The sequence below is a fragment of the Stenotrophomonas sp. PS02301 genome (genome assembly GCF_029959485.1).
Classification (GTDB): Bacteria; Pseudomonadota; Gammaproteobacteria; order Xanthomonadales; family Xanthomonadaceae; genus Stenotrophomonas; species Stenotrophomonas maltophilia_Z.
In genome coordinates, this window is record NZ_JASCOO010000005.1 from 57,672 (window position 1) to 102,720 (window position 45,049).

Annotated in this window: 43 protein-coding genes, 1 other RNA gene and 1 riboswitch (1 of these 45 running past the window's edge); of the genes, 35 read left to right on the forward strand and 9 right to left on the reverse strand. The window is 67.7% G+C overall.

The window, feature by feature from the left end; genetic code table 11:
* A protein-coding gene (locus QMX81_RS02445) for a ShlB/FhaC/HecB family hemolysin secretion/activation protein (protein WP_282258134.1) crosses the window boundary here: on the reverse strand, positions 1-1,121 show its 5' portion. It extends 565 nt beyond the left edge of the window; 1,121 of the gene's 1,686 nt are visible here — the first part of the coding sequence; it begins with the start codon at positions 1,119-1,121; the stop codon falls past the left edge of the window.
* A 234-nt stretch (positions 1,122-1,355) separates the two neighbouring features.
* Here QMX81_RS02445 and glyA point away from each other — a divergent pair, with 234 nt between their 5' ends.
* The 10 genes from glyA to thiL all read left to right on the forward strand — a co-directional run bounded on the left by glyA (position 1,356) and on the right by thiL (position 9,450).
* On the forward strand, positions 1,356-2,609 hold the full coding sequence (gene glyA, locus QMX81_RS02450) for a serine hydroxymethyltransferase (protein ID WP_121042670.1): 1,254 nt from the start codon (positions 1,356-1,358) through the stop codon (positions 2,607-2,609).
* A gap of 1 nt (position 2,610) precedes the next feature.
* The gene (locus tag QMX81_RS02455; RefSeq protein ID WP_282258138.1) at positions 2,611-3,036 is read left to right on the forward strand and encodes a hypothetical protein; all 426 of its coding nucleotides are present in this window, start codon (positions 2,611-2,613) and stop codon (positions 3,034-3,036) included.
* A gap of 4 nt (positions 3,037-3,040) precedes the next feature.
* Positions 3,041-3,484 carry a hypothetical protein gene (locus QMX81_RS02460; protein WP_152152394.1) on the forward strand — a complete coding sequence of 148 codons (444 nt, stop codon included), beginning with the start codon at positions 3,041-3,043 and terminating at the stop codon, positions 3,482-3,484.
* Positions 3,485-3,591: 107 nt separating this feature from the next.
* On the forward strand, positions 3,592-4,113 hold the full coding sequence (gene nrdR / locus QMX81_RS02465; protein WP_019182518.1) for a transcriptional regulator NrdR: 522 nt from the start codon (positions 3,592-3,594) through the stop codon (positions 4,111-4,113).
* Between the two features lie 70 nt (positions 4,114-4,183).
* Positions 4,184-5,266: a bifunctional diaminohydroxyphosphoribosylaminopyrimidine deaminase/5-amino-6-(5-phosphoribosylamino)uracil reductase RibD gene (gene ribD, locus QMX81_RS02470; RefSeq protein WP_282258146.1), complete on the forward strand. Its 1,083-nt coding sequence runs from the start codon at positions 4,184-4,186 to the stop codon at positions 5,264-5,266.
* A 189-nt stretch (positions 5,267-5,455) separates the two neighbouring features.
* Positions 5,456-5,600: riboswitch (FMN riboswitch) on the forward strand.
* A 75-nt stretch (positions 5,601-5,675) separates the two neighbouring features.
* Entirely contained in the window at positions 5,676-6,278 is a 603-nt protein-coding gene (locus QMX81_RS02475; RefSeq protein ID WP_282258148.1) for a riboflavin synthase, read from the forward strand.
* On the forward strand, positions 6,275-7,390 hold the full coding sequence (ribB, locus tag QMX81_RS02480; protein ID WP_282258150.1) for a 3,4-dihydroxy-2-butanone-4-phosphate synthase: 1,116 nt from the start codon (positions 6,275-6,277) through the stop codon (positions 7,388-7,390). Before QMX81_RS02475 ends, ribB begins: the two co-directional genes overlap by 4 nt.
* Positions 7,391-7,523: 133 nt before the next feature.
* Positions 7,524-7,991 (forward strand): 6,7-dimethyl-8-ribityllumazine synthase, encoded by a 468-nt coding sequence (gene ribH, locus QMX81_RS02485; RefSeq protein WP_121042680.1) that lies wholly within the window; start codon positions 7,524-7,526, stop codon positions 7,989-7,991.
* On the forward strand, positions 7,988-8,467 hold the full coding sequence (nusB, locus tag QMX81_RS02490; protein ID WP_123728334.1) for a transcription antitermination factor NusB: 480 nt from the start codon (positions 7,988-7,990) through the stop codon (positions 8,465-8,467). The genes ribH and nusB overlap by 4 nt, the downstream gene beginning before the upstream one ends.
* Before the next feature lie 8 nt (positions 8,468-8,475).
* Positions 8,476-9,450, forward strand: a complete 975-nt coding sequence (gene thiL / locus QMX81_RS02495) for a thiamine-phosphate kinase (RefSeq protein WP_282258158.1) — start codon at positions 8,476-8,478, stop codon at positions 9,448-9,450.
* Positions 9,451-9,456: 6 nt separating this feature from the next.
* On the opposite strand, the gene QMX81_RS02500 is transcribed toward thiL, so the two are convergent.
* From QMX81_RS02500 to QMX81_RS02515, 4 genes are read right to left on the reverse strand one after another with little or no spacing between them, the layout of a single operon-like run.
* A complete protein-coding gene (locus QMX81_RS02500; protein WP_282258160.1) occupies positions 9,457-10,842 on the reverse strand; it encodes an FAD-linked oxidase C-terminal domain-containing protein in 1,386 nt (461 codons plus the stop codon).
* Between the two features lie 2 nt (positions 10,843-10,844).
* Positions 10,845-11,381, reverse strand: coding sequence for a metal-dependent hydrolase (locus QMX81_RS02505; RefSeq protein WP_282258162.1), 537 nt, complete (start codon positions 11,379-11,381; stop codon positions 10,845-10,847).
* Entirely contained in the window at positions 11,381-11,806 is a 426-nt protein-coding gene (locus QMX81_RS02510; protein WP_282258164.1) for a YraN family protein, read from the reverse strand. Before QMX81_RS02510 ends, QMX81_RS02505 begins: the two co-directional genes overlap by 1 nt.
* Positions 11,755-13,476, reverse strand: coding sequence for a penicillin-binding protein activator (locus QMX81_RS02515; protein ID WP_282258166.1), 1,722 nt, complete (start codon positions 13,474-13,476; stop codon positions 11,755-11,757). Before QMX81_RS02515 ends, QMX81_RS02510 begins: the two co-directional genes overlap by 52 nt.
* Positions 13,477-13,555: 79 nt before the next feature.
* Between QMX81_RS02515 and rsmI the strand changes: the two genes are divergently transcribed.
* Positions 13,556-14,377 (forward strand): 16S rRNA (cytidine(1402)-2'-O)-methyltransferase, encoded by an 822-nt coding sequence (gene rsmI / locus QMX81_RS02520; RefSeq protein WP_282258168.1) that lies wholly within the window; start codon positions 13,556-13,558, stop codon positions 14,375-14,377.
* Positions 14,378-14,415: 38 nt separating this feature from the next.
* Positions 14,416-14,766, forward strand: an RNA gene (gene rnpB / locus QMX81_RS02525) — RNase P RNA component class A.
* A 181-nt stretch (positions 14,767-14,947) separates the two neighbouring features.
* Here the strand turns inward: rnpB and QMX81_RS02530 are convergent.
* A complete protein-coding gene (locus tag QMX81_RS02530; RefSeq protein WP_282258170.1) occupies positions 14,948-15,709 on the reverse strand; it encodes an NRDE family protein in 762 nt (253 codons plus the stop codon).
* Between the two features lie 324 nt (positions 15,710-16,033).
* Here QMX81_RS02530 and mraZ point away from each other — a divergent pair, with 324 nt between their 5' ends.
* The 15 genes from mraZ (at position 16,034) to lpxC (ending at position 33,013) form a co-directional block, all read left to right on the forward strand.
* Positions 16,034-16,480: a division/cell wall cluster transcriptional repressor MraZ gene (gene mraZ, locus QMX81_RS02535; protein WP_019182494.1), complete on the forward strand. Its 447-nt coding sequence runs from the start codon at positions 16,034-16,036 to the stop codon at positions 16,478-16,480.
* A gap of 14 nt (positions 16,481-16,494) precedes the next feature.
* Positions 16,495-17,463, forward strand: coding sequence for a 16S rRNA (cytosine(1402)-N(4))-methyltransferase RsmH (rsmH, locus tag QMX81_RS02540; protein ID WP_121042694.1), 969 nt, complete (start codon positions 16,495-16,497; stop codon positions 17,461-17,463).
* Positions 17,460-17,723 (forward strand): cell division protein FtsL, encoded by a 264-nt coding sequence (ftsL, locus tag QMX81_RS02545; protein WP_019182492.1) that lies wholly within the window; start codon positions 17,460-17,462, stop codon positions 17,721-17,723. Before rsmH ends, ftsL begins: the two co-directional genes overlap by 4 nt.
* The gene (locus QMX81_RS02550; RefSeq protein WP_121042695.1) at positions 17,720-19,564 is read left to right on the forward strand and encodes a penicillin-binding transpeptidase domain-containing protein; all 1,845 of its coding nucleotides are present in this window, start codon (positions 17,720-17,722) and stop codon (positions 19,562-19,564) included. Before ftsL ends, QMX81_RS02550 begins: the two co-directional genes overlap by 4 nt.
* Positions 19,561-21,063 carry a UDP-N-acetylmuramoyl-L-alanyl-D-glutamate--2,6-diaminopimelate ligase gene (locus QMX81_RS02555; protein ID WP_282258180.1) on the forward strand — a complete coding sequence of 501 codons (1,503 nt, stop codon included), beginning with the start codon at positions 19,561-19,563 and terminating at the stop codon, positions 21,061-21,063. Before QMX81_RS02550 ends, QMX81_RS02555 begins: the two co-directional genes overlap by 4 nt.
* Entirely contained in the window at positions 21,060-22,454 is a 1,395-nt protein-coding gene (gene murF / locus QMX81_RS02560; protein WP_282258183.1) for a UDP-N-acetylmuramoyl-tripeptide--D-alanyl-D-alanine ligase, read from the forward strand. Before QMX81_RS02555 ends, murF begins: the two co-directional genes overlap by 4 nt.
* Positions 22,444-23,529: a phospho-N-acetylmuramoyl-pentapeptide-transferase gene (gene mraY, locus QMX81_RS02565; RefSeq protein WP_088433957.1), complete on the forward strand. Its 1,086-nt coding sequence runs from the start codon at positions 22,444-22,446 to the stop codon at positions 23,527-23,529. Before murF ends, mraY begins: the two co-directional genes overlap by 11 nt.
* Positions 23,529-24,857, forward strand: coding sequence for a putative lipid II flippase FtsW (gene ftsW, locus QMX81_RS02570; RefSeq protein ID WP_121042702.1), 1,329 nt, complete (start codon positions 23,529-23,531; stop codon positions 24,855-24,857). Before mraY ends, ftsW begins: the two co-directional genes overlap by 1 nt.
* The gene (gene murG, locus QMX81_RS02575) at positions 24,854-25,948 is read left to right on the forward strand and encodes an undecaprenyldiphospho-muramoylpentapeptide beta-N-acetylglucosaminyltransferase (protein WP_282258188.1); all 1,095 of its coding nucleotides are present in this window, start codon (positions 24,854-24,856) and stop codon (positions 25,946-25,948) included. Before ftsW ends, murG begins: the two co-directional genes overlap by 4 nt.
* A 37-nt stretch (positions 25,949-25,985) precedes the next feature.
* Entirely contained in the window at positions 25,986-27,422 is a 1,437-nt protein-coding gene (gene murC, locus QMX81_RS02580) for a UDP-N-acetylmuramate--L-alanine ligase (RefSeq protein WP_121042706.1), read from the forward strand.
* On the forward strand, positions 27,419-28,402 hold the full coding sequence (locus QMX81_RS02585; protein WP_282258192.1) for a D-alanine--D-alanine ligase: 984 nt from the start codon (positions 27,419-27,421) through the stop codon (positions 28,400-28,402). The genes murC and QMX81_RS02585 overlap by 4 nt, the downstream gene beginning before the upstream one ends.
* Positions 28,399-29,151: a cell division protein FtsQ/DivIB gene (locus tag QMX81_RS02590; protein WP_121042710.1), complete on the forward strand. Its 753-nt coding sequence runs from the start codon at positions 28,399-28,401 to the stop codon at positions 29,149-29,151. The genes QMX81_RS02585 and QMX81_RS02590 overlap by 4 nt, the downstream gene beginning before the upstream one ends.
* Positions 29,148-30,383 carry a cell division protein FtsA gene (ftsA, locus tag QMX81_RS02595; RefSeq protein ID WP_017355446.1) on the forward strand — a complete coding sequence of 412 codons (1,236 nt, stop codon included), beginning with the start codon at positions 29,148-29,150 and terminating at the stop codon, positions 30,381-30,383. The genes QMX81_RS02590 and ftsA overlap by 4 nt, the downstream gene beginning before the upstream one ends.
* Positions 30,384-30,652: 269 nt before the next feature.
* Complete coding sequence (gene ftsZ / locus QMX81_RS02600; protein WP_019182482.1) at positions 30,653-31,885, forward strand: cell division protein FtsZ; 1,233 nt, start codon at positions 30,653-30,655, stop codon at positions 31,883-31,885.
* A gap of 216 nt (positions 31,886-32,101) precedes the next feature.
* Entirely contained in the window at positions 32,102-33,013 is a 912-nt protein-coding gene (gene lpxC, locus QMX81_RS02605; RefSeq protein WP_088433963.1) for a UDP-3-O-acyl-N-acetylglucosamine deacetylase, read from the forward strand.
* A 296-nt stretch (positions 33,014-33,309) separates the two neighbouring features.
* On the opposite strand, the gene QMX81_RS02610 is transcribed toward lpxC, so the two are convergent.
* Entirely contained in the window at positions 33,310-33,750 is a 441-nt protein-coding gene (locus QMX81_RS02610) for a DUF721 domain-containing protein (protein ID WP_282258203.1), read from the reverse strand.
* A gap of 12 nt (positions 33,751-33,762) precedes the next feature.
* On the opposite strand from QMX81_RS02610, the gene QMX81_RS02615 reads away from it, so the two are divergent.
* The 3 genes from QMX81_RS02615 (at position 33,763) to QMX81_RS02625 (ending at position 38,976) form a co-directional block, all read left to right on the forward strand.
* On the forward strand, positions 33,763-34,713 hold the full coding sequence (locus tag QMX81_RS02615) for a M23 family metallopeptidase (protein WP_019182479.1): 951 nt from the start codon (positions 33,763-33,765) through the stop codon (positions 34,711-34,713).
* A gap of 168 nt (positions 34,714-34,881) precedes the next feature.
* Positions 34,882-37,614 (forward strand): preprotein translocase subunit SecA, encoded by a 2,733-nt coding sequence (gene secA / locus QMX81_RS02620; RefSeq protein ID WP_282258205.1) that lies wholly within the window; start codon positions 34,882-34,884, stop codon positions 37,612-37,614.
* 402 nt (positions 37,615-38,016) lie between these two features.
* Positions 38,017-38,976: a Nudix family hydrolase gene (locus tag QMX81_RS02625; RefSeq protein ID WP_152152370.1), complete on the forward strand. Its 960-nt coding sequence runs from the start codon at positions 38,017-38,019 to the stop codon at positions 38,974-38,976.
* On the opposite strand, the gene QMX81_RS02630 is transcribed toward QMX81_RS02625, so the two are convergent.
* Complete coding sequence (locus tag QMX81_RS02630) at positions 38,966-39,532, reverse strand: hypothetical protein (RefSeq protein WP_282258209.1); 567 nt, start codon at positions 39,530-39,532, stop codon at positions 38,966-38,968. The two genes, QMX81_RS02625 and QMX81_RS02630, sit on opposite strands and share 11 nt — an antisense overlap.
* Before the next feature lie 50 nt (positions 39,533-39,582).
* Entirely contained in the window at positions 39,583-40,410 is an 828-nt protein-coding gene (gene metF, locus QMX81_RS02635; RefSeq protein ID WP_121042718.1) for a methylenetetrahydrofolate reductase [NAD(P)H], read from the reverse strand.
* A 124-nt stretch (positions 40,411-40,534) separates the two neighbouring features.
* On the opposite strand from metF, the gene QMX81_RS02640 reads away from it, so the two are divergent.
* The 5 genes from QMX81_RS02640 to QMX81_RS02660 all read left to right on the forward strand — a co-directional run bounded on the left by QMX81_RS02640 (position 40,535) and on the right by QMX81_RS02660 (position 44,907).
* The gene (locus QMX81_RS02640) at positions 40,535-41,425 is read left to right on the forward strand and encodes a TIGR01777 family oxidoreductase (RefSeq protein WP_282258212.1); all 891 of its coding nucleotides are present in this window, start codon (positions 40,535-40,537) and stop codon (positions 41,423-41,425) included.
* A 121-nt stretch (positions 41,426-41,546) separates the two neighbouring features.
* Positions 41,547-42,467: an alpha/beta hydrolase gene (locus QMX81_RS02645; protein ID WP_282258214.1), complete on the forward strand. Its 921-nt coding sequence runs from the start codon at positions 41,547-41,549 to the stop codon at positions 42,465-42,467.
* Positions 42,468-42,487: 20 nt separating this feature from the next.
* Positions 42,488-43,558, forward strand: a complete 1,071-nt coding sequence (locus tag QMX81_RS02650; RefSeq protein WP_282258225.1) for a histidine kinase — start codon at positions 42,488-42,490, stop codon at positions 43,556-43,558.
* Complete coding sequence (locus QMX81_RS02655) at positions 43,555-44,295, forward strand: LytTR family DNA-binding domain-containing protein (RefSeq protein WP_282258216.1); 741 nt, start codon at positions 43,555-43,557, stop codon at positions 44,293-44,295. Before QMX81_RS02650 ends, QMX81_RS02655 begins: the two co-directional genes overlap by 4 nt.
* Before the next feature lie 54 nt (positions 44,296-44,349).
* Positions 44,350-44,907: a DUF3228 family protein gene (locus QMX81_RS02660; RefSeq protein WP_152152360.1), complete on the forward strand. Its 558-nt coding sequence runs from the start codon at positions 44,350-44,352 to the stop codon at positions 44,905-44,907.
* Positions 44,908-45,049 lie beyond the last annotated feature (142 nt).

Below are 45,049 nucleotides of genomic sequence, written 5' to 3' on the forward strand. Positions count from 1 at the left end.
TGCACCAGGTTGATGCCGCGCAACCGGCGGTCGGTATGCCGCATCGACAGGCCGGCTTCAAGCACGTCGAACGTATGACGTGAGAGCTGCATGCCGAGGCCATCAAGACGGGATTCCTGGTGGATCCAGCGGCTGGAGACCTGCAGCAGCAGATCGGTACGGTTGACGAATTTCCAGTCCAGCCCGGCTTGCCCGACCGTGGTGGGGCCATGGATTTCCAGCGCCGCGAACGGGCCGTTGTTGAGCTCGATCTCGCTGCGGCTCACGCCGGCCGTCAGGCTCAGACCGTCGATGGCGGAGGAGGGAATGCTCAGCGATAACGCCCCCTGCCAGCTGTCGGCCGGATCCAGCCCGTAGGCGACACTGGCGCCCAGTACATCGGCCGCGCCAAGCGCGTTGAAGGCACTGATACCGAGTTCGGCGCGGTACTTGCCCGTGCTGTCGGTGCCATGGTTGTTCAGCCCGGCGGTGATTTCATACGGATGCGCGCTGTCCTGGGCGACCAGCACGATGTCCGTTTCACCGGCTTGCTGACCGGGCTGCAGCACCGAGGTAACCGACACCCCTGGCAGGTCACGCGCATACAGCAGGGCGCGGTCCAGTTCGGCGCGGCGCAGGGGACGGCCGATCAGCCCCAGGCTGCTGGCGCTGAGCTGGTCGTCGCGGTAGCGCTGGCTGCCCTGCACCAGCACCCGGCCCACCCGGCCTTCCAGGACATTCAGGGTGAGCATCTGGCGCTCGCCGATGTCCTGCGGCGGCACATAGGCCACCGAGACCAGAAACCCTGCCTCGCGATACGTCTGGGTGATCCGCGCGCTGATCTGCTGGATCTGCTCGAAATCCAGCGCGGCGGGCAGCGTTGGGCTGATCTCACGCAGTGCCTGGTTGGCGACGGCCTCCACGGCGGCGGGGCTGATGCCGCTGGCGGGGTGATCACCCACGCCCTCCACCGTGACCCGCGCGATCAGTACGGTCGCGCTTGCGGTGGCGGCCGGTGGCGCAGTGTCGGCGGCCAAGGCGACCTGGCCGAGGGGCGCGGCCAGGGCCAGGACGAGCAGGCCTGCCCGCCGTGGTAGGCAGCACTGACGGAGGGCGGGGGGCGAGAAGCCGGAGCAGCGCATTGGAGCGTTTCCTTACGGTGATAGGCCCCAGGACGGGAAAAACCAGGGCTGATCCTGTTAACCGTCAAAAGTGCGTGACCGCCATCACCGAATCCAGCGTATGTCTCAAAAAATGGGGGCAGGGCGCCTTTGACCGGGCCGGCTGCGCGCAGCCAGGGCGCCGAAGCAGGGCAGCCCCAGCCTGGGAACGGGCTACAATCGACGCCTTTCCTCCCTGTCCTGGAGTACCACCCGATGTTCCCGCGCGACGTCCGCATCGAAAGCTACGATCCCGAACTGGCCAAGGCCATTGCCGCCGAAACCCAGCGCCAGGAAGACCATGTCGAGCTGATTGCCAGCGAGAACTACACCAGCCCGGCGGTGATGGAAGCCCAGGGCAGCCAGCTGACCAACAAGTACGCCGAGGGCTACCCGGGCAAGCGTTACTACGGTGGCTGCGAATACGTGGACATCGCCGAGCAGCTGGCCATCGATCGCCTCAAGCAGCTGTTCGATGCCGACTATGCCAACGTGCAGCCGCACAGCGGTTCGCAGGCCAACCAGGCGGTGTACTTCGCGCTGCTGCAGCCGGGCGACACCATCCTGGGCATGAGCCTGGCCCATGGCGGCCACCTGACCCACGGTGCCAAGGTCAATGCCTCGGGCAAGCTGTTCAACGCCGTCCAGTACGGTGTCGACGAAGCCGGCCTGATCGACTATGACGAGGTCGAGCGCCTGGCCCTGGAGCACAAGCCGAAGATGGTCGTCGCCGGTTTCTCGGCTTACTCGCAGGTGGTGGACTGGGCGCGCTTCCGCGCCATCGCCGACAAGGTCGGTGCCTACCTGTTCGTGGATATGGCGCACGTGGCCGGTCTGGTCGCCGCCGGGGTCTACCCGAGCCCGCTGCCGCACGCCCACGTGGTCACCTCGACCACCCACAAGACCCTGCGCGGCCCGCGTGGCGGCATCATCATCGCCAAGGGGGCAAGCGAAGAACTGCAGAAGAAGCTGCAGTCCATCGTGTTCCCGGGCATCCAGGGCGGTCCGCTGATGCACGTCATCGCCGGCAAGGCCGTGGCCTTCAAGGAGGCGCTGGAGCCGGGCTTCAAGGCCTACCAGCAGCAGGTGGTCAAGAACGCCCAGGCGATGGCGGATACGCTGATCGCGCGCGGCTACAAGATCGTCTCTGGCGGTACCCAGAACCACCTGATGCTGGTCGACATGATCGGCAAGGATGTCTCGGGCAAGGATGCTGAAGCCGCGCTCGGCCTGGCCCACATCACCGTCAACAAGAATTCCGTGCCGAACGACCCGCGTTCGCCGTTCGTGACCTCGGGCCTGCGCCTGGGTACGCCGGCGGTCACCACGCGCGGTTACGTGGAGCAGGACTGCGTGGAGCTGGCCAACTGGATCGCCGACGTGCTCGACGCCCCGGCAGATGAGGCCGTGATCGCCCGCGTCCGCGACGCGGTCAGCGCGCAGTGCCGCAAGTACCCGGTCTACGGCTGATATGGACGAGGGCCGGCAACGGCGTATCTACGCCGTGCTGGCCCTGATCTGCGGCATCGTGGGGATGGCCGGCGGCGGCACCTTCGCCGCCATCGGGGTCTGGGTCGCGTTCGTCGAGCCGGCCTATCTGGACCGGGCCTCGCGCCTGTTGATCGGTGGCTGGGGCAGTGCGGGCCTGAGCGGGGTGGCGGGCTGGCTGTGGTTGAGCAGCCGCTATCTCCGACAGGGACGCACCGGCCTGCGCGATGCCGGGCCTTGGCCGTGGGTTGCATTGGGCCTTGGCGTCCTTGCCGCCCTGGCGGTGGTCGGCATGGCATTCTGGCAGGCCGCCGCGAGTCCGATGGCACTGGTTCTGCTGCTGGCAGGGCCGCCGCTGATGTTGCCGGCTGTCATGCTGGTGCGGCTGCGGCGCACGCAAGGCGCCTGACGGGATGAAACCCCTGGGCAGGCAGCGGTGGGGTCTGCTGCTGCATATGGCGTTGTTTGGACTCCCGCATGCCGTGGCGGCGTTTGTCGTGGTTGGGCTGTGCGTGCGCGACGTGCTCCATCAATACGGTGGGCCAGGCGATGCGCCGGGGTGGGCGGCCGCGTGGTTCGTCGCCGCCAGTCTGGTGCTGATCATCTGGTGGGGCCTTGCCCGGCGCTGGTGGCAGGGCGGCTCGGGCGAACTTCTTGCGGCCTCATCGGTGTGGTGGGCTGGCCTGCTGGCCGCCCTCGTGGCAACCGGCATTGCCTGGGCGGGTCTGGTGCGGTCGATCTTCCACCACCATCTGTTCGAAGGGTCCGCGCCAGCGGCCGCCCTGCTGCTGATGGCGGGCCTCCCCCTGCTCTCCTGCGCGGCGCACCTGCTATCGCTGCGTTGGCGCGCCAGGTAGGCGGGCGGGCCTTTCCGGGCCGCTATTTGCTGTAGCTGGTCCCTCTCAGGTACCGTTGCGACGCTGCCGTGACCACGGCATGACGTTTTCCCGATGTAAGGCGTTCCATGTACTGTCCGTTCTGCCAGCATGCCGATACCCGTGTGATCGACTCGCGCGTCTCTGAAGACGGCGCGACGATCCGGCGTCGCCGCGAGTGCGAGGCCTGCAACGAGCGCTTCAGCACCCTGGAAACCATCGAACTGAAACTGCCGGCGATCGTGAAAAGCGACGGCAGCCGGGAGGCGTTCGATGCCCGCAAGGTCCGCAGTGGTTTCGACCGCGCGCTGCAGAAGCGCCCGGTTCCCGAGGACAAGATCGAGCTGGCGGTGCGCGCGGTGATGCAGCAGGCACGTATCTGCGGCGAACGCGAAATCCCCTCGATCAAGGTCGGTGAGTTCGTGATGAACGAGCTGCGCAAGCTCGATCATGTCGGCTACGTGCGGTTTGCCTCGGTGTACCGCAGCTTCGAAGACGTGGCCGATTTCCGCGAGGAAATCGAGAAGCTTGAACGGGAGTTGCCCTCCAGCACCGAACAGCTGCAGCTGCTCGGCGATGTGATCGCGCTGACCAAGAAAAAGAAAGGCTGAGCCTGCGCCGCATCGCGGCCACCACGGCTGAGCTACCATCGCGGCTGCCTGCCGCCGGACGCTCACCGCCATGACTGACTTCACCGCTCTCGACCACCAGCACATGGCGCATGCGCTGCGCTTGGCCGAGCGCGCCGCGTATACCGCGCGGCCCAACCCGATGGTCGGCTGCGTGGTCGCACGCGATGAGGTCGTGGTGGGTGAGGGCTGGCACCAGCGCACCGGCGGCCCGCACGCGGAAGTGTTCGCGCTGCGCCAGGCGGGTGAACAGGCGCGCGGCGCCACCGCCTACGTCACCCTGGAGCCGTGCGCGCACTACGGACGCACGCCCCCGTGTGCACTGGCCTTGATCGAGGCTGGGGTGACACGCGTGGTGGCGGCGATGCGCGATCCTTTCCCGAAGGTTGATGGGGGGGGCTTCGTGCTGCTGCGCGAGGCCGGTATCGCGGTGGCCGAAGGGCTGATGGCCGCCCAGGCGCGCGAGCTCAACCACGGTTTCCTCTCACGCATCGAACGCGGGCGCCCTTGGGTGCGGGTGAAGCTTGCGGCCAGTCTGGACGGCCGTACCGCGATGGCCGATGGCAGCTCCAAATGGATCACCGGTGCGGCCGCCCGGGAAGATGTGCAGCACTGGCGTGCGCGTGCGGGTGCGATTCTCACCGGCGCGGCGACCGTGTTGGCCGATGACCCGATGTTGACCGTGCGGCTGGCCGACACCGACGTGCTGCCGCCGTTGCGGGTGGTACTCGATGCGCGGCTGCGCTCGCTGGAATGTGCGCGGGTGCGCGAGGGTGGGGCACCGACCCTCTATGTGCACGACGCCGCGGTCAGCCCGCCGGATGCCGCCGATGCGGAATTCGCCAGCGTGCCCAGCCATGATGGTCGTCTGGATCTGGGCGCGGTATTGGCGTTGCTCGGTGAGCGCGGCATCAACGAAGTGCATAGCGAAGCCGGCGCCACGTTGGCCGGTGCGTTGCTGGCCGGTGGCTGGGTGGACGAACTGCTGCTGTACCAGGCGCCCACGCTGCTCGGCGAGCATGGCCTGCCGCTGCTGTCCGGCCTGGGGATCCACGCGATGGACCAGCAGCGCCGGATGCGCGTGGTGGACAGGCGCCAGGTGGGTGAAGACCTCCGCCTGGTGCTGCGCCCATAAAAAACGGGCCCCTTGCGGGACCCGTTCGATCATGGCGCGGCGCGGACGCCGCAGCCCGATCAGTAACCGACGTGTGCGTCCTCATATCCACGGGCCGCAGCACTCAGCGGGCTAGCTTAACACTTATTTAACTTAAAGCCTCCAGTCAGGGTGCCCTGTTACACTAGCTGCGCCGGTTCGCCGGTACACAAACGTCTTCAGGGCGGGGTGCGATTCCCCACCGGCGGTAGGTGCGCAAGCACGAGCCCGCGAGCGCTTCCCGGTCCCCGGGAAGGTCAGCAGATCCGGTCCGATGCCGGAGCCGACGGTATAGTCCGGATGAAAGAAGACGGTGCGGCCGGGCCTTGTGCTCGGCGTGCACCTATATGCCTTGCGGCGTTTTTCGCTCACTTTCCGCGGAGAACGTTCCTTGTTTACTGGAATCATCGAAGGCGTCGGCCGTCTGGCCGCACGCGACACCCTTGGCGGCGATGTCCGCTTCACCTTTGACGTGGGCACCCTGCCGTTCGAGAACGTGCAGATGGGCGAGAGCATCGCCATCAACGGGGTCTGCCTCACCGTCATCGCGTATGACGCCACCCGCTTCCAGGCCGACGCCTCCACCGAGACGCTGGGCCTGACCACGCTGGGGCAGCTGGCCGACGGCGCCGTCATCAATCTCGAACGCGCGATGCGCCCGACCGATCGCCTGGGTGGCCATCTGGTCAGCGGCCATGTCGATGGCCTGGGCCAGGTGCTGTCGGTGCATGACGATGCACGTGCCCAGCGCTGGCGCTTCGCCGCGCCGGCCGCGCTGCTGCGCTACATCGCCAAGAAAGGCTCGATCTGCGTGGACGGGGTCAGTCTGACCGTCAACGAAGTGGACGCGCAGGGCTTCGAGGTCGCCCTCATCCCGCACACCGTCGCCAACACCGCCTTCGCCGCTACTGCCGTGGGCAGCGCGGTCAATCTTGAAATCGATCTGGTCGCCCGTTACGTCGAACGTTTGTTGGGTGCAGGAGCACGCGCATGAATTTCGCCCCCATTCCCGAGATCCTCGAGGACATCCGCCTCGGCCGCATGGTCGTCATCGTCGATGACGAAGACCGTGAGAACGAAGGCGACCTGATCATGGCCGCCGAGCTGGTCAAGCCCTCGGACATCAACTTCATGGTCACCCATGGCCGTGGCCTGGTGTGCCTGCCGCTGACCCGCGAGCGTGCGTCCGACCTGGGCCTGGCCCCGATGGTGCAGGCCAATACCGCGCAGTTCCAGACCAACTTCACGGTCAGCATCGAGGCCGCCGAAGGCGTGACCACCGGCATCTCGGCCTACGACCGTGCGCACACCATCCGCACCGCAGTGAAGCCCGATGCCAAGCCGGCCGACCTGCACCAGCCGGGCCACATCTTCCCGCTGATCGCCCAGCCGGGCGGCGTGCTGACCCGCGCCGGGCATACCGAGGCCGGCGTCGATCTGGCCATGCTGGCGGGCCTGGAGCCGGCGGGCGTGCTGGTGGAGATCCTCAACCCGGATGGCAGCATGGCGCGCCGCCCGGAGTTGGAGGTGTTCGCCCGCGAGCACGGCCTGAAGATGGGCTCCATCGCCGACCTGATCGCGTACCGTCTGGCCACCGAGAAGACGGTCGAGCGCGTCGACGAGCGCGAGATCGAGACCGAGTTCGGCCCCTTCACGCTGGTCACCTACCGCGATCGGATCGCCCACGACCTGCACTTCGCGCTGGTCCGCGGCACCCCGGATGCCGAGCCGACCCTGGTCCGCGTGCAGGTGGAAAACCCGCTGGCTGATCTGCTGCACTGGCGCCGCGATGATTTCGGCGTGGCCTCCACCGATGCCCTGCGCGCCATCGCCGCCGCCGAGCGCGGCGTGATGGTGGTGCTGTCGGCGCCGCGCGACACCAACAGCCTGCTGGCCCGCCTGCGCCAGCAGCCGGTGCCGGTCGTGCCGGGCAAGGACAAGGACGTGAGCCAGTGGCGCCGCAACGGCGCCGGGGCGCAGATTCTGTCCGACCTGGGCCTGGGCAAGCTGCGCGTGCTGGGCACCCCCCGCCGCCAGATCGGCCTGGCCGGGTATGGCCTGGAAGTGGTCGAGACGGTGGAGAACACGTCATCGCAGGCGCGCTGACGTCGCGCCGCTTCGCGGCAGCCCCCTGACTCAGGGGGCTTTTGCACCCGACCCGTCCCGTAACGCGCGGCGACCCGGCTACACGCAGCCATGCGCTAGAATATTCACCTATTAAATGGACCCCACGCCGAACATGAGCCATTACGAAGGCGACCTCCGTACTCCGGAAAAGGCCCGTTTCGCCATCCTCGCCAGCCGCTGGAACGCCCGCATCACCGACGTGCTGGTGGCCGGTGCGCGGCAGAGCCTGGCCGGCAACGGGATCGACGAGTCCGCCATCGACGTGATCCGCGTGCCCGGCGCATGGGAACTGCCGCTGGTCGCCGCGCGTCTGGCGGCCGCCCATCAGCATGCCGCGATCATCACCCTGGGCTGCGTGATCCGGGGCGATACCCGCCATTACGAACACGTGGCCGACCGCTGCGCCGAAGGCCTGATGCGCGTGCAGCTGGATTTCGGCGTGCCGGTGCTCAATGGCGTACTGGCGGTGGAACGGGTCGAGGATGCCGACGCCCGCGCGGGTGGCAGCCACGGCAACAAGGGTGAGGAAGCCGCACTGACGGCGTTGGAAATGGTCAATCTTCTGGAGCAGCTGCCATGAACAAGTCAAACCAGGGCAAGCCCTCCGGTAAGCCCGTCCGCCGTGATGGCGTCGACCCCGTGCTGCGTTCGCGCGCGCGTCGTCGTGCCCTGCAGGCGATCTATGCGTGGCAGATCTCCGGTGGCAACGCGCAGAGCGTGATCGCCCAGTTTGCCCATGAACAGGCCCGCGAAATCGCGGATCTGGCCTACTTCGAAGCGCTGGTGCATGGCGTGCTCGACAACCGCAAGGATCTGGATGCGGCGCTGGACCCGTACCTGGATCGTGGGATCGAGGAAGTGGATGCGATCGAACGCGCCGCGCTGCGCGTGGCCGCCTATGAGATGCGCTTCCGCCTGGACGTGCCGTACCGCGTCGTGATCAACGAAGCGATCGAGTCGGCCAAGCGTTTCGGTTCCGAGCATGGCCACACCTACGTCAATGGCGTGCTCGACCGGGCCGCGGTGGAGTGGCGCAAGGTCGAATCGGGTCACTGATCCGCCCCGTGTCCCTTGCCGAATTTGCTCTGATCGACCGCATCCGTGCGCGCACCACCGCGCGCGCCGATGTCGTGCTCGGCATCGGCGATGACGCCGCGCTGCTGCAGCCGCGTGCGGGCGAACAGTTGGTGATCACCACCGATACGCTCAACAGCGGCGTGCATTTCCCGGTCGAAACCCCGGCCTACGAGATCGGCTGGAAAACCCTCGCGGTGAACCTCTCCGATCTCGCCGCCATGGGCGCCCGTCCGGCGTGGTGCACCTTGGCGCTGTCCTTGCCGGACGCCGACGCGGACTGGATCGAAGCCTTCGCCGATGGTTTCTTCGCATTGGCCGACGAGCACGACATCGTGCTGGTTGGCGGCGACACCACGCGCGGGCCGCTGTCGCTCTCGGTGACCGCGATCGGGCAGGTCGCGCCCGGCCAGGCGCTGCGTCGCGATCGTGCCCAGTTGGGGGATGACATCTGGGTCAGTGGCACGCTGGGCGATGCCGCCGGTGCCCTGCGCCTGTGGCAGCAGAACCGGTTGAAGGTGGCGGTCGCCACGCTGCTCAGCGATGACGAAACGCTGCGCGAGCGCCTGCTGCGTCCGATCCCGCGCGTAACGCTTGGCCTGCGCCTGCGTGCCTACGCACATGCGGCCGTGGATATCTCCGATGGTCTGCTCGCTGATCTGGGCCATATCGCGGCCTGCAGCGGCGTGCGCGCGGAAGTGGAGGCCGATGCATTGCCGATCTCGTCGGCCCTGCGCGAGCAGCTCGGGCGCGAGGGTGCCCGCGACTGCGCGCTGCGTGGCGGCGACGACTACGAGCTGTGCTTCACCGTCGCGCCGTCGCAGCGTGACGCGATCCATGCCTTGTCGGCGTCCCTGGGCTTGCCGCTGACCCGGATCGGCCGGATCGTGGAAGGACAGGGCGTGCACTGCGCTGATGCCGACGCCACCGACGGTGGCTACCAGCACTTCTCCGAACGTCGCTGACGCCCATCACACCGGCGGCAGCACCTTCCCCGGATTGAGAATCCCATCCGGATCCAGCGCACCCTTGATCGCGCGCATCGCCGCCAGCGTGGCCGGGGTGAACGCCTGTGCCATGAAATCGCGCTTGGCCAGGCCGATGCCGTGTTCGCCGGAGAGCGTGCCGCCCAGTGCCAGGGTCAGCGCGAACACGCGCGGCAGCGCCGCATGGGCGCGTGCGTTCTCGCCGGCATCGTCCGGGTGGTAGAGGATGTTGACGTGCAGGTTGCCGTTGCCGGCATGGCCGAAGGTGACGATCGGCAGAGCGAACTCCGCCGATAGTGCCTGCACCCCGGCGACCAGCGCGGGAATGCGCGAGACCGGTACCACCACGTCTTCGTTGATCTTGCCCGGTGCGATGCTGCGCAGCGCCGGTGACAGCGCCTTGCGCGCGGCCCACAGGGTTTCGCGCGCGCTGCCTTCCATCGCCACATCCAGCGCGATCAGACCGTCGCCTTCGGCGGCCGCCGCGAGGGCCTGCAGCAGGTAGGGCAGGGTGTCGTGGTCGCCGTCCGCCTCCACCAGCAGCATCGCGCCGGCCTCGGGCACGTCAGCCCCATTGCGACGCAGCAGCTCAAGGCTGCGCGCATCCATGAACTCCAGGCGCGTGGGCACCACCGGCTGCGCCATCAGGCGCGACACCGCCTGCGCGGCGGCGTCCGCATCGCGGTAGAGCACGCGCAGCCCGGCCTGCGTCACTGGCAGCGGGGTCAGCTTCAGGGTCGCTTCCACGATCAGGGCCAGCGTGCCTTCGCTGCCGACCAGCAGATGGGTCAAGTCGTAGCCGGTGGCGTCCTTCGTGTACGGCCCGCCGCAGGTGATCAGTTCACCGGCACCGGTGACGGCAACCAGACCGAGCACGTTGTCGCGGCTGGTGCCGTACTTCACCGCGCGCGGGCCACCGGCATTGCAGGCGAGGTTGCCGCCGATGCTGCAGATCTCCGCACTGGAAGGGTCCGGCGGCCAGAACAGGCCGTGCGGCATCAGCGCCTGCTGCAGGTCGCCGTTGAGCACGCCGGGTTCGACCACCGCGCAGCGGTCGCCGGGCTGGATGGCGAGGATACGGTTCATCCGCGCGAACGAGAGCACGATGCTGCCTTCCATCGGCACGGCAGCGCCGGTGGTGCCGGTGCCTGCGCCGCGCGCGACCAGGGCGATGCGATGTTCGCGGCAGGCGCGGACCAGGGCGACGACCTGCTCGCGATCGCGCGGGAAGGCGACACCGGCCGGCAGCGTGTGCCGCCACGAGTTGTCCTGGGCATGTGCGTTGCGTGCGCTGTCATCCGTTCGCCAGCCGTCGTCGCCGAGCAGCGCATGCAGGGTGGCAACGAACGCCGTGGGCAGGGCAGGGGTCATCATCAGGTCCGGGAATCAACAGGGGCACGTTGGATCGCGCGCCAGCCGATCACGGCCAGCGCCAGTGGCAGCCACACCCAACGCAGTTCGGAAAGGACGGTCGCCATCCCGCGCGCGCTGAAGAACTGCGGCGCGAAGGGCGAGACGCGGATCGGGCGCCAAGGGGCGAAGACGCGTTCGCCGCTCCATGGCCACCACAGCGCGACGCCAAGCCCGCCGGAGGTGAATGCATCCAGCAATGGATGCGACAGTGCGCACAGGCCGACGAACGCAGCCGCCTGCACCGCCGTGGCGCGCAGGCGCCGGTGCAGCAGCGCGGCGAGCACGGCCATCAGCGCGGCGAATAGGATCGAATGGCTGGCGCCCCGATGGCCGAAGCTGTCGGCGTAGGGAATGTGCAACGCGAAGGCGAGCACGTCCGCATCCGGCAGCATGGCCGCGACCACGCCGGCGGTGAGCAACGGCGTGGAGATGCGGCCGCGATCCGCGGCGCACCACAGCGCCAGCGGAATGGCGGCGTGGGTAAAGATCGAGGGCATCAGCAGTCTTCCAGCCGGAACGCGTCCCGCAGCCAGTTCAGCTGCGGGGGCTCGCCACTGGCTTCAACCACGTCGAAGCGGCAGGGCTGCTCGGCCAGCCAGGGATGGGATTGCAGGAACAGCTGCGCGGCGATCACCAGCTTGCGTCGCTTGCGCAGATCCACCGAAGCCGCGCCACCGCCGAAGCGGGCACTGGCGCGGTAGCGGACTTCCACGAACACGACGACCTCGCCGTCGCGCATGACCAGGTCGATCTCACCGCGGCGATACCGCGCGTTGGTGGTGACCGGGCGCAGCCCGGCCTCACGGAGATGGTGCTGCGCGGCAGCTTCCACCGCCGCACCGCGTACCGCGCGCCCGGTGGGCACGTGGCTCAGTTGCTGCTGGCGATCGGCATCGGCCGGCCACCGCTGAAGGTCGACCATGCCGGCACCCGCAGTACGTTGCCGTTGCTGTCCAGGAACAGGGTGCCGGTGGCGCCGGCCAGGCCGCCTTCGGTGGCGACCTTGTCCAGGTAGGCGCTGATCTTCCACGCATCGAAACCGAACGCGAACAGGCGACCGGACGCGCCACGCGCCGAGGGCAGGATCTGCCCGGCGGTGGAGGCGGCCGGCAGGCCGGGCACGCCGCGCACGTTCCAGGCTTCGTTGGGGTAGACGATGCCGTCCAGCGCCATGTCTTCTTCCGGCTTGCCGGCACCGACGGTCAGCTGCGAGGTGCCGACGCGGCTCGCGCCACCGGCACCGGCCAGCGCCAGCTGCGGGGTCAGTGCACGCGCCTGCGGCGCCTTCACCGCCAGCAGCACGCCGTCGATGGCGCCTGCCGCGCGCACCTGCGCACCGATGTCGCCGACGGTGTCGCTCACGCCGATGGTGGCCACCACCTGCCCGCCACGCTGCGCGAAGCGCTCGCGGAAGGCGGCCGCGGCACGGCGGCCGTTGTCGTCGTTGCTGTGGATCACCAGCACCTTGCTGCGCTCGCGGCCGCGCAGGTATTCGGCGGCGATGATGCCGTCGTCTTCCGGGGCCAGCGAGAAACCGGCGCTGCCGGCCGGCGGGGTGTCCTTGCCGCGGTTCAGGGCGAGCACCGGCACGGGCAGCTCGCGGCGGCCGAAGACGGCATCCACTTCGTCGCGCCCCAGCGGGCCGACGATGAAATCGGCACCGGCGGTCACGGCCTTGTCGTAGGCGGCCAAGGCACCGGCGGCGGTACCGGCGGTGTCGATGAACTGGATGTCCGGGCGACGGCGGGTTTCGCCGTAGTAGCCGCTGAGCAGGCCATCGCGGACCGGCTGCGCGGCGGTGGCCAGGCGGCCGCTGAGCGGCAACAGCACCGCCATCTTCACCGGCGGGCGGTAGCCATCGCTCATCGCCGGCGGGCGCTTGCTGGTATCGAACTGCGAGGCGCCTTCGCGATCGAACGGACGCGGCAGCGGCAGGCCACGGGCGATCAGCGCACGGCCGGCGAAGTTGTACAGCGGTTCATTGGCCGGCAGCGCCGCCGCGCGCGCGCGCAGGGTGGCATCGTCCAGCGTGCCGAGCAGGCCGGCGATGGCCTGCTGGTTGTCGCTGCGCGCTTTGCCGGTCAGTGCGGCGTGCGCACGGGCGCGCTCGAGCGCGGCACCGAGGTTGTCGCCGGTGGCCTGCAGTGCGTTGGCGCGGGCCAGGTGCCAGCGGGTTTGCAGCGAGGGGGTGACCGCGTCGGCCGGTTCTTTCAGCGCGGCCAGCGCCTGCGCCGGCTGCTTGTCGGCCAGCGCGAGTTCGGCGGTGGTCAGCTGGTAGCGCTGGAGGCTGGCGCCGCTGAGCTGGCGCGCGGTGAGCTGGGCCAGCAGGGTGCGGGCGCGGGTGGCATCGCCGGCTTCGTGCCAGGCAAAGGCGGCATCGGCCAGGGCGGCGCTGCGGGCACTGCCGCGCAGGGTGTTGGCCAGCGCTTCCAGCTGGACCGCCGCATCGCGCGGCTTGCCCTGCTCGATCAGCGCCAGGGCCTGGCTCTGGGCCGGCGAATCCGGCGCACTGGTGAAGCTGGTCGTGGCGCAGCCGGCAAGCAGCATCAGCGACAACGAAAGGGCGGAGATCCGTACGACGGGCTTGTTCATGATCAGGTCCATTCGATGGGGGCAGCGGCCGTGGCCGGGGAACGGTACGATTCTACCCTTGACCACGGAAGAGCCGCTGATGAGTGCTGTCCCCACGCTGTATGTCGTTGCCACCCCGATCGGCAACCTCGCCGATCTGACCCCGCGCGCGCAGGACGTGCTGCGTTCGGTGGCCGCGATCTGCGCCGAGGACACCCGCCGCAGCGGCCAGCTGTTGGCCCACTTCGGCATCCAGCAGCCGCTGGTGGCCCTGCATGACCACAATGAAGAGGTGTTGTCGCAGCGGATCGTGGCGCGCCTGCTGGCGGGCGAGTCGCTGGCGCTGGTCAGTGATGCCGGCACCCCGCTGGTCAGCGACCCGGGCTACCGCCTGGTCCGCGCCGCGCGCGAAGCCGGGATCAAGGTCAGCCCGATTCCCGGCGCCTGTGCGGCGATCGCCGCGCTCAGCGTGGCCGGCCTGCCGAGCGACCGCTTCACGTTCGAAGGCTTTCTGCCGGCCAAGGCGTCCGGCCGCCGCGAGCGGCTGCATGCGCTGGCCGGTGAAACCCGCACGCTGGTGTTCTACGAATCCTCGCACCGGATCACCGAATCGCTGGCGGACATGGTCGCCGCGTTCGGGCCCGAGCGGCCCGCGGTGCTGGCGCGTGAGCTGACCAAGCTGTTCGAGACCGTGCTGGATGGCGATCTGGCCTCGCTGCTGCAGCAGGTCGAGGCGGACGACAACCAGCGCAAGGGCGAGTTCGTGGTGATGGTGCAGGGCGCGGCCGACGATGAGGAGGCTCAGCTGGTTCAGGGCCGGCGCCTGTACGCCAGGCTGAGCGAGCACCTGCCGCCCTCGACCGCAGCCAAGCTGGCGGCGGAAATCACCGGTGCCCCGCGCAAGGCGTTGTACGGCGGGTAACCGCGATCGTCCTTGTTTTGTGGGACAATGCGCGCGGCGGAGTCGGCCAGACAGTCGCGTCATCCCTTGCGGATGCCGAGGAAAGTCCGGGCTCCACAGGGCAAGGTGCCAGGTAACGCCTGGGCGGCGCGAGCCGACGGAAAGTGCAACAGAAAGATACCGCCTACGTTCCCTTCGGGGAGCCGGTAAGGGTGAAATGGTGCGGTAAGAGCGCACCGCGAGTCTGGTAACAGACCGGCACGGCAAACCCCACCTGGAGCAAGACCAAATAGGGACCTAATGGCGTGGCCCGCGTCGGGTCCGGGTAGGTTGCTTGAGCGCTGCGGTGACGCAGCGCCTAGAAGAATGACTGTCCACGACAAAACCCGGCTTATCGGCCGGCTCCGCCGCTTTTTTCGCGGACTCGCGAAAAAAGCCCCAAGGTTTGCAGCGCAAACCTTGGGCCCCGGGCTACCAGCCTCCAATTCCCCGCGCCTGACGGCGCGCCCCCTTTGACTAAAGGGGGCTGTTACTCGGCTTGATTGTCCTGGGCGTTGAGTACCTGTTGATCACGGCGCTGTCCCTACCGGCTTAGCCGTGCGTTGCCAGCGTCGTTTCACCCACACAGACACCTTCCGCATCGAACCGCCGCTCGGTGATGAAGCCGTGGCCGTTGGCGTCCAGCACGATGATCGTGCTGGCGCGGGTGCCGTACTCGGGGCTGCGGATGAAGGGGGACGACAGCCAGCGCTCGCGCTCCAGGCCGATGCCGGTATCCGGCAGGGTGCTGTCCTCAGCGCGGGTTTCATCACGCAGGGCCTTCCACAGCGGGGCCAGATCATCGTCGCCGTGGTCCACCCATGCGCGCAGTGCTGCGTTCAATGTCACGGTTTTCGGCCACGGCGCATCCAGCGGCCCGTTGGACATGCCATGGATGCCCGGCGCCAGCGACTGGCGGTGCAGGGGGTGGTTGCCCAGGAACTGGCAGCTGTCGCGATCGGCCAGTAACAGATTGAAGGGGGCGAATTCGACTGCTCGCCGCGCGAGCTCGTCCGCGAACAGTGCGGCCGGCACGGCATCACGCAGATAGTCGGCCACCAGTGCGCCGCGGGAGGGGCCGGTCTGCCGGGCTTGCGGATCGCGGACGTTGGTCACCACCGCCATCCGCCCCGCCGGGCCGATCCCGGCCCAGGTCCCTCCCGAGCGCAGGTCGCGGCCCGCGGCCACTCCGTCATCCGGTGCGGGCCATCGGCGCAGGGCGGCGGTCGGCCGCGCGTGGAACTCATCGCGGTTACCGGCCATCACCAACGGCCAGCGGGGGTGGGTTTTCCAGGCAAGCGCGAGCAGACACATGCCTCACAGTGTGCCGGTTCTGCGCAGCGCCGGGGCGATGGCGACCCCGTCAGGGATGAATACGGGCGGATGTTTCACGCGGTCTCCACAGGCCTGAACTTCGGCGAAATCTCAAAAAATGAGACGAAACAGCAACTTGTGGATAAGCCTTGAACAAGTCTCTAAACATTGCTGCAAGCCCTTGATGTTCAAAGTGATTTCCCCTTCGCAAAGTTGTTGACAACCCAATCGGCACTGCTAAGGTGGGCATCAGAGGGGAAACCGGGTTTTTTGTGGTTTTTCGTGGTTCAATGTTTCACCGGGCGAAGGAAAGGTGAAAACGTCGTGTTTCAAGGCGAGACGGCCATCACTGTTGACGACAAAGGGCGCATGGCGGTTCCGACCGCGCATCGCGACCTTGTTGCGCGTGTGAGCAACAACCGTCTGGTCCTGACCTACAACCCGTTCGAGTCCGGCTGCCTCTGGTTGTACGCCGAACAGGAATGGGAACGCGTCCGTGATGACGTCATGTCCAAGCCCAACACACAGCGCGTCGTGCGCCTCCTGCAACAGAAGCTGGTCGGTTCGGCCGCGCATCTGGAGTTGGACGGCAACGGCCGCATCAGTATTCCCGCCAGCCACCGTGGTGCCGTTGGCATTGAAAAGAAGGCGGTGCTGCTCGGTATGGGCGACAAATTCGAATTGTGGAGCGAGCAGGCTCATCGCGCGTTGATCCAGCAGACGTTGTCTGACGAGGATCTCGGCGATGGGTTGCTCGACCTGAAGTTGTGAGCCGGGGTGCCCGGATGCGCGGAGCAGCGCAGACCGGTCACCTTCCGGTGTCGCAGCCGCCGGCAGGCCACCTGCCGGTCCTGTACACGCAGGTCCTGGATGGCCTGAAGGTGATCGAAAACGGAGTGTATCTCGATGGCACGTTTGGTCGTGGCGGTCACGCCCGCGGCGTGCTCGAGCAACTCGGTCCTGGAGGCCGGCTGCTGGTCATGGACAAGGATCCGGAGGCGATTGCGGTAGCCGAGCGTGATTTCGCGCCGGACCCGCGCGTCTCGATCTTCCGTGGCAGCTTTGCTGATCTGCTGCACTGGGAGGCCACCGCGCAGGGCCTGGATGGCGTGCTGTTCGACCTGGGCGTGTCCTCGCCCCAGCTGGATGTCGCCGAGCGCGGTTTCAGCTTCGGCAAGGACGGCCCGCTGGACATGCGCATGGATCCGGACAGCGGTGAAAGCGCGGCGCAGTGGCTCAACCGTGTTGAAGAGCGCGAGCTGATGGACGTGCTGTGGACCTACGGCGAAGAGCGCCAGGGTCGCCGCATCGCCAAGGCCATCGTCGCCCGCCGCGACAAGCAACCCTTCACCCGCACCGCCGAGCTGGCGGAGTTGATCGCCTCGGTGATGCCGCGTGGCAAGGACAAGATCCACCCGGCCACGCGCAGCTTCCAGGCGATCCGCATCCATATCAACCGCGAACTGGCCGACCTTGAGGCCGGCCTGGACGCGGCACTGGCACGCCTCAAGCCCGGTGGCCGGCTGGCGGTGATCAGCTTCCATTCGCTGGAAGACCGCATCGTCAAGCAGTTCATGAACCGCTACGCCAAGGCACCGCCGAGCAACCGCCGGTTGCCGGAGCTGGCTGCGTTCGTGCCGACGCTGGACCTGCACGGTGGCGCCATCAAGGCCGAAGACGACGAGCTGGCAGTCAATCCGCGCTCGCGCAGCGCCGTACTGCGTGTCGCCGAAAAGCGCGAGGTGGCTGGATGAGCCGCCTGCTGTTGATCGTGCTGCTGGCCTGCACCGTCGCCTCGGCGATCGGTGTGGTGTTCATGCGCCATCGCCACCGCCAGACCTTCGTGGAGCTGTCCCGGGTCGAGCGTGCGCGCGATGAGATCAACATCGAGTTCGGTCGCCTGCAGCTTGAGCAGGCCACCCTGGCCGAGGCCACCCGGGTCGACCGCGTCGCCCGCGAGCGCCTGGGCATGAAGTTTCCCGAAGCGGCCGATGTCGTGGTGATCCGGCCATGAACAAGTCCGGCCGCAACCGTGCGCGCAACAGCTTCAACCTCCGCCAGCGCCTGAAGTGGGTGGGGCTGGCGCTCGGCCTGTGCTCGGTCTCGCTGGTCGGCCGTGCCGCCTACGTGCAGATCATCAACAGCGAGTTCTACCAGCGCCAGGGCGAAGCCCGTTACCTGCGCGAACTGCCGATCAACACCTCGCGCGGCATGATCACCGACCGCAATGGCGAGCCGGTCGCGGTGTCCACCCCGGTCGCCTCGATCTGGGTCAACCCGCAGGAACTGCTACGTTCGCCGGACCGTATCCCCGAGCTGGCAACCGCGCTGGGCATGCCGCTGGATGAGCTGACCTCCAAGCTCTCGCAGAAGGCCGATAAAGAATTCATGTACCTGCGCCGCCGGATCAATCCGGACGACGCGGAAAAAGTGGTCGCGATGAAGATCCCGGGCGTGGCCTCGCAGCGCGAGTTCCGTCGTTTCTACCCGCAGGGTGAGGCGATGGCGCACGTGCTCGGCTTCACCAACATCGACGACCGCGGCCAGGAAGGGCTGGAGCTGGCCTTCGACGAATGGCTGCGCGGCAAGGCCGGCGCCAAGCGCGTGATCCGCAACCGCAAGGGCGATACGGTGGAGAGCGATCTGCTGCGCGCCGCCGAGCCGGGCAAGGACCTCACTCTCAGCATCGACCGCCGCATCCAGTTCCTGGCCTTCAAGGAGCTGCGCAACGCGCTGATCGAGAACAAGGCCGCGGGCGGCTCGATGGTGATCATGGATGTGGCCACCGGCGAGATCCTGGCCATGGTCAACCTGCCGACCTACAACCCCAATGCCGTCGGTGGCGCTGCGCCGGACACCCGCCGCAACCGCGCGGTGACCGATCTGGTCGAGCCGGGTTCGACCATGAAGCCGCTGACCATCGCCTCGGCGTTGCAGTCCGGCGTGGTCACCAAAGACACCACGGTGGACACCAACCCGGGCTACATGGCGCTGGGCCGCTACACGATCAAGGACGTGCCGCGGAACAATGGCGTGCTCAACGTCACCGGCGTGATCACCCGCAGCTCGAACATCGGGGCGGCCAAGATCGCCGCCAAGATGCCGGACCAGGTCTTCTACGACCACATTCACAGCTTCGGTTATGGCGTTGCCCCGCACAGCGGCTTCCCGGGCGAATCGGCCGGCGTGCTGCCGCGCCCGGCGCGCTGGAGTGGTCCCTCCAAGACCACCATGTCCTACGGCTACGGCCTGAATGTCAGCCCGCTGCAGATCGCGACCGCCTACTCGGCGCTGGGCAACGGCGGCAAGCTGATCGCGCCGACCTTCGTCAAGGGTCAGCGCAACGAAGGCAAGCAGATCATCGACGAGAAGATCGCCAAGGAAGTCGTGGCGATGATGGAAACCGTGGTCACCCAGGGCGGCGCCAAGCAGGCGGCGGTGCTGGGTTACCACGTGGCCGGCAAGACCGGCACCGCCCGCAAGGCCGGCCCCGGCGGTTACGAGCGTGGCCATTACAACGCGCTGTTCGCCGGCGTGGTGCCCGCCACCAACCCGCGCTTCGCCACGGTGATCGTCATCAACGACCCGCAGGGCGGCAAGTATTACGGCGGCCTGGTCTCCGCGCCGGTGTTCCACAACGTGATGGAGGGCGCGCTGCGCCTGATGGACGTGCCGCCGGACGACATCGAGTCGTGGCTGGCCGCCCAGCAGTCCGGAAAGATGGGCCACTCGGCCTCGGTGCTGCCGATGCCGCCGCCGGAAACGGTGATCGCGCCCGATGCCGCCGCAGAATTCGATGCCGCGCTGCCCAGCGCGCACGCCACAGTGCCGCCCGCGCAGGGAGGCACGCAATGAGCCAGATGATGTTGCTGTCGCAGTTGCTTCCCGATGTGGTGCTGAGCCACGACCCGACCATCACCGGCCTGGTGCTGGACAGCCGTGCGGTGCGCCCGGGCAATGCCTTCGTGGCGATCGCCGGCTTCGGCGCGCACGGCCTGGGCTTCGTCGATCAGGCCCGCGCCAACGGCGCCGGGGCGATCCTGTTCGAGCCGCCGGCCCCGGCCGAGCTGCCGGCCCCGGCCGATGCGATTGCCGTGCCGGGCCTGCGCCACCGCATGGGCGCGATGGCCGATCAGTTCCACGGCCACCCCTCGCGCGCGATGACGATGGTCGGGGTGACCGGCACCAACGGTAAAACCTCCACCGTGCAGTTGCTGGCCCAGGCCTGGCACCTGCTCGGCACCCGCAGCGGCAGCATCGGCACGTTGGGCGTCGGCCTTTATGGCGACGTGGTGCCGACCGGCTTCACCACGCCGCTGGTGCTGCAGATGCATGAGGTGCTGGCGCAGCTGCGCGACGGGGGGGGCCAGGCCGTGGCGATGGAAGTCAGCTCGCACGCGCTCGATCAGGGCCGCGTGGATGCCGTGCATTACGACGTTGCGGTGTTCACCAATCTCACCCGCGACCATCTCGACTATCACGGCGACATGGCGCAGTACGGTGCGGCCAAGGCCAAGCTGTTCCACCGCGACGGGCTCACGGCCGCCGTGGTCAACCTCGATGACAGCTTCGGCAGCGAACTGCTGCGCACCGTCGGGGAGACCGTGCGTCCGATCGGCGTGAGCTCGCGCGGTGCCGCACAGGCCACCGTACGCGCTGATTCACTCACCCTGGATGGCCGCGGCATCGCCTTCGATCTGGTCGTGGACGGTCAGCGCCACCCGGTGCAGTCGCCGCTGCTCGGCCGGTTCAATGTGGACAATCTGCTGGCCGTGGCCGGTGCGCTGTATGCGCTGGATCACGCCCCAGCCGCGATCGCCGCGCTGCTCTCGCAGCTGCAGCCGATCGCCGGGCGCATGAACCGCCTGGGCGGCGAGGGTGGCCTGCCCACCGTCGTGATCGATTACGCGCACACCCCGGATGCGCTGGAACAGGCGCTGACCAGCGTGCAGGGCCATCTGGCCGGGCGCCTGATCTGCGTGTTCGGCTGCGGCGGCGAGCGCGATACCGGCAAGCGCCCGCAGATGGCCGCCATCGCCGAGCAACACGCCGACGTGGTGATCGTCACCGACGACAATCCGCGCGGCGAAGACGGCGACGTGATCGTGGCCGACATCCTGAAGGGATTTGATGCACCCGCTGCCGTCACCGTGCAGCGCGACCGAGCCGTCGCGATCGCCACCGCGATCGGCCAGGCCGGTGCGGGCGATATCGTGCTGATCGCCGGCAAGGGTCACGAGCCCTATCAGGAGATCCACGGGGTCAAGCACACCTTCGATGACACCGAGGTGGCCGGCCGTGTGCTGGCCGCGCGCGTAGACAACGCGGGCACGCCGCGCATGGAGGCACCATGAAGCGCACCCCCCTGTCGCTGATCGCTCACTGGGCCGGTGGCGAGATCCATGGCGAGGATACCGCCATCGATGCCATCAGCAATGACACCCGTACGCTCGCGCCGGGCAGCCTGTATGTGGCGCTGCGTGGCGAGCGTTTCGATGGCCATGACTTCGCGGCCGACGCGCTCGCGCGCGGTGCCTCGGCGATGCTGGTCGAGCGCCTGCTCGATGTCGCCCTGCCGCAGATCGTGGTCGCCGACAGCGAACACGCCCTGGGCCGCATCGCCGCCGGCATGCAGCGTGACCGCGACACCGCGGTCTTCGCGATCACCGGCAGCAACGGCAAGACCAGCGTCAAGAGCCTGCTGCTGGCGATCCTGGAACAGGTGGCACGTGACGACCGCAAGGTGGTCTACGCCAACCCGGGCAACCGCAACAACGAGATCGGCCTGCCGCTGGCGGTGCTCGATGCGCCGGAAGATGCCGACTACGCCGTCTACGAGATGGGCGCCGGCAAGCCGGGCGACATCGCCTACCTCACCGAGATCGTGCGCCCGCACTACGCGCTGGTGAACAACATCGCCCCGGCGCATCTGGAACGCATGGGCAGCCTGCAGGGCGTGGCCACCACCAAGGGCGCGATCTACGCGGCGCTGCCTTCCGATGGCGTGGCCGTGATCAATGCCGATGACGCCTTCGGGATCTGGTTCGAACAGCACATTGTCGGCCAGCCGCCGCGCTGCCGCGTGCTGCGCTACGGCCTGGAGCACACCGCCGATGTCACCGCGCGTGCGATCCGCCCGGCCGCGCAGGGCAGCCAATTCGTCCTGTCCACGCCCGCGGGCGATGCCGAGATCACGCTGGGCCTGCCGGGCCGGCACAACATCAGCAACGCGCTGGCCGCTGCCTCGCTGGCGCTGGCCGCGGGCATTGCGGTGGCGCAGATCGCCGCCGGCCTGGCCCGCGCCGAGCCGGTGCCCGGCCGCCAGATCGCGCACCAGCTGCCCAGCGGCGCGGTGCTGATCGATGACAGCTACAACGCCAACCCCGGTTCGCTGGCCGCCGCCATCGATGCCCTGGCTGCCTCGAAGGACGAGGGCTGGCTGGTACTGGGCGACATGCGCGAACTCGGCCCGGACGGCGAGGCGCTGCATGCCCAGGCAGGTCGCCGCGCCCGCGATGCCGGCCTGAAGCGGCTGTACACGCTCGGCCCGCTGAGCGCCGCCGCCTCGACCGCCTTCGGTGAAGGCGGGCAGCAGTTCCAGAGCCATCAGGCCCTGGCCACCGCGCTCGCCGCCGAACTGCATGCGGGCGTGCGCTGCCTGGTCAAGGGCTCGCGTGGCAGCGCCATGGACACGATCGTCAAAGCGCTGCTCGCGCAAGGAGAGGAAACCCCCAATGTTGCTTGAACTGGCCCGATGGCTGCAGCAGTTGGAGAGCCTGTTCGGGCTGTTCGGCTACCTGACCCTGCGCGGCATCCTCGCGGCGCTGACCGCCCTGTTCCTGTCGCTGTGGCTCGGCCCGGCGATGATCCGCAAGCTGGCCCAGTTCAAGGGCGGCCAGCCGATCCGTACGGATGGTCCGCAGACCCATTTCGCCAAGGCCGGCACGCCGACCATGGGCGGCTCGCTGATCCTGCTGACGATCACGCTGTCGGTGCTGCTGTGGGCTGACCTGCGCAACCGTTACGTCTGGCTGGTGCTGGCCGTGATGCTGTGCTTCGGCGCGATCGGCTGGTACGACGACTGGATCAAGATCGTCCGCCGCGACCCGAACGGCCTGAAGTCGCGCTGGAAGTACCTGCTGCAGTCGATCTTCGGTCTGGCGGCCGGTCTGTTCCTGTTCTACACCGCCGATGTCCCGGCGGCGATGACGTTCTACATCCCGATGTTCAAATCGATCGCGCTGCCGCTGGCCGGCATCAGCTTCGTGGCCATCGCGTATTTCTGGATCGTCGGCTTCTCCAACGCGGTCAACCTGACCGACGGCCTGGACGGGCTGGCGATCATGCCGACCGTGCTGGTCGCCTGCGCGCTGGGCGTGTTCGCCTATGCCTCGGGCAACGTGGTGTTCTCCAGCTACCTGCAGATCCCGCAGATCCCGGGCGCCGGTGAGCTGGTCATCATCTGCGCGGCGATCGCCGGCGCAGGCCTGGGCTTCCTCTGGTTCAACACCTATCCGGCCATGGTCTTCATGGGCGATATCGGCGCGCTGGCGCTGGGTGCGGTGCTGGGCACGATCGCGGTGATCACCCGCCAGGAACTGGTGCTGGTGGTGATGGGCGGCGTGTTCGTGATCGAGACGCTGTCGGTGATGATCCAGGTCGCTTCGTTCAAGCTGACCGGCAAGCGCGTGTTCCGCATGGCGCCGATCCACCACCACTTCGAACTGAAGGGCTGGCCGGAGCCGCGCGTGATCGTGCGCTTCTGGATCATCTCCGTCGTGCTGGTCCTGATCGGCCTGGCCACGTTGAAGGTCCGCTGATGAACGACCTGTCGCGCCAAGCCACCCGCCTGGAAGCCATCGGAGGCCACTTCGACAAGTGGCTGCTGGGTGCGATCATCGCGCTCACCGGGCTGGGCGTGGTGATGGTCGCGTCGAGCTCGATCGCGTTGATGAGCAGCCCGTTCTATTACCTCAACCGCCACCTGATCTTCCTGGCGGTGGGTATCGGCCTGGCGATCATCGCCATGCGCACCGAGCTCAAGAGCATCGAGCAGTACAACCAGATCCTGCTGCTGGGCTGCTTCGCGCTGCTGGTGGTGGTGTTCATCCCAGGCCTGGGCAGCAGCGTCAACGGTGCCCGCCGCTGGATCAACCTGGGCATCTCCAAGTTCCAGACCGTCGAAGCGGTGAAGGTGCTCTACATCGTGTGGCTGTCCAGCTATCTGGTCCGCTTCCGCGATGAGGTCAACGCGACCTGGCCGGCAATGCTCAAGCCGCTCGGCGTGGCCGGCGCGCTGGTGGTGCTGCTGCTGCTGCAGCCGGACTTCGGCTCGTCCACGCTGCTGCTGGCGATCACCGCCGGCATGCTGGTGCTGGGCGGGGTCAACATGCCGCGCATGTCCATGCCGGTGATCATCGGCATGGTCGGCATGAGCGCGCTGGCGATCATCGAGCCGTACCGCATGCGCCGCATCACCTCCTTCCTGGATCCGTGGGCCGATCAGCAGGGCGACGGCTACCAGCTCTCCAATGCGCTGATGGCCGTGGGCCGTGGCGAGTGGACCGGCGTGGGCCTGGGCAACTCGGTGCAGAAGCTCTATTACCTGCCCGAAGCGCATACCGACTTCATCTTTTCGGTCACCGCCGAGGAGCTGGGCTTCCTCGGCACCTGCCTGATCATCTCGCTGTATGCGCTGCTGGTCGGCCGCACCTTCTGGCTGGGCATGCGCTGCGTGGAAATGAAGCGCCACTTCTCCGGCTACATCGCTTTTGGCATCGGCCTGTGGATCAGCATGCAGAGCTTCGTTTCGATCGGGGTCAACCTCGGCATCCTGCCGACCAAGGGCCTGACCCTGCCGCTGATCTCCTCCGGCGGCTCCAGCGTGCTGATGACCTGCGTGGCGATGGGCCTGCTGCTGCGCGTTTCCTATGAACTGGACCGCGCCGAGCGCCGCCAGGCCGTGCGCATGGGCGCCGACCAGGATGGCCCGTTGCCCGGCGATGTTCCCAAGGCCGACAGCGCCAGCGCGGTCGCCGCGGCGATGCAGGACAGCGGCAACCGCGACACCGCACCGCGTGACAGCGCCACCCGTGGCACCAGCCGCATGCAGCAGCGCATCGAACCGACGCTGGGGAGAATGGGATGAGCACGCCTCGCCTCGATCCGTCCCAGCGCCCGGTCATGATCATGGCCGGCGGTACCGGTGGGCACATCTTCCCCGGCCTGGCCGTGGCCAAGGTGCTGCGCGAACGTGGCGTGCCGGTCACCTGGCTCGGTGCCGATGGCGCGATGGAAACGCGCCTGGTGCCGCAGCACGATATCCACATTGATACGCTGGCCATCGCCGGCCTGCGTGGCAAGGGCAAGCTGGCCCTGATCGGCGCACCGCTGCGGCTGCTGCGTGCGATCCGTGCGGCCGGCTTCCTGATCCGCGATCGCCAGCCGCGGGCGGTGATCGCCTTCGGCGGCTTCGCCTCCGGCCCCGGCGGTATCGCCGCGCGCCTGCATGGCCTGCCGCTGCTGGTGCACGAACAGAACCGCGCACCGGGCCTCACCAACCGCGTGCTGTCGCGCTTCGCCCGTCGCGTGCTGGCCGGTTTTCCGGGCAGCTTCGCCAAACGCGAGGAAGCGGTCGGTAACCCGGTGCGTGCCGAGATCGCTGCGATCACGCCGCCGGAGCTGCGCCTGGCCAACCGTCAGGGGCCGCTGCGTCTGCTGGTGCTCGGCGGCAGCCAGGGCGCACGCGCGCTCAACAACGCAGTGCCCAAGGCACTGGCCGCACTGGGCGCTGGCATGCCGGTGCAGGTGCGCCACCAGAGCGGTGAGAAGCTGCATGCCGAAGCGCTGCAGGCGTATGCCGATGCCGCTGTGCAGGCCAGCGTGGAACCGTTCATTGCCGATATGGCCGAGGCGTTCGCCTGGGCCGATCTGGTGGTGTGCCGCTCCGGCGCCTCCACCCTGGCCGAGCTGTGCGCCGTCGGTGTGGGCAGCGTGCTGGTGCCGTTCGCTGCGGCCGTCGACGATCACCAGACCCGCAACGCGGAGTATCTGGTCGAGCGCGGCGCCGCGGTGTTGCTGAAGCAGGATGAAACGCTGGCGACGCAGCTGGAAGGCGTGTTGCGCGATTTGTCCGAACATTCCGCCCGACGCATGCAGATGGCCAACGCCGCGCGTGCCCTGGCCAAAGTCGATGCCGCTGAGCGCATCGCCGACATCATTCTCGAGGAATCCAAATGAACACCGCTACGCGCGCCAGCCTGGCGCGAGGCCGCGCATGATCCGCCGCCTCCACGACACCAACGACCTGGTACGCGCGTTCCCGCGCGTGCACTTCGTCGGCATCGGCGGCACCGGCATGAGCGGCATCGCCGAAGTGATGCTGACGCTGGGCTATGAAGTGTCCGGTTCGGACAATGCCGACAACGCCGCGACCCGCCGCCTGGCCGGCCTGGGTGCGCGCGTGATGCGCGGCCACTCGGCGGCCAACGTGCTTGGTACCGACTGCGTGGTCGTCTCCAGCGCGATCCGCGATGACAACCCGGAACTGATGGAAGCGCGCAGCCAGCGCATTCCGATCATGCCGCGCGCGGCGATGCTGGCCGAACTGATGCGCTTCCGCCGCGGCATCGCGGTGGCCGGCACGCACGGCAAGACCACCACCACCAGCCTCACCGCCGCGGTGCTGAGCGAAGGCGGGCTGGACCCGACCTTCGTGATCGGCGGCCAGCTGCTCGCCGCCGGTGCCAACGCCAAGCTTGGCGGTGGCCAGTGGCTGGTGGCCGAAGCCGACGAAAGCGATGGCAGCTTCCTGCGCCTGAACCCGCTGGTCTCGGTGATCACCAACATCGATTCGGACCACCTGGAGAACTACGGCAACGATTTCGCCCGCGTCCAGGCCGCGTTCGCCGAGTTCCTGCAGCGCCTGCCGTTCTACGGGCTGGCGGTGCTGTGCATCGACGATCCGGAAGTGGCCGCATTGGCCGCGCAGACGCCGCGCCATGTCATGAGCTATGGCATGAGCAGCAACGCTGACGTGCGTGCCGAGGATGTGGTCCAGGACGGGCCGCGCATGCATTTCACCCTGCGCCTGCCGGAAGGCAGCAGCCACCCGGTGACGCTGGCCCTGCCGGGCGAGCACAACGTGCTCAACGCGCTGGCCGCCGCCGCCGTGGGCTGGCAGCTGGGCGTGGCGCCGGAGGCGATCGCGCGTGCGCTGGAGAGCTTTGCCGGCATCGGCCGCCGCTTCAATGACCTGGGCATCGTCACCACGCACACCGGTGCCAAGGTCCGCGTGATCGACGATTACGGCCACCATCCGCGTGAGCTGGCCGCCGTGTTCGCTGCTGCCCGGGGTGGCTGGCCGAGCCAGCGCCTGGTCGTGGCGTTCCAGCCACACCGTTACAGCCGCACCCGCGATCAGTTCGATGCCTTTGCCGCCGTGCTGTCCGAAGTGGATGCGCTGGTGCTGAGCGAGGTGTACCCGGCCGGCGAAGCGCCGATCCCGGGCGCCGATTCGCGTTCGCTGGCCCGCGCCATCCGTGCGCGCGGCCGCAGCGAGCCGGTCGTGGTCGGCAACGCTGCCGAACTGGCGCACGTGCTGCCCGATGTCCTGCAGGACGGTGACCTGCTGCTGATGATGGGGGCCGGCGACATCGGCTACATCGCCCAGCAGATCGCCGGCGAAGGCTTCCAGGAGACCCCGGCCGCATGAACGCGCTGACCTTCCCGCCGCTGCGCCTCACCGACCCGGCCATGTTCGGCCGCGTCGCCGTGCTGCTGGGGGGTACCTCCAGCGAGCGCAACGTCTCGCTGGATTCCGGCCGCAACGTGATCGAAGCGCTGCGCGCGCGCGGCGTCGATGCGATCGCGGTCGACGGCATCCCGGCCCTGGCGCTCGCGCTGGTCGAGAAGCGCTTCGACCGCGTCTTCAACATCCTCCACGGCCATGACGGCGGTGGCGAAGACGGCATCGTGCAGGGCCTGATGGAAGCCTTCGGCGTGCCCTACACCGGCTCGGACGTGCTGGGCTCGGCGTTGAGCATGGACAAGATCCGCACCAAGCAGGTGTGGCTGTCGCACGGCCTGCCGACCCCGCGCTTCATCGCGCTGGACCAGGCCTCCGACGTCCACGCCGCTGCGGCCGAGCTCGGCCTGCCGGTGGTGGTCAAGCCGGCCAATGAAGGCTCCAGCGTCGGCATCAGCCGCGTGGTGGAAGAGGCGGGGCTGGACGAGGCGGTCGCGCTGGCGGTGCGCTATGACGGCCAGCTGCTGATGGAGCAGATGGTGGTCGGCGACGAGTTGACCGTGGCGATCCTGGGCGACCAGGCGCTGCCGTCGATCCGCATCGTGCCCAAGGGCCAGTGGTACGACTACAACGCCAAATACATCGCCGAGGACACCCAGTACCTGTGCCCGGGCCTGGAGGGCGAGGATGAAATCGAGATCCGCCGCCTCGCACTGGCCGCGTTCCGCGCCGCCGGTTGCCGTGGCTGGGGCCGGGTGGACGTGATGCGCGACCGCAGCAGCGGCCGCTTCTACCTGCTGGAAGTGAACACCGCGCCGGGCATGACCAGCCATTCGCTGGTGCCCAAGGCGGCCAGCCAGGCCGGGATCGGCTTTGAAGAGCTGGTCTGGCGCGTGCTGGAACAGACCCTGCCGGGTCACGCCGCACAGGAGCACCGCCACGCATGAACGCGGTGCTGCGCATCTTCGTCTGGTTGCTGGCCCTGTCGGTCGTGGCACTGCCGGTGGTGGCGGTGCTCAACGGCTGGGTCGGTGCCGAGCGGTGGCCGTTGGCCAAGCTGCGTGTGCACGGTGAGTTCAAGCGGGTGCCGGCCGAGCAGCTGCAGCAGGTGGTGCTGCCGTATGCGAAGTCCGGCTTCTTCGCGGTCAAGCTGCAGGATGCGCAGGACGCCATCGAAACGTTGCCGTGGGTGGAGAGCGCGCAGGTCCGCAAGCAGTGGCCGGACGTGCTGGAAATCACCCTGGTCGAGCACAAGCCGTTCGCGCGCTGGGGCCATGACCGCCTGCTCTCCGAGCAGGGCAAGTTGTTCGCCACGCCGAAGAAGCTGCAGGACCTGGAACTGCCCGACCTGGATGGGCCGGACAGCCAGACCGAAGAAGTGGTGGCGCTCTACAACGATGCGCGCGCGCTGTTCGCGCCGGCCGGCGTGGACGTCAAGCGGGTCACCATGGACGCACGCGGCAGCTGGTCGCTGGTGCTGAGCAATGGCACCGAAGTCGTCGTCGGCCGCGACGATGCCCGTTCGCGCCTCCAGCGCTTCGTACGCGTGCTGCCGCAGCTGGCCAATCAAGCGGCGCCGATCGAGCGCGCCGACCTCCGATACACCAATGGTTTCACGCTGAGCTGGGGTACCCCGGTTCCGGCCGCACCGGCCACGCCGGCCACTGTGGCGCACAGGACGCAGGACAGGACATGAATCGCAAGGGTGACAAATCACTGATCGTTGGTCTGGATATCGGCACCTCCAAGGTGGTGGCGCTGGTCGGCGAGTATTCGCCGGGCAATCCGATCGAGGTCATCGGCATCGGCTCGCACGAATCGCGCGGTCTCAAGCGCGGCGTGGTGGTGGATATCGAATCGACCGTGCAGTCCATCCAGCGTGCGGTCGAGGAGGCCGAGCTGATGGCCGGCTGCGAGATCCGCTCGGTGTATGCCTCGATCTCCGGCAACCACGTGCAGTGCAAGAACTCGCCAGGCATCGTGCCGATCCGCGACGGCGAAGTGACCTGGGGCGACCTGGATCGCGTGCTGGATGCGGCCAAGGCGGTGGCGATCCCGGCCGACCAGAAGATCCTGCATGCGATCCCGCGCGAGTACGTGCTGGACGATTCGCAGGAAGGCATCCGCAACCCGGTCGGCATGACCGGCGTGCGCCTGGAAGTGCATGCCCACCTGGTGGTGTGCGCACAGTCGGCCGCGGCCAACATCTCCAAGTGCGTGCAGCGCTGCGGCCTGCAGGTCGATGACCTGGTGCTGTCCTCGCTGGCCTCCAGCGTGGCCGTGCTGACCGCCGACGAGCGCGAGCTGGGCGTGGTACTGGTCGACATGGGCGCCGGCACCACCGACCTGGCCGTGTTCGTGCAGGGCGCGATCTGCCACACCGCCTCGCTGCCGATCGCCGGCGACCACGTCACCAACGACATCGCGCACATGCTGCGCACGCCGACCCCGGAAGCCGAGCAGATCAAGGTGCGCTATGCCTGCGCCCTGGCCCAGCTGGCCACCGCCGAGGAAAGCATCCAGGTGCCCAGCGTCGGCGATCGTCCGCCGCGCCGGATGCCGCGCCACGCACTCGCCCAGGCGGTGCAGGGCCGTTACGAGGAAATCTTCGAGATGGTGCAGGCCGAACTGCGCCGTTCCGGTTTCGAGGAACTGGTGCGCGCCGGCATGGTGCTCACCGGTGGCGCCTCGAAGATGGAAGGCGTGGTCGAACTGGCCGAGGAAATGCTGCAGATGCCGGTGCGCGTGGGCATTCCGCAGCACGTCACCGGGCTGGGCGAAGTAGTGGGCAACCCGGTGCATGCCACCGGCGTGGGCCTGCTGCTGATGGGCAGCCAGATCGAACACCCGCGTCGCCCGTCGCTGCCCACCGGCCGCGCCGGCAGCATGTTCAAGAAGCTCAAAACCTGGTTCCGCGGCGAGTTCTGATCGCGGTTCGCAACACGCAGTACACATGCAATACGCGATAAGCAGTTCCCGAAAAATCCACGTAGTCCACGCAACACAGGCAACACCCCGCAGTGCGAAGTAGCAACACCGGCCCACGGGTCGTTCTTTGAAGCAGGCAATACCGCCGCGGTTGGCTCTATCCAGCCGGGCATACCAACTACAACTCGCCGGCACGATGGGTGGGGAGGACAGGAGAAGGAATCTCCGAAGCCCCCGTCCCGCGTAAACGGCAACAAGAGGACACGGACATGGCGCATTTCGAACTGATTGAAAAGATGGCACCCAATGCGGTGATCAAGGTGATCGGCGTGGGCGGCGGCGGCGGCAACGCCGTGGCGCACATGGTCAGCACCAGTGTGGACGGCGTGGAATTCATCACCGCCAACACCGACTCGCAGGCCATCAAGAATTGTGGTGCCAAGCTGCAGCTGCAGCTGGGTACCAACGTCACCAAGGGCCTGGGCGCAGGCGCGAACCCGGAAGTCGGCCGCCAGGCCGCGCTGGAAGACCGTGAGCGCATCATGGACGCCCTGCAGGGGGCGGACATGGTGTTCATCACCGCCGGCATGGGTGGCGGCACCGGCACCGGTGCAGCCCCGGTCGTGGCCCAGCTGGCCAAGGAGATGGGTATCCTGACCGTCGCCGTGGTCACCAAGCCGTTCCCGTTCGAAGGCCGTCGCCGCATGCAGGTCGCGCTGAAGGGCATCGAAGAACTGAGCCAGCATTGCGATTCGCTGATCACCATCCCGAACGAAAAGCTGATCACCGTGCTGGGCCGCAACGCCACCATGATCCAGGCCTTCCGTGCCGCCAACGACGTCCTCCAGGGCGCCGTGCAGGGCATCGCCGACCTGATCGTGCGTCCGGGCCTGATCAACGTCGACTTCGCCGACGTGCGCACCGTCATGTCCGAAATGGGCCTGGCGATGATGGGCACCGGCACCGCGCGTGGCGATGACCGCGCCCAGGCCGCTGCCGAAGCCGCCATCCAGAACCCGCTGCTGGACGATGTGAATCTGGCCGGTGCCAACGGCATCCTGGTCAACATCACCGCCGGCGCCGACTTCACGATGGCCGAGTTCGACGAGATCGGCCGCACCATCGATGGCTTCGCTTCGGAAGATGCCACCGTGGTCGTGGGTACCGTGCTGGATCCGGACATGCAGGACGAAGTCCGCGTGACCGTGGTCGCCACCGGCCTGAACCGTGCCGTCACCGCCAAGACCCAGCGTCCGGGCGAGCGCGCACCGATCAAGCTGGTCCGCAACGCCACCACCGGCCAGCCGGAGTTCGGCGAGTTCGACAACGGCGGCGATGCGGTCTCCAAGGCCGTGGGCGGGATGGGCATGGGCATGGGCCTGCGTCGTCCGAGCGCCGACACCGTGGCCCCGTCGGCCCCGAGCGCATCGGGTCCGGCCGCCGCTGAACTGCCGAACGATTACCTGGACATCCCGGCGTTCCTGCGCCGCCAGGCGGACTGAGTACTGCGTGCCGGGGCCTTGTCCTCCCCGGTAAGCACCTCCATGTCCCATGCTGCCGGGCCAGGATCGGCCCGGCAGTCTGACCGCCGTCGTGCATCGCGCACGTCCGGGCAGTGCTGTCGACGCACCACGGTTCACGGAAGGGACAGCGGTAGTGCGTGTTATTCTTGTTTGTCACAGCCGCGCTGACCGCGCGCTTTCTGGTCCTGCCCCCCGATGATTCCGCAACGCACCCTCAAGAACACGATCCGCGCCACCGGCGTTGGCCTTCACAGTGGTGACAAGGTCTACATGACTCTGCGCCCGGCCCCGGTCAACCACGGCATCGTCTTCCGTCGCGTCGATATGGACCCGGTGGTGGAAGTGCCTGCGCGTGCGGATCTGGTCACCGAAGTCACCCTGTGCACCGGCCTGACCTATCACGAGGCCAAGATCCAGACCGTCGAACACCTGATGTCGGCCCTGGCCGGCCTGGGTGTGGACAACATCATCGTGGAGCTGTCCTCGGCCGAGCTGCCGATCATGGACGGTTCCTCCGGCCCGTTCGTCTTCCTGCTGCAGTCAGCGGGCATCGCCGAGCAGGACGCGCCGAAACGCTTCATCCGCATTCTCAAGACGGTGGAAGTCACCGACGGCGACAAGGTCGCCCGCTTCGAGCCGTACGAAGGCTACAAGCTCGGTTTCACCATCCAGTTCAACCACCCGATGATCCCAGCCAAGCAGTCGCGGGCGGAAATCGAGTTCTCGACCCTGGCCTACACCAAGGAAATCTCGCGCGCCCGGACCTTCGGCTTCATGCGGGATCTGGAGTACATGCGCGAGCGCAACCTGGGCCTGGGCGGTTCGATGGACAACGCCATCGTGCTCGACGAGTTCCGCGTGCTCAACGACGACGGCCTGCGCTACGCCGATGAGTTCGTGCGCCACAAGATCCTCGATGCGATCGGCGATCTGTATCTGGCCGGCGGCCAGGTGCTGGGCGCGTACGAAGGCTTCAAGTCGGGCCACGCGCTCAACAACAAGCTGGTGCGCGCGCTGCTGGCCGATGCCAGTGCATGGGAGTGGGTCAGCTATGACTCGCCCGCGGCCGCCGCACCGGTCGTCTACGGTCTGCCGGCGTACGCCTGAGTCAGGTGTGGGCGCAAGCCATTGATTTAAAAGGAAACGAGACGGCGCCCACGGCGCCGTTTCTGCGTTCAGGGCTGCGCAGGCGCGGAGCGAGGCGTGACCTTGACGTCAATGAACCGTGGGGGTGCACAGCGCACAGATTTGTGAACCTCATCAAGGTTTCTACCGAATTTAACGTTAATTTAATAAAACACTAACGACTGGCGGCGGTTCCGCCGCTACAGTGCAGACCGGCTCCCAGCCAAAGTTCACGTGATCGTGACGCGGCCGGGAAGGGGCGGGATGCCCCGATGGCTTCACGATTTGGAGGAATCCACATCGCGCAGACAAGCCAACGCGTCGCGTAGCCCTTTGTGCGTGGCGGCTGAAACAGCGTGGGGGCCATTCCTGTTGTCGACCGCTGGGGAGCGTGGGGGAGGGGCAGATGCTGTTTTGACGGTCACCTTGGTGACCTTCAGCCCGATGGACCGGGCCGCGTCGATCAACTGTGCTTCGGCAAGCCGGACCTTGGCGTGCCACACGGGAGATTCGACGAGAAAAACGAGGTGCTCGCCGTTTACATTCGCCAGCCGGCAACGGGTGGCCAGTGCAGGCGGCAAATGGGGGCGCAATTGACGGTCCAGCGCGTCGAGCCACAAGGCACGACGCAGCGGGTTACCGGCTTTGTCCGCCATGACCGCATCCAGCGCCGGCTTCGGCGTGGATGGGGAACGGGCACTGGATTTCGGCTCAGACATGAAAACTCACTGATGGCATTCAAAAAGATCGTAATCAAAACGCGTGAAGGACAGGCCAAGACGCCGCTGGCGCGTTTGCGTTTCTACTTCGAAGATTCCCCCCGGGCCCTGCTGGGCAGTGTGCTGGGGGTGGGCTGCCTGATCGGCTTCGGTGCCGGTATCGGTGGCAGCATGTTCAACGATTCCCGGCTCCACGCCAAGGTCGCACAGCAGGAACGCGAGCTGGCGCAGGCCCAGAAGGACGCTCAGACCCAGGTCAACGCGCTGGCTGCGCGGATGGGCGAGCTGCAGGCGCAGGCCACCCGTCTCAATGCGCTGGGCGAACGCCTCACCCAGATGGGCAAACTGGAAGACGGTGAATTCGACTTCAACGAGACCCCCGGCCTCGGTGAAGGCGAGCCCGGCCCGACCCAGGACATCCCGGTCAGCGCGGTCAACGCCGACTTACAGGTGCTGGAGCAGCGCTTTGCTGCTTCAGGCCGCCAACTGTCGGTGATGGAGTCGCTGATGTTCGACCACCAGCTCGAACAGAACGCCGTGCCCTCGCGCATGCCGATCCGCAACACCTACATCACCTCCAACTTCGGGACCCGCAGCGATCCGTTCGGTCGTGGTGCGGCCACCCACAAGGGCATGGATTTCCACGCCAAGGTCGGTGACCCGGTGATGTCGGTGGCCGACGGCGTGGTCAGCTTCGCCGGTGTGAAGGGCGGCTACGGCAATGTGGTCGATGTGGACCATGGCAATGGCTATGTGACCCGCTATGCGCATAATTCGCGCCTGGTGGTGAAGCCGGGCGATCTGGTCCGGGCCGGCCAGGAAGTGGCCAAGGCCGGTTCCACGGGCCGTTCCACCGGTGCCCACGTGCACTTCGAGGTCTGGGAACGCGGCCAGGTGGTCAATCCGCGCAAGTTCCTCGGTGATGGCGGCAATACCCCGGTCGGCCGCGTTTCGCGGGGCTGATCACGGTAACGAACTTGAACGGGGGTGCTTGAAACGCCGGACCCCCGTCCCAAGCTACAATGGGTGTTGCCATAGACAGGGCGCGGTGCGCCCTGTTTCGTTTGCGGCGTGCGCATCCCCTGGGGAGAGCGCCGCCGTTGGGGCGTCTCATTCCAACCGGTTCCTTCAATGATCAACAGCCTGCTTACCCGCGTCTTCGGCAGTCGTAATGAACGACAGCTGCGCCAGCTCAACCGCATCGTCGCCAAGATCAATGCGTTGGAGCCGGAAATCGAAAAGCTCTCCGACGAGCAGCTCAAGGCCAAGACCCCGGAATTCAAGCAGCGCATCGCTGACGGTGAGGCCCTGGACAAGGTGCTTCCCGAAGCGTTCGCGGTCTGCCGTGAAGCCAGCCGCCGTGTGCTGGGCATGCGCCATTACGATGTACAGCTGATCGGCGGCATGGTCCTGCACCTGGGCAAGATCGCGGAAATGCGCACCGGTGAAGGCAAGACCCTGGTCGCCACGCTGCCGGTGTATCTGAACGCGCTGGAAGGCAAGGGCGTCCACGTGGTCACCGTGAACGACTACCTGGCCCGCCGTGACTCGGCGCAGATGGGCAAGCTCTACAACTGGCTGGGCATGAGCGTGGGCGTGGTCTACCCGGGCATGCCGCATGGCGACAAGCGCGAGGCGTATGCCAGCGACATCACCTACGGCACCAACAACGAATTCGGCTTCGATTACCTGCGCGACAACATGGCGCTGTCCCGTGCGGACCGCTACCAGCGCGGCCTGCATTACGCGATCGTCGATGAAGTCGACTCGATCCTGATCGATGAAGCCCGTACCCCGCTGATCATCTCCGGCCCGGCCGATGATTCCCCGGAGCTGTACATCCGTGTCAACCGCGTCGTTCCGCACCTGATCAAGCAGGAGGCCGAGGAAGGCGAAGGCGATTTCTGGGTCGACGAGAAGGGCAAGCAGGTCCATCTGTCCGAAGCGGGCATGGAGCATGCCGAGGCACTGCTGGTGGAAGCCGGCATCCTCAATGCCGAGACCGAAGGCCTCTACGCCGCGCAGAACCTGACCGTGGTGCACCACCTCAACGCGGCGCTGCGTGCGCATGCGATCTACCAGCGCGACGTGGATTACATCGTGCGCGGTGGCGAAGTGGTGATCGTGGATGAATTCACCGGCCGTACCCTGGCCGGCCGCCGCTGGTCCGATGGCCTGCACCAGGCGGTGGAAGCGAAGGAAGGCGTGCCGGTCCAGCGTGAGAACCAGACGCTGGCGAGCATCACCTTCCAGAACCTGTTCCGCATGTACAAGAAGCTGTCCGGCATGACCGGTACGGCCGATACGGAAGCCTACGAGTTCCAGAGCATCTACAACCTGGAAGTGGTGGTGATCCCGACCAACCGCCCGACCATCCGCAAGGACGGTTCGGACCAGGTGTTCCTCAACCGCAACGGCAAGTTCAACGCCGTGCTGGCCGATATCCAGGCCTGCAACGAGCGCGGCCAGCCGGTGCTGGTGGGTACCACCTCGATCGAAACCTCGGAGATGCTGTCCGAGCATCTGCGCAAGGCCGGTGTGCACCACGAAGTGCTCAACGCCAAGCAGCATGACCGCGAAGCGACCATCATCGCCAACGCCGGCATGCCGGGCGCGGTGACCATCGCCACCAACATGGCCGGCCGTGGTACCGACATCGTGCTGGGCGGTTCGCTGGAAGCGCAGCTGCATGAGCTGGGCGAAGAGGCGACGCCGGAACAGCGTGCCCAGGTCAAGGCCGAATGGCAGGTCCGCCACGATGCGGTCAAGGCGGCCGGTGGCCTGCACATCGTCGGCACCGAGCGCCATGAGTCGCGCCGTATCGATAACCAGCTGCGTGGCCGTTCGGGCCGCCAGGGCGATCCGGGTTCGTCCCGCTTCTACCTGTCGCTGGAAGACAACCTGATGCGCATCTTCGCCTCGGACTGGGTCCAGAAGGCGATGCGCATGATGGGCATGAAGGAAGACGACGTCATCGAGGATCGTCTGGTCAGCCGCCAGATCGAAAAGGCGCAGCGCAAGGTCGAAGCGCACAACTTCGATATCCGCAAGAATCTGCTGGACTTCGACGACGTCAACAACGATCAGCGCAAGGTGATCTACAGCCAGCGCGATGAGCTGCTGGATGCCGAATCGGTGAAGGACAACGTGGATGGCATCCGTGGCGATGTGATCTTCGATGTGGTGGCGCGCTTCGTGCCGCCGAACTCGATCGACGAGCAGTGGGACCTGCAGGGTCTGGAAGCAACGCTGGCATCGGACTTCGGCATCGACATGTCGCTGACCGAACTGGTCAAGGCACACGAAGAGCTGGATGCCGAGGGCATCGCCGAGAAGGTGCAGGCCAAGGTCGACGAGCATTTCGCGGCGAAGGAAGCCGGCGTGGGCGACGAGACCATGCGCGCGCTGGAGAAGCACGTGATGCTGACCGTGCTGGACCAGAGCTGGAAGGAGCACCTGGCACGCATGGATTACCTGCGCCAGGGCATCTACCTGCGCGGCTATGCGCAGAAGCAGCCGAAGCAGGAGTACAAGAAGGAAGCCTTCGAACTGTTCTCGGAGATGCTGGAGAACGTGAAGCGCGAAGTGGTGACGTTGCTGGCGCGCGTGCGTATCCGCAGCGAAGAGGAAGTGGCGGCGCTGGAGCAGGCCGAGCGCCAGCAGGCGGAGGCACGTCTGCTGCAGTCGCAGTTCCAGCACCAGGACGCGGGCGGTTACGGTGCGGACGAAGAGGCTGCGCAGGTGGAGGCGGCGCAGAACGGCGTGGCGCAGGTCAGCCGCGATGAGCCGAAGGTCGGCCGCAACGATCCGTGCCCGTGCGGCAGCGGCAAGAAGTACAAGCACTGCCATGGTCAGCTGAGCTGATCGGTTGATTGGATGTGCTGAAAAAGCCCCGCCTTGTGCGGGGCTTTTTTGTGGTTCTTCTTCCATCCGCGTGGCAGGCATGACACGCGCCCTGAGCGCTTTGCAGGCGAGGCGGAGGGTGGGTCGTGCGCTGGGGCGCGATGCCCTTGCCGGCGAATGTCCCCCGGTGCCGGCCTGCGGCCGTCCCCTCCTCCTTGATTTCGCCCACAAGGGCATCGCACCCCACGTATCCAGACCACGGGCGCCGCACTGCAAGCGCCGGTGCTGAGGGGCCTATCGGTCGCTGCGGGGCCCTCACGCTCGCGGCAACCCCGAGCGGAGACACCACGACGATCCACACCGCCTGGACAACCAGCCGCTGGGGCATTGCGTCACCCGGCCCGCTTTGGGCATCCTCCGGGTATGTCATCTCCCCTTCGTTCGATCCATGTCGTGGCCGGCGTCATCACCGATGCCCGTGGCCGCATTCTGCTCAACCGTCGTACCGAGAACCGCGATATGGCCGGCCTGTGGGAATTCCCGGGCGGCAAGCGGGAAGCCGGCGAGACCTCCGAGGAGGCGCTGGTGCGGGAGCTGCGCGAGGAGCTGGGGATCGAGGCGGAGATCGGTGAGTGGATCATGGAGGTGCCGCAGATCTACCCGGACAAGCGGCTCCGTCTTGAGGTGCGCCGGGTCCAGGGCTGGAAGGGCTCGCCGCGGGGCCGCGAGGGGCAGGCGATCACCTGGGTGGCGCCGGACAAGCTCCACCGGTATTCGATGCCGCCGGCGGACCTGCCGGTGGTCGCGGCGTTGCGGCAGCCGGACCGGTACCTGATCACCCCCGAGCTGGAGGGCGAGGAGGACAGCGTCCACCAGGCCTGGCTGGGACGCTTGGCGCAGGCACTGGAGAGCGGGGTGCGCCGCGTACAGCTGCGCACGCCGTCCAGCCCGGCGCGGGTGGCGCTGGCCGAACGCGTGATCCAGCAGCATGGACCACGGACCCAGTGGCTGGTGAACCGGGACATCGACCTGGCCGGGCGGCTGGGGGTCGGGGTGCATCTTGGCAGTGAGCAGCTGCTGGCGCTGGGCGAGCGGCCGCTGCCGGCGGGTCAGCTGGTGGCGGCGTCCTGCCACGATCTGGCGCAGTTGCAGGCGGCGCAGCGGCTGGGATGTGATTTCGCGGTGCTGGGCCCGGTGCAGGCGACGACCAGCCACCCGGATGCCACGCCGCTGGGCTGGGCGGCCTTCGAGGCGCTGCGCGAGCAGGTGTCGTTGCCGCTGTATGCGCTGGGCGGGATGACACCCGGCGATATCGAGCAGGCGCGCCGCCATGGGGCGCAGGGCATCGCGGCGATCCGGTCGCTGTGGCCGGCTACAGCGTGATCCAGAAGCAGCCGTACTGACGGCGCAGGCCGAATACCGTACGGGCCGGGGTGGCGGCGCTGCCGAGGGTCTGTTCGATGCGCAGGCCGACCGGACGGGGACGTGAGGGGGGCTCGGCACTGCCCGCCGTGGCGAGTGCCGGATCGACCAGCGGCGGAGCCGTATCCGGGTAGACCGGCGCGATGTCGATCAGCGGGCGTTTCACCACCGATTCCAGCCGACCGATGATGGTGTTGGCGGTCGCGTTGGAGACGTTGCTCCAGAGGTAGATCGACGACAGCCGGTTGACGTCCTGCGCGCTGACCGCGTCGCGGATCTGCCCGGTCAGTTCACTGAGCCGGCGCGCGCAGCCGGCGCGGTAGATGCCGGTGTTGCCGACGCTCGCGGTGCGCGGGGGCATACGGGCGGTGGCCCCCAGTGCATCGCAGCGGCGATCGGTGAAGACGGTTTCGCCTTGGGCCGTGGTGCAGCGGTTCACGCGCTGCGGCGCCTGCGCCAGGACGGGGGGCGAAGGCAGGCACAGCGCACACAGCAGGAGCCACACGAACGGTTTCATCGCAGCAGCGTAGCGGCGTGGGCGTTATCTGCAAGCGATGCGTGGCGGCCTCACCCGCGCAGCAGTTTCAGCACCTGGGTGGTCGGCTTGGCCAGGTTGAGCGTGTAGAAGTGCAGGCCCGGCGCGCCGCCAGCGACCAGGCGTTCGCACAGGCTGGCCACGACCTCGGCACCGAACGCGCGGACCGCTTCGGCATCGTCACCGTAGGCCTGCATGCGCTTGCCGATCCAACGCGGGATCTCCGCACCGCACTGCTCGGAGAAGCGCCGCAGCTGGCTGAAATTGGAGATCGGCATGATGCCTGGCACGATCGGCACGGTGACCCCCAGCTTGCGTACCGCATCGACGAAGTGGAAGTAGGCATCGGCGTTGAAGAAGTATTGGGTGATCGCCGCATCGGCACCGGCGTCGATCTTGGTCTTGAAGTGCTTCAGGTCCAGCAGCGCGTCATTGGCCTGCGGGTGGGTCTCCGGATACGCGCCCACTTCGATCCGGAACGCATCACCATGCTCGGCGCGGATGAAGCTGATCAGCTCGGAGGCATACCGCAGGTCGCCGGGGTGGCCCATGCCCGAGGGCAGGTCACCGCGCAGGGCGACGATGCGGCGGCAGCCGATCGCGCGGTACAGCTTGAGCAGTTCGCGGATCTCCTCGCGGCTGCCACCGACGCAGGACAGGTGCGGTGCCGCCTCGAAGCCATGGTGCTGCTTGAGGTGACGCACCGTCTCGGAGGTGTAGCTGAGCGTCGAGCCGCCGGCACCGAACGTACACGACACGTACTCCGGCGCGAACACCTTCAGCTTGGCCGCGGTCCGGTCCAGCTGGGCACGCTGCTCGTCGGTCTTGGGCGGATAGAACTCGAAGCTGATGGCGGTCATGGGCGGGGCGTGTCGGCGAGTGTGGTTTAATCATATCTCTTCATCGCGATGAATGTGAAGTGCGTGACAGGCTTCTGCACATCGCGCCGCCTACACTGAGCGTGACTTCATCGGAGCACCCGCCATGCAGATTCTCGTCACCGGTGGCACCGGCTTCATCGGCAGCCGCCTGTGCACGCGGCTGCTGGCCGCGGGCCATGACCCCATCGTCCTCACCCGCCGGCCCGGCCGGAACCCGCAGAAGGGCGTGCGCAGCGTTGCAGCGCTGGAGGAAGTCGGCCCGGTCCAGGCGGTGGTCAACCTGGCAGGCGAGCCGCTGATGGAGGGCCGCTGGACCGATGAACGCAAACAGGCGCTGCGCGATTCCCGGATCGGCACGACGCAGGCGCTGCTGGCCTGGATGGCCGCGCTGCCTGAACGGCCGAAGGTGCTGGTGTCCGGCTCGGCGATCGGTTGGTACGGTCCCCGCGACAGCGCGCCGCTGGATGAGACCGCCTCGCCCGGCCACGACTTCGCCGCGATGCTGTGCCGGCAGTGGGAGGCCGAGGCGCTCAAAGCCGAGGACCTTGGCGTGCGCACCTGCGTGCTGCGGACCGGCATCGTGCTCGAACGTGAGGGCGGCGCACTGCAGAAGATGCTGCCGCCGTTCCGGATGGGGCTCGGCGGGCCGATGGGCGATGGGCGGCAGTGGATGAGCTGGATCCATCGCGAGGACCTGGTCGGGATGATCCTGTGGCTGCTCACCACCGACCGGGCACGCGGCGCCTACAACGGCACGGCGCCCGGCACGGTCACCAACCGGACCTTCGCCACCACGCTGGGCGAGGTGCTGCACCGTCCGGCGCGGCTGACCACCCCGGCATTTGCCTTGAAACTGGGCTTCGGTGAAATGAGCGGGCTGCTGCTGACCGGGCAGAACGTGCAGCCGGTGCACGCCTTGGCGGAGGGATTTGTCTTCCAGTATCCATCGCTGCCGGCGGCCTTGCAGGCCATCGTGGGCGCGCCGGATCGCTGAGGCGCGGATGTTCATCCGCCGCTGCCGACCGCTCATCGCCGGTCTGCGGCCGCTGCTCATGTAATTGCCCCTGCCGCGTCGACCCGCGCCACGCTCCAGGCTCACCCAGCAGGAGCCTGCCATGTCGACCGTCCGTCCCCGCCGCATCTACTCCATCGCCCCGTTGGCTGCGCTTGCGCTGACCGCATGGGCCACCTTGGTCAGCCCCGCCCATGCGGGCACCGAGCGCTTCCAGGATCTGCAGGTCGAGGTGATCGGCAGCGGCCGTCCGGTGCTGATGATCCCGGGCCTCAACAGCGGTGCGCAGGTCTGGCGCGAGACCTGCGCCGCGCTGCAGCCGCAGGTGCAATGCCACCTGATCCAGCTGCCGGGCTTTGCCGGTGCGTCTGCGGTGGTCAGCGCTGACTTTCTGAGCGCCATGCGCGATCGCCTGCTGGCCTACAGTGCGGACCGCAAGCTCGATCATCCGGCCGTTATCGGCCATAGCCTCGGTGGTGTGCTGGCGCTGCAGATGGCGATCGCGGCGCCGCAGAAGGTCGGGCCACTGGTGATCGTCGATGCCTTGCCGTACTTCGGCGCGGTCCAGAATCCGGCCGCGACACCGGCCACGCTCACGCCGATGGCCGAGCAGATGCGGGCCGGCATGCTTGACGCCGACGCCACGCAGTACGCGGCGCAGACCGACGCGGCGGTCGCCAACATGGCGCACGCCCCCGAGCATGTTGCGACCTTGAAGCAGTGGGGACGCGACAGCGATCGCGCCACCACCGCCAACGCGATGTACTCCATGACGATGACCGACCTGCGCCAGCCGATCGCCGGCATCACGGCCCCGGTGCTGGTGCTGGGCGCGTGGGCAGCCTATCAGCCGTTCGGTGCGACCGAAGCCAGTACGCGGCAGGTATTCGCCACCCAGTACGCCGCGCTGCCCGGTGTGCGGATCGAAATGAGCCGCGCCGGCTACCACTTCCTGATGTGGGATGATCCGCGCTGGCTGCAGACGCAGATCCGGGGCTTCCTCGAGCTGCCTGCAGCGCCCTGATCGAGACCGGCGTGGAGACGATGAGCGAGAAGCGGGCAGCACGCGATACCGGTTTCTGGTGGCGCAACAGCGCGGTCTGGTTGGCCTACCTTGGCGTGAGCCTGCTGCTGGGGTTCACCTACGGCGGGCACTGGTCCGGCATCGTCCTGATCTCTGTGATGGTGTCGCTTTCCCTGTGGGTGGGCAGCGCGTTCATCCGCGGCTATGCGCTGCGGCATGACTGGTTGCAGCGCGATCTGCTGGGATTGACGTGGCGGCTGCTGCTCGCGGTGGTGATCGTGGCGGTGGCCGCTCAGGTGCTCACCGCCGCCGCGCTGTTGCCCGCGTTGGCCTGGGACTGGGTGCAGCTGCCGGGACAGCGCGCAAACTATCGCCCGGCCGCTGTCTTCGGCTACTGGTTCAATACCGCCATCGTGCTGAGCGTGTGGTGCGCGCTGTGGACCGGCCGCCGCGCGCTGCAGCGTGCCCGGCACAGCGAGATGGCGCAGTTGCGCGCCGAAGCGCAGCGGGCGACGCTGGAGCACCAGGCGCTGCGTGCACGGCTCAATCCCCACTTCGTGTTCAATGCGCTCAACAACCTGCGTGCACTGATCAATGAAGACCCGGCGCGTGCACGCGACATGGTCACCCATCTGTCCAGCACGCTGCGCCACGCCCTGGTGCATACCGACGGGGGCTGGGTCACCTTGGCCGAGGAGTGGCGCGTGGTGCAGGACTACCTGGCGGTGGAGGCGATCCACTACGAAGACCGCCTGCGGGTGCACACCGACATCGAGCCGGCCGCGCTGTCCGCGCGGTTGCCGCCGATGGCGCTGCAGCTGCTGGTGGAGAATGCGATCAAGCACGGCATCGCAGTCCATCCCGGCGGCGGCGAGCTGACGATCCGCGTGCGCCTCGATGGTGGCCGGCTGCGGGTGGCGGTGGCCAATCCCGCCGCGCAGGACGCCAGCAGCGAGGGCCATGGCATCGGGCTGGCCTATCTGCGCGCGCAGCTGGGCATCGACGCGGGGCCATCATCTTCCGGCCGGGGCACGTTCCTGCTGGAGCGTCAGGGCGAGCGCATGCTGGCCCGCCTGGAGGTGCAGCAATGAGCGCCTCACTGCGCGTGTTGATCGTGGATGACGCGCGGCTGGCGCGCCGCGAGCTGCGCACCCTGCTGGCCGCGATCCCGTGGGTGGCGTGTGTCGGCGAGGCCGACGACGTGCCCGCGGCACGCGAGGCGATCCTGCGCGAACAGCCCGATCTGGTGTTGCTCGATGTGCAGATGCCCTCGGGCGAGGGCTTCGATGTGCTCGACGGACTGGAGACGGTGCCGATGGTGGTGTTCGTCACCGCCTACGACCAGTACGCGGTGCGCGCCTTCGAAACCAACGCGCTCGACTACCTGGTCAAGCCGGTGGAGGCAGGCCGCCTGCAGGCGGCGCTTGAACGCGGCCGGGAGCGCCTCTCGGCACCGGCTGCCCCCACTGAGACGGACAGCGTGCGCGATGCGCTGGGTGCCGAGGATCAGGTGTTCCTGCGCGATGGCGAACGCTGCTGGTTCGTGGCGCTCGGCGAGATCCGCAAGGTCGTGGTCGACGGCAACTACGCGCGCCTGTGGTTCCGCGACCAGAACGCGGTGCTGGCACGCAGCCTCAGCACGCTGGAGGCACGGCTGTCGCCGGCGCTGTTCTTCCGCGCCAACCGCAACACCCTGGTCAACCTGCGTCGCGTGCGTGCGATCGAGCCCTCGCTGAGTGACGGATATGACTTGACCCTCGATGACGGCAGCCAGGTGGAGGTCTCGCGGCGGCAGGCCCGCGAGCTGCGTGAGCGGCTGGCGCTGTAGGGCGCGTGCCGCACGCGTTACCCTGTGTGGGATCTCCGCCGCCTGATTGTGCCCATGTCCATCGTCCTCACTGCGTTCGCCCGGCCCCGACTGTTTCCCCGCGTGCCGCGCGGCAACACCATCCAGGACTGCAGCGCCGAGCAGTTCGAACAGCACCTCAACACGCATGCGCCGTTCAAGGTGCTCGATGGCTACGCGCCCTTCTGCAAACTGCATGTGTACGAAAACTGGACCTCCACGCGCTGCCTGACCGTACCGATCACGGAGGCCAACCGTCACCAGCTGCGCAGTGGTTATGAAGCGCGCAACCGCGAGGAACTGCCGGTGCTGGTGCGCTGGTTTGAAGGCGTGGAATCGCCGCGCGCGAACTACCTGGTGGTGATCCTGTACAGCGCCGAGCAGTTGGCCAAAGAGGGCTCCCCCATCGATGCGGAGTGGGGCATCGTCGGCTGCATCTACACTGCCGAGCCGGAGGAAGTGCCGATGGCCCCGATCACCATGATGCGCAACGCGCTGGGGGTGGAAGAGGGTGGCTCCGGCGTGCCGCTGGATCGCGAGGCGTATCAGCGCGCGGTGGCGTTCTGGGACCGCAACGCCAATTGGCGGCCCTGAGGCGCTGGAGCCGCAGCGATGGCACGTTGATCGAAGACGACGGGGTAGTGGGGGGGGGGGGGGGGGGGGGGGGGGGGGGGGGGGGGGGGGGGGGGGGGGGGGGGGGGGGGGGGCGCGGCCCGCCCGCGCCGCCGGCCCGCCG

Bases quoted from the DNA above. Each gene is read 5' to 3' on its own strand.
- glyA (WP_121042670.1), top strand. From the start codon at position 1,356: ATGTTCCCGCGCGACGTCCGCATCGAAAGCTACGATCCCGAACTGGCC.
- QMX81_RS02455 (WP_282258138.1), top strand. From the start codon at position 2,611: ATGGACGAGGGCCGGCAACGGCGTATCTACGCCGTGCTGGCCCTGATC.
- QMX81_RS02460 (WP_152152394.1), top strand. From the start codon at position 3,041: ATGAAACCCCTGGGCAGGCAGCGGTGGGGTCTGCTGCTGCATATGGCG.
- nrdR (WP_019182518.1), top strand. From the start codon at position 3,592: ATGTACTGTCCGTTCTGCCAGCATGCCGATACCCGTGTGATCGACTCG.
- ribD (WP_282258146.1), top strand. From the start codon at position 4,184: ATGACTGACTTCACCGCTCTCGACCACCAGCACATGGCGCATGCGCTG.
- ribB (WP_282258150.1), top strand. From the start codon at position 6,275: ATGAATTTCGCCCCCATTCCCGAGATCCTCGAGGACATCCGCCTCGGC.
- ribH (WP_121042680.1), top strand. From the start codon at position 7,524: ATGAGCCATTACGAAGGCGACCTCCGTACTCCGGAAAAGGCCCGTTTC.
- nusB (WP_123728334.1), top strand. From the start codon at position 7,988: ATGAACAAGTCAAACCAGGGCAAGCCCTCCGGTAAGCCCGTCCGCCGT.
- QMX81_RS02500 (WP_282258160.1), bottom strand. From the start codon at position 10,842: ATGACCCCTGCCCTGCCCACGGCGTTCGTTGCCACCCTGCATGCGCTG.
- QMX81_RS02505 (WP_282258162.1), bottom strand. From the start codon at position 11,381: ATGCCCTCGATCTTTACCCACGCCGCCATTCCGCTGGCGCTGTGGTGC.
- QMX81_RS02510 (WP_282258164.1), bottom strand. From the start codon at position 11,806: ATGGTCGACCTTCAGCGGTGGCCGGCCGATGCCGATCGCCAGCAGCAA.
- QMX81_RS02515 (WP_282258166.1), bottom strand. From the start codon at position 13,476: ATGAACAAGCCCGTCGTACGGATCTCCGCCCTTTCGTTGTCGCTGATG.
- rsmI (WP_282258168.1), top strand. From the start codon at position 13,556: ATGAGTGCTGTCCCCACGCTGTATGTCGTTGCCACCCCGATCGGCAAC.
- QMX81_RS02530 (WP_282258170.1), bottom strand. From the start codon at position 15,709: ATGTGTCTGCTCGCGCTTGCCTGGAAAACCCACCCCCGCTGGCCGTTG.
- rsmH (WP_121042694.1), top strand. From the start codon at position 16,495: ATGCGCGGAGCAGCGCAGACCGGTCACCTTCCGGTGTCGCAGCCGCCG.
- ftsL (WP_019182492.1), top strand. From the start codon at position 17,460: ATGAGCCGCCTGCTGTTGATCGTGCTGCTGGCCTGCACCGTCGCCTCG.
- QMX81_RS02550 (WP_121042695.1), top strand. From the start codon at position 17,720: ATGAACAAGTCCGGCCGCAACCGTGCGCGCAACAGCTTCAACCTCCGC.
- QMX81_RS02555 (WP_282258180.1), top strand. From the start codon at position 19,561: ATGAGCCAGATGATGTTGCTGTCGCAGTTGCTTCCCGATGTGGTGCTG.
- murF (WP_282258183.1), top strand. From the start codon at position 21,060: ATGAAGCGCACCCCCCTGTCGCTGATCGCTCACTGGGCCGGTGGCGAG.
- mraY (WP_088433957.1), top strand. From the start codon at position 22,444: ATGTTGCTTGAACTGGCCCGATGGCTGCAGCAGTTGGAGAGCCTGTTC.
- ftsW (WP_121042702.1), top strand. From the start codon at position 23,529: ATGAACGACCTGTCGCGCCAAGCCACCCGCCTGGAAGCCATCGGAGGC.
- murG (WP_282258188.1), top strand. From the start codon at position 24,854: ATGAGCACGCCTCGCCTCGATCCGTCCCAGCGCCCGGTCATGATCATG.
- murC (WP_121042706.1), top strand. From the start codon at position 25,986: ATGATCCGCCGCCTCCACGACACCAACGACCTGGTACGCGCGTTCCCG.
- QMX81_RS02585 (WP_282258192.1), top strand. From the start codon at position 27,419: ATGAACGCGCTGACCTTCCCGCCGCTGCGCCTCACCGACCCGGCCATG.
- QMX81_RS02590 (WP_121042710.1), top strand. From the start codon at position 28,399: ATGAACGCGGTGCTGCGCATCTTCGTCTGGTTGCTGGCCCTGTCGGTC.
- ftsA (WP_017355446.1), top strand. From the start codon at position 29,148: ATGAATCGCAAGGGTGACAAATCACTGATCGTTGGTCTGGATATCGGC.
- ftsZ (WP_019182482.1), top strand. From the start codon at position 30,653: ATGGCGCATTTCGAACTGATTGAAAAGATGGCACCCAATGCGGTGATC.
- lpxC (WP_088433963.1), top strand. From the start codon at position 32,102: ATGATTCCGCAACGCACCCTCAAGAACACGATCCGCGCCACCGGCGTT.
- QMX81_RS02610 (WP_282258203.1), bottom strand. From the start codon at position 33,750: ATGTCTGAGCCGAAATCCAGTGCCCGTTCCCCATCCACGCCGAAGCCG.
- QMX81_RS02615 (WP_019182479.1), top strand. From the start codon at position 33,763: ATGGCATTCAAAAAGATCGTAATCAAAACGCGTGAAGGACAGGCCAAG.
- secA (WP_282258205.1), top strand. From the start codon at position 34,882: ATGATCAACAGCCTGCTTACCCGCGTCTTCGGCAGTCGTAATGAACGA.
- QMX81_RS02625 (WP_152152370.1), top strand. From the start codon at position 38,017: ATGTCATCTCCCCTTCGTTCGATCCATGTCGTGGCCGGCGTCATCACC.
- QMX81_RS02630 (WP_282258209.1), bottom strand. From the start codon at position 39,532: ATGAAACCGTTCGTGTGGCTCCTGCTGTGTGCGCTGTGCCTGCCTTCG.
- metF (WP_121042718.1), bottom strand. From the start codon at position 40,410: ATGACCGCCATCAGCTTCGAGTTCTATCCGCCCAAGACCGACGAGCAG.
- QMX81_RS02640 (WP_282258212.1), top strand. From the start codon at position 40,535: ATGCAGATTCTCGTCACCGGTGGCACCGGCTTCATCGGCAGCCGCCTG.
- QMX81_RS02645 (WP_282258214.1), top strand. From the start codon at position 41,547: ATGTCGACCGTCCGTCCCCGCCGCATCTACTCCATCGCCCCGTTGGCT.
- QMX81_RS02650 (WP_282258225.1), top strand. From the start codon at position 42,488: ATGAGCGAGAAGCGGGCAGCACGCGATACCGGTTTCTGGTGGCGCAAC.
- QMX81_RS02655 (WP_282258216.1), top strand. From the start codon at position 43,555: ATGAGCGCCTCACTGCGCGTGTTGATCGTGGATGACGCGCGGCTGGCG.
- QMX81_RS02660 (WP_152152360.1), top strand. From the start codon at position 44,350: ATGTCCATCGTCCTCACTGCGTTCGCCCGGCCCCGACTGTTTCCCCGC.